The sequence below is a fragment of the Xanthomonas sp. AC360 genome (genome assembly GCF_979258225.1).
Map to the genome: position 1 here is coordinate 4,935,533 of NZ_OZ409846.1, position 57,671 is coordinate 4,993,203.

At 62.7% G+C, this 57,671-nt stretch carries 43 protein-coding genes, 1 other RNA gene and 1 riboswitch (2 of these 45 running past the window's edge); of the genes, 28 read left to right on the plus strand and 16 right to left on the minus strand.

The features are described from left to right. From ACZZ0O_RS21285 to ACZZ0O_RS21325, 9 genes are all read left to right on the plus strand, one after another. On the plus strand, nt 1-213 hold the 3' portion of the coding sequence (locus ACZZ0O_RS21285; RefSeq protein WP_463591774.1) for a hypothetical protein. The gene continues 75 nt to the left of window position 1, outside the view; the window shows 213 of its 288 coding nt (coding positions 76-288); its start codon lies off the left edge, out of view; it ends in the stop codon at nt 211-213. 50 nt (nt 214-263) lie between these two features. Further along, the gene (locus tag ACZZ0O_RS21290; protein WP_228324248.1) at nt 264-482 is read left to right on the plus strand and encodes a RebB family R body protein; all 219 of its coding nucleotides are present in this window, start codon (nt 264-266) and stop codon (nt 480-482) included. Further along, the gene (locus tag ACZZ0O_RS21295) at nt 479-1,129 is read left to right on the plus strand and encodes a RebB family R body protein (protein WP_082473490.1); all 651 of its coding nucleotides are present in this window, start codon (nt 479-481) and stop codon (nt 1,127-1,129) included. Before ACZZ0O_RS21290 ends, ACZZ0O_RS21295 begins: the two co-directional genes overlap by 4 nt. Nucleotides 1,130-1,208: 79 nt before the next feature. Beyond that, nucleotides 1,209-1,556 (plus strand): hypothetical protein, encoded by a 348-nt coding sequence (locus ACZZ0O_RS21300; protein WP_055850379.1) that lies wholly within the window; start codon nt 1,209-1,211, stop codon nt 1,554-1,556. 88 nt (nt 1,557-1,644) lie between these two features. Continuing rightward, the gene (locus tag ACZZ0O_RS21305; RefSeq protein ID WP_463591775.1) at nt 1,645-2,658 is read left to right on the plus strand and encodes a hypothetical protein; all 1,014 of its coding nucleotides are present in this window, start codon (nt 1,645-1,647) and stop codon (nt 2,656-2,658) included. Next, on the plus strand, nt 2,655-3,287 hold the full coding sequence (locus ACZZ0O_RS21310; protein ID WP_463591776.1) for a hypothetical protein: 633 nt from the start codon (nt 2,655-2,657) through the stop codon (nt 3,285-3,287). Before ACZZ0O_RS21305 ends, ACZZ0O_RS21310 begins: the two co-directional genes overlap by 4 nt. A 4-nt stretch (nt 3,288-3,291) precedes the next feature. Then, on the plus strand, nt 3,292-4,350 hold the full coding sequence (locus ACZZ0O_RS21315; protein ID WP_463591777.1) for an NUDIX domain-containing protein: 1,059 nt from the start codon (nt 3,292-3,294) through the stop codon (nt 4,348-4,350). A gap of 42 nt (nt 4,351-4,392) precedes the next feature. Then, nucleotides 4,393-5,079, plus strand: coding sequence for a glycoside hydrolase domain-containing protein (locus ACZZ0O_RS21320; RefSeq protein ID WP_463591778.1), 687 nt, complete (start codon nt 4,393-4,395; stop codon nt 5,077-5,079). Nucleotides 5,080-5,119: 40 nt separating this feature from the next. Then, a complete protein-coding gene (locus ACZZ0O_RS21325; RefSeq protein ID WP_463591779.1) occupies nt 5,120-6,904 on the plus strand; it encodes a hypothetical protein in 1,785 nt (594 codons plus the stop codon). Here the strand turns inward: ACZZ0O_RS21325 and ACZZ0O_RS21330 are convergent. Then, nucleotides 6,901-8,439 (minus strand): helix-turn-helix domain-containing protein, encoded by a 1,539-nt coding sequence (locus ACZZ0O_RS21330; protein ID WP_463591780.1) that lies wholly within the window; start codon nt 8,437-8,439, stop codon nt 6,901-6,903. The two genes, ACZZ0O_RS21325 and ACZZ0O_RS21330, sit on opposite strands and share 4 nt — an antisense overlap. 692 nt (nt 8,440-9,131) lie before the next feature. On the opposite strand from ACZZ0O_RS21330, the gene mdtD reads away from it, so the two are divergent. Next, complete coding sequence (gene mdtD / locus ACZZ0O_RS21335) at nt 9,132-10,553, plus strand: multidrug transporter subunit MdtD (protein WP_463591781.1); 1,422 nt, start codon at nt 9,132-9,134, stop codon at nt 10,551-10,553. A gap of 87 nt (nt 10,554-10,640) precedes the next feature. Here mdtD and ACZZ0O_RS21340 read toward each other — a convergent pair whose 3' ends face one another. The 3 genes from ACZZ0O_RS21340 to ACZZ0O_RS21350 form a co-directional block, all read right to left on the minus strand. Next, nucleotides 10,641-14,219: a hybrid sensor histidine kinase/response regulator gene (locus ACZZ0O_RS21340; protein WP_463591782.1), complete on the minus strand. Its 3,579-nt coding sequence runs from the start codon at nt 14,217-14,219 to the stop codon at nt 10,641-10,643. Nucleotides 14,220-14,283: 64 nt separating this feature from the next. Continuing rightward, nucleotides 14,284-17,847 carry a sensor histidine kinase gene (locus ACZZ0O_RS21345; protein WP_463591783.1) on the minus strand — a complete coding sequence of 1,188 codons (3,564 nt, stop codon included), beginning with the start codon at nt 17,845-17,847 and terminating at the stop codon, nt 14,284-14,286. Nucleotides 17,848-17,929: 82 nt separating this feature from the next. Next, the gene (locus ACZZ0O_RS21350; RefSeq protein ID WP_463591784.1) at nt 17,930-21,496 is read right to left on the minus strand and encodes a hybrid sensor histidine kinase/response regulator; all 3,567 of its coding nucleotides are present in this window, start codon (nt 21,494-21,496) and stop codon (nt 17,930-17,932) included. A 96-nt stretch (nt 21,497-21,592) separates the two neighbouring features. On the opposite strand from ACZZ0O_RS21350, the gene ACZZ0O_RS21355 reads away from it, so the two are divergent. From ACZZ0O_RS21355 to ACZZ0O_RS21370, 4 genes are all read left to right on the plus strand, one after another. Continuing rightward, nucleotides 21,593-22,255 carry a YceI family protein gene (locus ACZZ0O_RS21355; RefSeq protein ID WP_463591785.1) on the plus strand — a complete coding sequence of 221 codons (663 nt, stop codon included), beginning with the start codon at nt 21,593-21,595 and terminating at the stop codon, nt 22,253-22,255. Further along, complete coding sequence (locus ACZZ0O_RS21360) at nt 22,252-22,815, plus strand: cytochrome b (RefSeq protein WP_463591786.1); 564 nt, start codon at nt 22,252-22,254, stop codon at nt 22,813-22,815. Before ACZZ0O_RS21355 ends, ACZZ0O_RS21360 begins: the two co-directional genes overlap by 4 nt. A 9-nt stretch (nt 22,816-22,824) precedes the next feature. Next, the gene (locus ACZZ0O_RS21365) at nt 22,825-23,394 is read left to right on the plus strand and encodes a YceI family protein (protein WP_463591787.1); all 570 of its coding nucleotides are present in this window, start codon (nt 22,825-22,827) and stop codon (nt 23,392-23,394) included. Between the two features lie 131 nt (nt 23,395-23,525). Continuing rightward, nucleotides 23,526-24,110 carry a cold shock domain-containing protein gene (locus ACZZ0O_RS21370; RefSeq protein ID WP_463591788.1) on the plus strand — a complete coding sequence of 195 codons (585 nt, stop codon included), beginning with the start codon at nt 23,526-23,528 and terminating at the stop codon, nt 24,108-24,110. Nucleotides 24,111-24,592: 482 nt separating this feature from the next. On the opposite strand, the gene ACZZ0O_RS21375 is transcribed toward ACZZ0O_RS21370, so the two are convergent. Then, the gene (locus ACZZ0O_RS21375) at nt 24,593-24,826 is read right to left on the minus strand and encodes a glutaredoxin family protein (RefSeq protein WP_463591789.1); all 234 of its coding nucleotides are present in this window, start codon (nt 24,824-24,826) and stop codon (nt 24,593-24,595) included. 86 nt (nt 24,827-24,912) lie between these two features. Here ACZZ0O_RS21375 and ACZZ0O_RS21380 point away from each other — a divergent pair, with 86 nt between their 5' ends. Together ACZZ0O_RS21380 and ACZZ0O_RS21385 are read left to right on the plus strand one after the other, a co-directional pair. Beyond that, nucleotides 24,913-26,295 carry an L-serine ammonia-lyase gene (locus tag ACZZ0O_RS21380; protein ID WP_055849375.1) on the plus strand — a complete coding sequence of 461 codons (1,383 nt, stop codon included), beginning with the start codon at nt 24,913-24,915 and terminating at the stop codon, nt 26,293-26,295. A 570-nt stretch (nt 26,296-26,865) separates the two neighbouring features. After that, nucleotides 26,866-27,861, plus strand: a complete 996-nt coding sequence (locus tag ACZZ0O_RS21385; protein WP_323515400.1) for an alpha/beta fold hydrolase — start codon at nt 26,866-26,868, stop codon at nt 27,859-27,861. 349 nt (nt 27,862-28,210) lie between these two features. Here the strand turns inward: ACZZ0O_RS21385 and ACZZ0O_RS21390 are convergent, their stop codons facing one another. The 3 genes from ACZZ0O_RS21390 to metX are packed head-to-tail and all read right to left on the minus strand — an operon-like array spanning nt 28,211 to nt 31,358. Next, entirely contained in the window at nt 28,211-29,299 is a 1,089-nt protein-coding gene (locus ACZZ0O_RS21390; RefSeq protein WP_323515401.1) for a homoserine dehydrogenase family protein, read from the minus strand. Continuing rightward, nucleotides 29,296-30,513, minus strand: coding sequence for an O-succinylhomoserine (thiol)-lyase (locus ACZZ0O_RS21395; RefSeq protein ID WP_115528609.1), 1,218 nt, complete (start codon nt 30,511-30,513; stop codon nt 29,296-29,298). Before ACZZ0O_RS21395 ends, ACZZ0O_RS21390 begins: the two co-directional genes overlap by 4 nt. Continuing rightward, the gene (gene metX / locus ACZZ0O_RS21400; RefSeq protein WP_463602949.1) at nt 30,510-31,358 is read right to left on the minus strand and encodes a homoserine O-succinyltransferase MetX; all 849 of its coding nucleotides are present in this window, start codon (nt 31,356-31,358) and stop codon (nt 30,510-30,512) included. Before metX ends, ACZZ0O_RS21395 begins: the two co-directional genes overlap by 4 nt. A gap of 253 nt (nt 31,359-31,611) precedes the next feature. Beyond that, nucleotides 31,612-31,732: riboswitch (SAM riboswitch) on the minus strand. Nucleotides 31,733-31,819: 87 nt separating this feature from the next. On the opposite strand from metX, the gene ACZZ0O_RS21405 reads away from it, so the two are divergent. From ACZZ0O_RS21405 to ACZZ0O_RS21425, 5 genes are all read left to right on the plus strand, one after another. Further along, a complete protein-coding gene (locus tag ACZZ0O_RS21405; protein WP_463591790.1) occupies nt 31,820-32,773 on the plus strand; it encodes a M23 family metallopeptidase in 954 nt (317 codons plus the stop codon). Nucleotides 32,774-32,901: 128 nt separating this feature from the next. Beyond that, nucleotides 32,902-34,506 carry a peptide chain release factor 3 gene (locus ACZZ0O_RS21410; protein WP_115528611.1) on the plus strand — a complete coding sequence of 535 codons (1,605 nt, stop codon included), beginning with the start codon at nt 32,902-32,904 and terminating at the stop codon, nt 34,504-34,506. Between the two features lie 74 nt (nt 34,507-34,580). After that, the gene (trhA, locus tag ACZZ0O_RS21415; RefSeq protein WP_463591791.1) at nt 34,581-35,225 is read left to right on the plus strand and encodes a PAQR family membrane homeostasis protein TrhA; all 645 of its coding nucleotides are present in this window, start codon (nt 34,581-34,583) and stop codon (nt 35,223-35,225) included. Nucleotides 35,226-35,267: 42 nt separating this feature from the next. Further along, entirely contained in the window at nt 35,268-37,232 is a 1,965-nt protein-coding gene (locus ACZZ0O_RS21420) for an AsmA family protein (RefSeq protein WP_463591792.1), read from the plus strand. Between the two features lie 87 nt (nt 37,233-37,319). After that, nucleotides 37,320-37,395: non-coding RNA, sX9 sRNA (locus tag ACZZ0O_RS21425), on the plus strand. Nucleotides 37,396-37,487: 92 nt separating this feature from the next. Here the strand turns inward: ACZZ0O_RS21425 and ACZZ0O_RS21430 are convergent. Genes ACZZ0O_RS21430 through mtgA form a run of 3 tightly spaced genes read right to left on the minus strand, consistent with a single transcriptional unit; the run spans nt 37,488 to nt 39,661 of the window. Then, a complete protein-coding gene (locus ACZZ0O_RS21430) occupies nt 37,488-37,916 on the minus strand; it encodes a CBS domain-containing protein (RefSeq protein WP_463591793.1) in 429 nt (142 codons plus the stop codon). Next, nucleotides 37,876-38,922, minus strand: a complete 1,047-nt coding sequence (locus ACZZ0O_RS21435; RefSeq protein WP_115513560.1) for a glycosyltransferase family 2 protein — start codon at nt 38,920-38,922, stop codon at nt 37,876-37,878. Before ACZZ0O_RS21435 ends, ACZZ0O_RS21430 begins: the two co-directional genes overlap by 41 nt. A 1-nt stretch (nt 38,923) precedes the next feature. Continuing rightward, nucleotides 38,924-39,661 (minus strand): monofunctional biosynthetic peptidoglycan transglycosylase, encoded by a 738-nt coding sequence (mtgA, locus tag ACZZ0O_RS21440; RefSeq protein ID WP_463591794.1) that lies wholly within the window; start codon nt 39,659-39,661, stop codon nt 38,924-38,926. A gap of 75 nt (nt 39,662-39,736) precedes the next feature. Here mtgA and hslO point away from each other — a divergent pair, with 75 nt between their 5' ends. The 4 genes from hslO to ACZZ0O_RS21460 all read left to right on the plus strand — a co-directional run bounded on the left by hslO (nt 39,737) and on the right by ACZZ0O_RS21460 (nt 45,349). Next, the gene (hslO, locus tag ACZZ0O_RS21445) at nt 39,737-40,627 is read left to right on the plus strand and encodes an Hsp33 family molecular chaperone HslO (RefSeq protein WP_463591795.1); all 891 of its coding nucleotides are present in this window, start codon (nt 39,737-39,739) and stop codon (nt 40,625-40,627) included. Between the two features lie 153 nt (nt 40,628-40,780). Continuing rightward, nucleotides 40,781-41,617 carry an XOO1806 family protein gene (locus ACZZ0O_RS21450; RefSeq protein ID WP_193552905.1) on the plus strand — a complete coding sequence of 279 codons (837 nt, stop codon included), beginning with the start codon at nt 40,781-40,783 and terminating at the stop codon, nt 41,615-41,617. 188 nt (nt 41,618-41,805) lie between these two features. Continuing rightward, a complete protein-coding gene (locus ACZZ0O_RS21455; RefSeq protein ID WP_463591796.1) occupies nt 41,806-44,733 on the plus strand; it encodes a TonB-dependent receptor plug domain-containing protein in 2,928 nt (975 codons plus the stop codon). Then, nucleotides 44,687-45,349, plus strand: a complete 663-nt coding sequence (locus tag ACZZ0O_RS21460; RefSeq protein WP_082473485.1) for a 2OG-Fe(II) oxygenase — start codon at nt 44,687-44,689, stop codon at nt 45,347-45,349. The genes ACZZ0O_RS21455 and ACZZ0O_RS21460 overlap by 47 nt, the downstream gene beginning before the upstream one ends. On the opposite strand, the gene ACZZ0O_RS21465 is transcribed toward ACZZ0O_RS21460, so the two are convergent. The 3 genes from ACZZ0O_RS21465 to ACZZ0O_RS21475 form a co-directional block, all read right to left on the minus strand. Continuing rightward, nucleotides 45,350-47,188 (minus strand): tetratricopeptide repeat-containing sulfotransferase family protein, encoded by a 1,839-nt coding sequence (locus ACZZ0O_RS21465; RefSeq protein ID WP_463591797.1) that lies wholly within the window; start codon nt 47,186-47,188, stop codon nt 45,350-45,352. 168 nt (nt 47,189-47,356) lie between these two features. Beyond that, a complete protein-coding gene (locus ACZZ0O_RS21470; protein ID WP_463602856.1) occupies nt 47,357-50,320 on the minus strand; it encodes a TonB-dependent receptor domain-containing protein in 2,964 nt (987 codons plus the stop codon). Between the two features lie 346 nt (nt 50,321-50,666). Then, the gene (locus ACZZ0O_RS21475; protein WP_463591798.1) at nt 50,667-51,275 is read right to left on the minus strand and encodes a TetR/AcrR family transcriptional regulator; all 609 of its coding nucleotides are present in this window, start codon (nt 51,273-51,275) and stop codon (nt 50,667-50,669) included. Nucleotides 51,276-51,411: 136 nt separating this feature from the next. On the opposite strand from ACZZ0O_RS21475, the gene ACZZ0O_RS21480 reads away from it, so the two are divergent. Continuing rightward, the gene (locus ACZZ0O_RS21480; RefSeq protein WP_463591799.1) at nt 51,412-52,335 is read left to right on the plus strand and encodes an alpha/beta fold hydrolase; all 924 of its coding nucleotides are present in this window, start codon (nt 51,412-51,414) and stop codon (nt 52,333-52,335) included. Next, on the plus strand, nt 52,332-54,806 hold the full coding sequence (locus ACZZ0O_RS21485) for an acyl-CoA dehydrogenase (protein WP_463591800.1): 2,475 nt from the start codon (nt 52,332-52,334) through the stop codon (nt 54,804-54,806). Before ACZZ0O_RS21480 ends, ACZZ0O_RS21485 begins: the two co-directional genes overlap by 4 nt. A 238-nt stretch (nt 54,807-55,044) precedes the next feature. Here ACZZ0O_RS21485 and ACZZ0O_RS21490 read toward each other — a convergent pair whose 3' ends face one another. Continuing rightward, nucleotides 55,045-55,398, minus strand: coding sequence for a DUF1304 domain-containing protein (locus tag ACZZ0O_RS21490; protein ID WP_055849330.1), 354 nt, complete (start codon nt 55,396-55,398; stop codon nt 55,045-55,047). A 319-nt stretch (nt 55,399-55,717) separates the two neighbouring features. Continuing rightward, nucleotides 55,718-57,088, minus strand: a complete 1,371-nt coding sequence (locus ACZZ0O_RS21495) for an NTP/NDP exchange transporter (RefSeq protein ID WP_463591801.1) — start codon at nt 57,086-57,088, stop codon at nt 55,718-55,720. A gap of 367 nt (nt 57,089-57,455) precedes the next feature. On the opposite strand from ACZZ0O_RS21495, the gene ACZZ0O_RS21500 reads away from it, so the two are divergent. After that, nucleotides 57,456-57,671: the 5' end (the start) of a serine hydrolase domain-containing protein gene (locus ACZZ0O_RS21500; RefSeq protein WP_311238716.1), read on the plus strand. It continues 1,128 nt past the right edge of the window; only the first 216 of its 1,344 coding nucleotides appear in the window; its start codon is at nt 57,456-57,458; its stop codon lies off the right edge, out of view.

A 57,671-nucleotide genomic window follows, 5' to 3' on the forward strand; every position in this document is an offset into this window, starting at 1 on the left:
GACAGCATCCTGCCGGTGATTCCAGGCGTTGAGCCCTTGGTCTACCGCCAGCAGTCCGACAGCGTGATCGACGTGCCGTACGGCAATTTCGCACTCCTCGAACGCGTACACAACGGCGTGGCCTTGCAGTACGCGTGCAAACACGAGCCACAGACCAGCGTCCTGTTCGCGGCATCGGTCAGCGTTGCCCAGCGCAGGCCGTTGTTGGCCTAGCACGCAAACGCCAGCGCACGGTCATGCAGCCCAGCGCACGTGCCGCAAGCGTGGCCAGCCTGGTCGGCACTGCCGCCACGGGCGCGGCGCTGACCATCGGGCAGGCCCCGGCTTTTGCAATGGGCGCGACGTATCTGGCGCTAGCGGACTCGATCGCACTGGCAATGGAAAACGCCGTCGCCAACCAGCAACGCGGACAGGTGCTTGCCGATGCGGCCCTCACCCAGATTCTCGCCTTAATCATCCAGAAGGGAGCGACTTCGTCATGATCGACGACAGTACCGTGAACAGCCAGATCGTCGACGCCGTCAGCAGCATCGTGACGCTGACCACCGGTCAGGCACCTGCGCAGGCGCTCGGCATGCTCGATGCCGTGATGCTGGAGACGCTGGGCATGGCGATGCACAACGCGGTCAACCGACAGCAGGGCGCCGGCATGATCAATGCCGCAGCGATCACCGCGGCCTGCGCCAAGATGATTTCGGCACCGTTCCCGGTTCCAGCGCCGTTGCCACCCGCACCACCCGGCCCTGCACCGACAGTCGCGCCCTTGCCTGGGCCGCCGCCGATGCCGCCTCCGCCGGCAGCGCTGATCGCCGCCGCCGCTGCAGAAGCCAAGGTGGCCGTCGATGTGCTGAAAACGCAAGCGCAGGGAGCGTCGGCAAACGCGGCGACCGCAACCGCCGACCTGATGCAAGTGCATGCACTGAGCGTGCCGCCCCCTCTGCCCACCAGTCCTCCCGCCCCCGGCGCCGGCTCAGATCATGCTGCCACTTCTGATGCTTCTGCTGCTGCACCCGCAACTGCAGTTGTTGTCACTCCCGCAGCTGTTCGTGCATCTGCACCTATTGCTCCTGTTGCACCTTCATCTACATCTAGCTCTGCACCTGCACCTGCGCCACCGCCTCAGTCGTAGACCGTCTACGGACATGGCGTGTTGCCCCCCTATCACCAGGCCTCATTGAAAGGCGGCCGATCCTTCCATGGGAACCAAGATGGAACCGACAAAGGTCAATGCGCAGGTCATCGACGTCATCAACCAGGTGCAGCTTGCGACCATGAGCCCGCAGGTCGTACTGACAAGCGGAGCCGGCAAAGCCTATCAATCGGTGGCGCAATCGACTGCCATCGCAGTACAGGACGCCACCGATGCGCTGCGCAATGTCTCGACCATTGCGACTACCGCGGTCGGCGTGGCGATGGCGCAGTACCTGGCTACCGGCGACGACAAATATGTTGTCGCGCTCGTCCAGGCGCAGGCACTGATGCAGGGCGCCACCGACGACTTCGCCAGGATCGGTTCGGCGGCAGGCCTGGTGCTGAAGAATTTCCCCGCTGGTTGAATCCACAAGGAGTGATGCAATGTCCGTTTCTGTCGCAGGCCGCCTGATCTCGATGCCAAGAATGTTGTCGTCACTGGGAAGGCAGGCCATGGCCTTTATTGATGGAGGCACGCAATGGCTGGACTGGGCGATCCAATCGCCCGGGGCGCGCTATGACTTCCCCGACGAGACCAGCTTGCTCGACGAGGTGCAGCAAGGTCTGCATGGCTCGCGCCTGACCTTGCTGCCGCAGCTGGCGCTGAAGGTCAGCCCGGTCAAGCTGATGACCTTGAGTTCGGCCGACCTGGGCACGCTCGCACAGGCAGAATCCGGCGATACCGGGTCGGTGGTCAAAGCGCAGCTGCAGCGCATTTTTCACGACAATGCCTTGTTTACCGCAAGCGACCTGGCCGCAGGCCGTAGTCTTCTGACGCAGTTGAAGGTCGATGGCGCCGGAGTGTTCCAGTCGCTGGACCTGCAGGAAAGCCTGGCGCTGCGCCAACTGGCCGCCGAAGCGCCGCCAGCCAACGTGACGCCTGCGCTACAACAGGAGGCCGCCGCATTCGCCATCGAGCAGGCGCGCACACCGCTGGAATTTTGCGATTACTACCGCTTCTATCTGGCCTGCACCGCCACGCTCGCCACTGAGGACAAGCGCGCGCTTGCGGCGGCCTCGGCACTACAGACACTGCTGCCGCTGCTGTTCGCTGCCCTGGATTGCCCACAAGTGCAGGGGCTGCCCTCGCCCAACGAGGTCGCAATGAGTGTTGCCGAATGGCTGGCGCGCGGTCGCCAGATCGGTTTCGCGCGGTTATCGCTGGCCGCCCAGCAGATCGTCCAACACACCCGCTACCAAGGCGAAGGCGACAACAAGGCAGCAAGCGATGCAGTCCGCCTCTATCTGCAGTCTGCGCAGGCATTCCTGGCGGCCAACCGGCCCAGCCATGGCGTGCTGGGCCAGGATGGCAACAGCTGCGTGTTCGCCATGCAGAACGACACTCTGGCTGCGTTGCTACAGGTCAACAACGGCATCATCTCGCTCCGCGATTTCGGGGCGGCGCCAGCGAGTGCGGGTGCGAGTATGAGTGCGAGCATGCCCCAGGATGCAGAGGAGCCGGAGTGAACGCACCAACGTCGCTTCCCGCGGCAACAGACCAGGCCCCGCCGACGATCAGCGCCGCCGACGCGGCCCGCAACGCGGTGCACGCAGGACGCGCCGCGGCCCTGGCTGCCGCACGCCAGGGCATGACGCAGGCCGAACACGCACTGGACGAGATGCTGCGCACGCTCGCGGCGCAGCGCCCGCCCGATACCGCATCGCTGCCGGCACCGATACAGCACCCGCGAAGCGATGCCGTTGCCCCGCTCCAACCCGCTTCCACTTCAGGAGACACCGACATGTCCGACGACACCCTTCCGACCCCAGCAGCCACGACCGCTGCAGCGCCAACCGCGAGTACTGCGCAACCGCCTGAGCCATCGGCAATCGATGCCGCGTTGCAGGCCGCACAAGCTCAGGTCGAACAGGCAATAGCCGCCAGCGAGAGGGCCGTACAGGCGGCGATGCAGGCCGCAACCGCCGCCGTCACCGACAACGAGCAGGCGGTTTATGCATCCCGTCAGGCATTGCAGCAGGCCGATGAAGCCGCAACCGCTGCCGTTGCCGCCGCGCAGCAGCAGGCCGAGCAGGCGATGGCGGCGACAGTAGCGGCATCGCAGCCGGCCGCAGGATCGCCATCGAACGGAGGCTGAGGCCATGCAGGTCTATGCCGCGTTGTGGGATGAAGCGGGCACCTATCTGATCGCACGCAAACGCTATTTCAACAACTGGTGGGGGGATCAGTCCGCACCGGTGTTGGCGGTGGAAGCGGTTGCGCTGTTGTGCAAAATCACTGCGAATGCAGCCGGTGTCAGCCCACCCTTTCCAGATGCCGACTGGGACAGTGCTCGAAACTGCCTGCGAGGAGCGTGGCTAGCCGCCAACGGCCTGCGGGAGAAAGATGCAGCCTACATCGGCGCAGCGCAGGCACTCGGTCTTGCATACCAGAATGCCTGCACCGACAGTCCAAGTTGCGATGCAGTCACCGACAAGGCCATGGAGGGCGCCGGCCACCTGCTCAGGGTGAAGTTCGGACCGAGCTCGTCTCGTACAAAGACAGGCGAATCGCTGGAAGCGAAAATCAAAGGCGCCGGCAGCGATCCTCTGCAATGGAACGCTGCATGCGTGGAGGCCGACACGCTGGCAAGCGACATGCGGGAATGGGCCCGGCAAAAACCGTTGGCAATCGTGAACCAGGCTGGCCAGTGGGCACTGCCTGGCGGCCGTCTCAATCCCGGGGAATCTCCCGAACAGGCGGCGCGGCGCGAATTTAGCGAGGAAACCGGCTTCGCTGTTGAAAATCCCGCCGACTTTTTGCGGGATCTCGACATCGAACTGAAGGATCCCGGTGGGAACGCTTTCCAGCTGGTGCGTTTCAAGAGCACGGCTGCACTCGATGGCATCGTGGATGTCATCAATCGGGCGATCAGGTCGCGAGTCGGCGCCAATCGACCGAACGCAAGTGCGGTGTGCGATTGGGAGATCGCCTCGGTGCAACGCATCGATCGATCGCAAGTGACCCACTACCTCGGCGTCCACCAGCCGTTGGCGCCGCAGACCATCGAGGAAGGCGCTTACGTCAGCGCAAAACTCGCCTATCCACCCAAGCCAGGCCCGCCTTATCCAACCACTCGTGACGACACTTGGCCGCGAAGAGAAAGCCAGGCAATTGGTTGGTACGCACAAATGGCCACGTATCTGCAGACATCTCCCTGATTCCGATCTCGACGCTTCCTCCCCTCGACGCGGAGTTTCACCATGACCTTCCACACCGGCTTCGACGCCGACCGCTTTCCGGGCCTGCCCGCGCTGGCCTGGCTGAAGACAAATACCAGCCTTGCCTGGTGCGGCTATTACCTCGCACCGGCGCCCAGCCATGCCGATACCGGCTGGATGGGATGGCGGCCGACGCTGGTCGCCAAGGGCTGGGGATTGGCACCGGTCTATCTGGGCCAGCAGACCACTGGCCCAGGCGCGCACTTTGTGACCGCCGAGCAGGGCGGCATCGACGGCGCGCAGGCCGCCGCGTTGGCCGCCAGCGAAGGATTTCCAACTGGCGCCACCGTCTACCTGGACTGGGAGGACGGCAGCCGCCCCGGCGCCGCTGCGATCGCCTACATCCGTGCCTGGATCGTCGCACTGGCTGACGCCGGTTATGCGCCGGGGCTGTATTGCTCGCATGTGCTGGCAGCGGACCTGGTGGCCGATCTGGCGCCGGGGCCGAGTCCGCAGATCTGGGCATGGCGTGTCGCGAGCGTCGGCACGCATCCCTATGCCGGCGACATTCGCACGCTGACGGCATCAGATCCGGCCGGCTGCGGCTATGCGCACGCTGCGCTCTGGCAGTTCGAGCAGGACGCGGTGCTGTCGCTGCCCGGCACGCCCTGCGATGACCTGGAAATCGACCTGAGTCATTCGGCCGTCGCGGATCCGAGCACGCCGTGAGCACAGATCTTTTCCACAGGTTCGCAGACAAGGCCAAGCCATGAAGGAATCTCCCGAACAAGAAGACCTGCGCCGTGCGATCAGCGGCGAGCTGACCAAGCGGATCAACGACGCGGCACGCTATCCCAACGTGCGCTCGACGGTGATCCAGGCGTTGGGCACCATCCAGGATCGGATCGCGAGTCTGTGCATCGAGTTACGCGAACGTTTCATGCTGCGCGCCGACCAACCGCTGGCCCGTTTTTACATCAAGGGCGGCAACGCGTTCACCGCCTGCATGGATCTGCTGCAGGGACAAGACCAGCACCTGTTCGACTCGGGTAGCTCGGACTGGGACACGCAGGTAGCGATCGACCCCTGGCTTCCCGGCTCCGTGCAGGATGCGCTGCATGCAGAGATCGAAGACATCGTCGTCGATGAAATGAAAAAGGCCGGCGTGCTCATCGCGTTCGAGCTCAGCCTGCTTGCGCCTAACGCGTCGCCGTTGGCACAGCAGGTCTACCCCATTCCACGTGCCCAATGGCCTCCGCATACGACCGACGTGGGGTGTTTGCTCAAGTGCGACGAGCCGCAAACCTTTCGCCGTGTCTTCGACCGCGACCGCACCGGCTTGTCTGCCTACACCGGTGTGGAAATCGCCAAACTCGGCGAGCGCGATATGCCCTCCCCACCGGGTATCGTGCTGAACGATGGGATCAAGCCCTTTGTTCTCTATCGACTGGGCTACACCTGGCACGCCACGCTGATCGAAGGCTACCCCGACCACATCGTTTCGCAGCCGGCCAGTCCACGCGGCATCCTGATGGAACTGATCGATGTCAGCGTGCCACGCCGCGATACGATCGAGGCAATCGCAATCTGGTCGGAAATAGGCAATGGGCACCTGACCATCGCCACCGCTGCTGGCCAACAGGAACGCTGGCAATTGCCGCTGCCGGATCTGGACTACCATCTGCGCGAGAACCTGCTGATGTTGTGCGAGATCGCCAGCGATCCGTTGGCACTCGGTGCGCACAAGGAAGCAAAGCGCCGCGAGCGCGTCGCCGCAATTCACGCCTGGTACGCATCCGCCGCTCAGCTGCCGCATTTTCAGGGCGTGCTCGCCGGGATGGCTGGCAGACACGTAGGCGTGTTAGGCGACGATGCCGCCACGCTGGTCAACGCGTTGATGGCCTCGGTGCGCGCACGCACCACGCAGGCGGCGCCGGACTATGCCAATGGACAGCCGACCGACGCAACGCGCGCGCGCATTCTTGCCGCACGCCACGGCACCGGCACCCTGCTCACGTTGCTGTCGGATGCGTTTACCGCGCCGGTCCTGCTCTCGGCCGCCTTCAGCGACGATCTGCTGTTGATGAGCACCCTCGCACAAAGCCCCTATCTGGCTGTCGATCAGCTGCGCTTTTCCGGCGTGGACATGGCAGCGGTGGCACGGGTCAGCTACAAACAGCTGCAGGCACTGGACATTGCTGCATTCGAGCACGCCGTAGGACAGTGGCTTGGCGAGGACGTCCAGGTTCTGGCCCAACCGCACAACACGCCGCGCGTGGGAGGCATCAGCTACGAATGCACACTGGTGGTGTTCATCAATGCCAAACAGCCACCGTTCGAAAAAATCGTACTGGCGTTCTTGACCCTCACTACTGCCACGGACGCGCAGGCGCCGTTCCACTCTGGCCCAGCCGGTCAAGGCAGCGCTTACGCAGCGCTGCTGGATATCGACGGCCAGCGCAAGGCGGCTGCGGCGCTGGTCGACGAGTTCGTGCTGCGTGAACGGCTGTCCAAACAGCACGATGCCATCAAAACCCTATTACCTCAGGCTTAAACCGTAGTCACATCTCCTTGTCCACGCGCGTTGCGAAACGCGCGTGGACTGACACCCACCAGCCGTCGAAAACTCTTTTCGAAATGACTCAAGTCGCCGAAGCCGACCTTCAGCGCCACTTCGGTCACACGCAGTTTCTGCTCGCGCTGCAGCAGATCCTTGGCCTTCTCAATACGAAGCTGCTGCAGCAGCGGCTTGAACGTGGTGCCCAGCTCCTCGCGGAACAGAAAACCCAGATGTGACTGGCTGACGTGCGCCTGTCGCGCCAGATCGCCCAGGGTCAGCGGCTCGGCGTAATGCGCGCCGAGATAGACCAGGGCCCGCCGCAGGGCGTCATGCAAGGTGGCGAGGCGTTGACCTGGACGGTGCGGAAGACCATCGATCCAATCGACAGGCGCTGCCGGTAGCGTGGGCGCGAGCGGACCATCGTCCGGCTGCGATGGCACTGAGCCCGCGACACGCTGTTGCCCTTGCAGCAGGCTTGCGGCCAGGCGAGGTGCATGTTGCTGGAGATCGGCGAGCTGGATCGGCCTGCCTGCGGTCATGACCGCCAGGCGCAGCACCACCCGCTCCAGTTCCAGCAGGTTTTCGGGCCATGGATACTGTGTCACGGCATCCATCAGTGTGTCAGTCACCCATTGCCGGGAATCGAAGCCGTGCCGCTCCAGCACGCGCTCGAGATGAAACGCGATGTCCGGCAACCGCTCACACAACGCGGCAAGCTCGATCGACAGCACATCGAGTTGCGACAACAGCGCACGCGAGAATTGCCCCGCGCGCACGCGCTGCGACAGATCGGCAGTGGTGGACGCGATCACTCGGGTGAAAATATCGGCACCCGAGGCGGACCAGCTGCCGTGCCGCCCCCGAAGACACCGCGACAACTGACGCTGCAGCGCTGCGTCGAGCTCATCCACCCCTTGCAAGTACAGCGTTCCGCCGGCCGCGCGCTCGAACCAGGCCGACGGGTCGCCATCCGCATCGTCGCAATCCACCGCGACGAATGGCCCATCTCGCCAGGGCCCCGTTGCATGCAGCAAGACGGCCACTTCCTCTTTCTCGGTGCCGAACCCACCACGCACGATGACCGGCAAGCGACTGCCTGCGGCACGCTCGACGAACGCATCGACCATCCAGACCTGTTCGCACACGCCTGCCACAAACAACGACCGATCGAATCGATCTTCCGCCCAGGCCCGCGCGGCATCACGCTTGATCAGATAGGCACAACAGGTGGCGATTCGCTGGCACAACGTCATCGCCTGCGTGGTCATACCGCCCTGGGCCGGCGTCACTCTCAGTGTGCCGAGAACATGATGGGCATGCTGGACAGGAAAATCATGGGTGATCGTCGTCTGCCCGTTCGTCAGATCCGGAGCCGGCGCATCGCTGCCCTCCACCCCGAAAAACGCGCATGTCGCATCGTTCAAGAGTTCGCTCTGCGCCAGTTCCGCGGCGATTTTTCCGAGCATTGTTGCCAGGGGATCGCCCGGAAGATAGGCGCGCCGTAATACATCAAAGACCTGCTTTTTCATTGATAGTCCGACTCGATACTGGCGCGCTCAGAAGGCGGCCATACCCAAGTCGCGCCATCCCTGACCAGACCGTCGGCAACGCTCCAAGAAACGACTCGGCTTTTCGCGATAATCCAATGCTCCCCGCGTGTCCCGCTCGATCGATCCATCGCACTGTGGGATGAACCTCGCTTGCGTTGGCTGGACCCGTTGGAGGCACCAAGTAGTCGCCAGCGAATCAGACGCTTGTTGCAAAGCCATATTGGGCATTAACACGCTGCCTGGTGCCTGTCCCGACCATTCGTGGCATGTGGCTGCCCCTATCGTCCATTGGGTGAGGCTCGTCTCATTCGTTGCCGGCATGGCGATGGCGTGCTGCGAAGATCTCCAGCAACCACTCGTGCAAACGAGCCCGCATTGCGCCGAGCAAGCGGGCGGCGTTAGCGGATACGCTGATGCCAAGACACTGCGATGCAGTGCGCCATGCAAGGCATCGGGAGCAGTGACGCAGCGCTGGGTCGCAAGGCGTCCGCCACGGTGCAGACTGGGGCATCGGAATCGACCGCCCCCCTGCAAGCAGCTCGGCAACACCTCGGGCGACCCTTCACTGTGCAGTCCGCAGGACATGCACGTTCTGATCAGATGCTCACACCGTTGCGACTTTCTGCACAACGGCGCTGAGACAATGCGCAGTCCTTCCGATGGCGATCCCCATGTCCCAGCCCGCCCCCATCCTGCGTGGCTACGCCACCATCAAGCCGCTGTTGTGGCTGGTATCGCTGGCGATCTTCATGCAGATGCTGGATGCGACCATCGTCAATACGGCATTGCCGTCGATGGCGCGCAGCCTGCACGAGAGCCCGCTACAGATGCAGTCGGTGGTTTTCAGCTACGCGCTGGCGGTAGCGATGTTCATCCCGGCATCGGGCTGGATCGCGGATCGCATCGGGACACGGCGTACCTTTCTGGCCGCAATCATCGTGTTCACGCTGGGCTCGTTGCTGTGCGCAGCAGCGCAACAGCTGCCGCAGCTGGTGGGCGCGCGCATCGTGCAAGGCATCGGCGGTGCGATGTTGTTGCCGGTGGGCCGGCTGGCGGTGCTCAAGACGGTGGCGCGCGAGGACTTCCTGCGCGCCATGAGTTTTATCGCCATTCCGGCGCTGATCGGCCCGCTGATCGGCCCGACCTTGGGCGGTTGGCTGGTGGAAGTAGCGTCCTGGCACTGGGTGTTTTTGATCAACCTGCCGATCGGCGTCATCGGTTTTATCGCCGCACTGAAGATCATGCCGGACCACTACGGCGATGCACGCAGGCGCTTCGATCTGGTCGGCTATCTGATGCTCGCGTTCGGCATGGTGGCGCTATCGCTGGCGCTGGATGGCATTTCCGAACTCGGGCTGCGGCATGCGTTTGTGATGTTGCTGGCGATCGGCGGGCTGGCTGCATTGGCCGGCTATTGGCTGCATGCCGGCAATACCGGTAACGCGCTGTTCCCGTTGGCGCTGTTCAAGGTGGCGAGTTATCGCATCGGCATTCTGGGCAACTTGTTTGCGCGGGTCGGCAGTGGCTCGATGCCGTTCTTGATTCCGTTGCTGCTGCAGGTGGGCCTGGAGATGAGCCCGATGAATGCCGGGCTGATGATGGTGCCGGTGGCGCTGGCCGGCATGGCGGCAAAACGCGCGGCGGTAACGCTGGTCGGACGCTTCGGCTATCGCAACACCTTGATGATCAATACCGTGCTGGTGGGGCTGGCGATGGCCAGCTTCGCACTGGTCGATGTGGGCCAACCGCTGTGGTTACGGCTGCTGCAGCTAGCCTGTTTCGGCGGTGTCAATTCGCTGCAATTTACCGTCATGAATACCGTCACCTTGCGCGACCTGGATCGCGATCAGGCCAGCCCGGGCAATAGCCTGTTGTCGATGGTGATGATGTTGGCCACCGGCTTCGGCGCCGCCGCCGCCGGCAGCCTGCTGGCCGCCTTCAACACCCATCTGGGCGATACGCACGGCGCCACTGCGGCACTGCATGCCACCTTCCTGTGCGTGGGCGGCATCACCCTGACGTCGACGCTGATCTTCTGGCAGCTGGCCGACACACGGCCGCATCCCAAGGACGTGGAAGCGGTGGCCGAGTAATCGGCACAACGGCTTCGCGCGGACGCGTTGAAACGCGGGGCGCAGGCCGCGCATGGCACAGGTGTCGCCAGTGATGCGGCGGTTTTTTTAGATGTCTTCGCGCGGACGGACCCGTCGCAACGCATCGGCGATGGTGTCAGCCAGCATGTCGCCGGTCAGCGGCTTGCGCAGGAAACTGTCGAAGCCTGCTTCCTTGGCGGTTGGTTCGGCGGCTTCATCGGAACGTGCGGTCACCGCAATCAGCGGCATCTCGTAACCGAACACGCGCAATTGCCGCGCGAGTGCGAACCCGTCCAGGCCGGGCAGATCCAGATCCAGCAGCGCCAGGTCGAACGTGTTGTCGGCGGCCTCGGTCAATGCGGCCAGGCCGTGCGGTGCATGCACCATTGAATGCCCCTGCGAGCGCAGCAGGCCGATGATGACCTCGGCGATGGTCGGGTCGTCTTCTACCAGCAGGATGCGCTGCGGCGCGATCACCGCGCTGGCACGCGTCACCTCACCGCTCAGCGCTGCGTTGGAGGTGACCCAACGCAGCGGCAAGTCCACGACAAATCGCGTACCGGAGCCAAGCCGGCTGATCACCTCGATATGCCCGCCCATCGCAAGGGCCAGCTCCTGGCAAATCGCAAGACCCAGACCGCTACCGCCGTAGCGCGAGGTGGTCTTGGCGCCATCGCCCTGCTCGAACCGTTGGAACAATCGCGCTTTCTGGTCGGCGTTGATGCCCGGTCCGGTATCGGCGACTTCGAACCGCAGGCCCTGATACGACCCCAGCGTGGTCAACTTCAAACCGACCACACCGCGCTCGGTGAACTTGATCGCGTTGCTGAGCAGATTGAGCAGAATCTGCCGAATCCGGGTAGGGTCGCCGCTGGCGGTGATGTCCCCGAGCAGGCCCACTTCCAGGCTGAAACGCAAGCCACGCTCCTGTGCGAGCGGCGCCATCAACGCCTCGACCTCGGCCACCAGCTGACGCAACGAGAACGGCTGCTGATCCAGCTCGAGGCGCCCGGATTCGATGCGCGCCAGGTCCAGCGCATCGTTGACCAACCGCAACAGGTGCGCACCGGCACGACGGATGGATTCGGTGTAGCTGCGTTGCCGGTGATCCAGTTGCGTCTTGAGCAACAGCTCGCTCATGCCCATCACACCGGTCATCGGCGTACGCACTTCATGCCCCAGCGTGGCCAGAAAGAGAGTCTTGGCCAGCGATGCCTGCTCGGCCAACTCCTGCTTGTGCACCGCCAACTGCCAGGCATTCAACCGGCGCAATCGCCGGCGATACAACAACACCGCTGCAACAATCATGCAGACTGCGATGAAGCCAAGCAATATCACTCCCCATGGTGCAAGCCACCACGGCGGGAGCACTTGGAATCCCAGCTTCTGGCTGGCCGACCAAATCCCGTCCGCAGTACGCCCCTGGACTTCCAGAGTGTAGTGACCAGGCGGCAAACGTGAAAACAGCCGCTCGCCGCTGGGGCCGACATCGATCCAGTCCGGGTCATAGCCGCTCAGACGGAAGCGGTAACTGTTGGATTGAGGATTAGCGAACGTAGGCATGCGCGCCACGATGTGCAGATCCCGATCTCCGTCTTGGATCTGCAAAGGCTCCACGCCAGTTACATCCAACCCCTTCTCACCACGTCGCAGACCTACGCGCTCAATCAAAATACGAGGGCGGCGTAAGTTAGGGCGCATCGTTGCTGGATCGAACACCACCAACCCGTCGGGCGTACCGCCAAGGATCTGTCCACTTGCTGCCTGGACTAGCGTATTTTCCTGAAATTGCTGATTAGGAAGCCCATCGTGCACTTCATAGACCCTCACCATCTTACTGCCGGGATCAACTCTAATCAGTCCGCGTGCACTAGAAACCCAAGCTACACCTCCCGAATCGATCACCAATCCATTCGGCGCTACCTTCGGGAACTCCTGGTTCTTGTCTACAGTGTCCAGATGTTTAAGTTGGCTTCCATCCCAAAGATAGCGTCTCAACTCTCCAACAAACCCGATCCAGACAATGCCGGCCTCACCAAAGCGAAACACATAACTCGGTAAGGCTGGCGCCCCGAGCACAGTCTTGAAGCGATCCTCGCGCGGGTCCCACCGCAGGAGGCCGGTACTGTTCGCTAGCCAGATCTGGCCATCTGGACCCTCGCGCAGATCCCGGATACTGGATGTGTCCAGACCATGGCTACCGTAAGGAATACTGCGAACCAAACGACCATCTCCGTTCCGAACCTGGATGCCGGACTTAAGCAATGAAATCCATATCTGCCCCTGCGCATCAAATGCAATGCGATCTGAACTATCCGAATAGATCGGTGATGTGGAATCGTCCGAGAGCGGCAAGCGCGAGATCTTCCTTGTCTGCGGGTCATAGCGAACCAGCCATTCTTCGGCACCTACCCACAAAAACCCTTTGGGACTTTCAGCAATGATGCTAGGCCAACTCACATCGCTTATTGCGCGGCCATGTCGCTCGAGTCGACCAGTCGCTGGGTCCAGTCGCTCCAGTACACCACGACTCCCTGATATCCAAACACCACCAGACTTAGAGGGTGCGGCGACTCGTACGGATGGGTTAGAAATTGATTGAGGATCTTCGGCGTGATATGACAGCACTGAAAAAGTATCCCAGCCTGGCGGCAGGTGCCAAAGCCCCCCGTTCAAGCTAGCAAACCAAACTCCTCCGTCCCTATCTTCATAGGTTACCGCCCAATTAGGCTTCACTATCCCGTGCGCGGAGAGGCTATATATTGGGACATCACTTACTTGAAAACCGTCGGACACACCTAAACCAGACATCGTATCCAGCCAGTAACGCCCTTTGCGATCACGCAAGAGCATACCTATCACCTGCTGCGCCCGAGAGGTGTCTCTCCAAGGCTGCTCAACAAAGTGACCATTGAGAGAAATTTTAAAAAATCCTTTGTTTTTGTCGCTAACCCAAAGTGTCCCATCGCGCTCTAAACGCAGGCTATTTACACTTTGCGTGGCCCCTGGCAAGGCTAAGCGATCAAAGTTTTTACCGTTCCATCGTGCAAGCCCAGCGCTGGTACCAATCCATAGATTGCCGTCTGGAGTAACCTTGAGTGCATTGACCGAGTCGGACGGTAGACTGGATGAATCGCCTGCTACTGTTTTAAATCGCTGCATACTTCCGTCTAGACGCCGTCGATACAAACCACTCTTTGATGTCCCAAACCAAATATCGCGATCTAACGCGGCGACAGCCCAAACCGTGGTCTCGCCAAACTCCGGAAAACGCTTATCCTCCAAATGCTTGAAAGTGCGCTGATTGGAGCTCAAGACACCCGCTCCGCCATTGTCTAGGCCGATCCATACTTGATCATCATCATCGATGCAGACAGACCACACGTTATTACTAGCTAATCCTTCCTCCATTCGCCAGATGCGATAGTTACGGCCATCAAACCTTGCTAGGCCGTCGTTACTAGCGATCCACAGATAGCCCTGCCTATCCTCTGCAAAGTCGGTAACTGTGTTAGAAGGCAGGCCGTCTGCTACCGTCAGTTGAATTGGAATTGGAGTGAGCGGAACACTTGAATAGGCAGGCGCAAACCACACTGCTATCAGCAGGCAGAACAGCAGCCTGACAAGACGCTGACAGCGAGAGGGGTACGGATGTAGGTGGGACATGAATTTTTCGCTACAAGTTGTTGCATAGTGCGGGCCACATCGTGCTGGGGCAAGCGCGAGCATCTTAGGCCTCCCCTCCAAACACCACTCCAGCCAACCTCTTTGCGCGAGTACGTGCAAACTCGCATGCCGCCGCAATCGCCTCGATCAACATGTCCGCTGTCACCGGTTTGCGCAGGAATCCGTCGAAACCGGCGATCTGCGCCTGGCGTTCGGCATCGCCATCGGCGCGTGCGGTGACCGCCAGCAACGGGAAGCCGTGACCGAGCCGGCGCAGTTGCGAGGCCAGCGCAAAGCCGTCCAGGCCCGGCAGATCCAGGTCCAGCAACGCGACATCGAAGCCGCCATCGACCGCTTCGGACAGTGCCGCCAGACCGTGTGCGGCATGCACCACGCGATGGCCGCGCCCGATCAACAGCCCGCTGATCACTTCGGCCACGGTGGGGTCGTCTTCCACCAGCAGGATGCGCAGCGGCGCGCCGGCCAGCGTGCGTGTTTCGCCCGCAGCACTGCGCGGGGCCGACCGATCGATGGGCAACGGCAGGTCCACAGTGAACTGGGTCCCGACGCCGAGTCGGCTGCGGACACGGATCTGGCCCTTCATCGCCACCGTGAGCTCCTGGCAGATCGCCAGCCCCAACCCACTGCCGCCATAGCGCGAGCTGGTACGCGCGCCTTCGCCCTGTTCGAAGCGTTGAAACAGATGCTTCTGTTGCTCGGGCCCGATGCCGGGGCCGGAATCGCGCACCTTGAAGCGCAGGCAGTCGCCATGCCGGCTGACGGAGAGCCCCACTTCACCGCGCTCGGCGAACTTGATCGCATTGCCGAGCAGATTGATCAGGATCTGCCGCACGCGCGTGGCGTCGCCCATCACCGACAGATTGGCGGGCAGCTGATTGCGGTAATGAAACCGCAGCCCGCGCGCCTCGACGATGGGCTGCATGAAGTCGGCCAGTTCCTGGGTCAGCTGCGATGGATCGAACGGCTGCTGCACCAATTCCAGTTTGCCCGCTTCGATCCGTGCCAGATCCAGCGCATCGTTGACCAGCCGTAGCAGATGCGCACCGGCCTTGCGGATCGCATCGACATGGCTGCGCTGTTTCGCATCCAGCGGGGTGGCCAGCAGCAGCTCGCTCATGCCCAGCACACCGGTCATCGGCGTACGCACCTCATGCCCCAGCGTGGCCAGAAAGTGCGACTTGGCGATCGAAGCCTGCTCGGCAAGTTGCTGGCGCTGCTGCGCCAGCACCCACTCCTGCTGGCGCCGCACGCGTCGCCGCCAGCCCCACACGCCCATGCAAACCAGCAGTACGCCCAGCAGCACCGCAACCAGTTGCGCTGGCGTACTCAGCCACCACGGCGGACGCACCTGCAGGTGCAGGGACGGTGCGGCGATCCAGTCGCCGTCGCCGGCACGCGCCTGCACGTCGATGCGGTAGTCGCCGGGCGGCAGCCGCGACATCACGCGCTCGCCGGTAGCGCCCTGCTCCACCCACCCCGCGTCGTAACCCTCCACACGGTAGCGATAGCGCGCCGAGGCAGGATCGACGAACGACAACAACCGCGCGCTGATGCGCAGATCGCGATCGCGTGCCTGCAGCACGATCGTCCCCTTGTGCGGCAGTGCCTGCGGACGCTCGGCATCGTTGCGGCGGACCTGCACCGATTCAATCACCAGCCGCGCCACCGGTGCCGGCGCGAATGGCTGCGCAGGGTCGAACAACACGATGCCGCTGGTGGTCAATGCCAACACCTGCCCGCCGGGTCCGGTCACCGGTGGGCGCATCGAGAATTCGCTGTCCGGCAGGCCGTCGCGCTGCCCGAACATGCGCACCTGCGGCTGCCCGCGCCGGTAGGCGTACAGGCCGCGCGAGGTGGTCGCCCAGACGGTGTCGGTGCCGCCCAACGCCAGGCCGCGAACCTCGGTGGAAGGCATGCCTTGCGCATGTCCCACCCGCTCCAGCAGATGTGCCTGCCGGCCATCCCAGCGGTAGCGCTCGATCGCCCCAGGCCGCCCGGCCCAGAACTCGCGCGGCGACACGAACGCCAACGCATAGACTTCAGACGCAGCGCCGGCGCCGCCGATCACCTTGCGAAAGCGCTCGCCCTGCCAGACCCACAGCCCGTCACCGGCGGCCACCCATGCCGAGCCATCCGGACGGACCAGCAGTTGCTGCACCATGTCACCCACTTCGCTGAGGTCGGTACCGAAGCGAAAGGTGGCCAGCAGGCGGCCATCGGCCGCACGCCGCTGCACGCCGCCTTCGACGATCGACAACCAGAACTCACCATCGATGCCCGGCGTCATCAGCTCCACGCGATGCGCGTCGGAGGTGTCGATCTGCATTGCCAGTGGGTGTTTTTCTCCGGTCTTGGGCTGATAGCGGGTCACGCCGTTCTGCAGCGCCACCCACAGGCTGCCGTCGCCGGCCGGCAGCACCGACTGCACGCTGCCGCCTCCCAGCACATCGCTATGCAGCACAGGGACGATCTCGCCTTGATCGCCGACGCGATACACCCCTTCGCCGGTCGTCACCAGGAAGCTGTCGCCGTCAGCGGCCGCGTTCATCAGGTACATACTTTCCAGCGGCTTGCCCTGCGCCTGCAGGATCGTGGAGAAACGCCGCCAGTCCGGCGGCAGATAGGCCAACCCCTGCGAAATCAGCCCCAACCACAGCCCGCCCTGGCGGTCCTGCATCACATCGAGCACGCCGCTGTGGGCGGTGAGAAAGCCGCTGCCCCGATCGCCTTCCATGACGCGCAGTTTGGTCTCGCCCGGCGCAACGCGAAAAAACCCATCGGCCGCACCCATCCAGTAACCACCATGCACGTCGTGCACCACGCTGCCGGCACGCACGCTGGAAGCTCCTTCCCAGGGTGCGGGTTCGAACACACCGGCCGGTGTCACCCGATACAAGCCCCTGCCGCTTCCCACCCACAGCGTGCCGTCCGGATCCTTGCTGAGCTTGAAGACAGTCGCGCTCAGGCGGTCGGGTGCGACGCGTACGAAGCGCTCGCCGTCGCGCATCACCAACCCGCCCGCGGTACCGATCCACAAGCGGCCGTGTGCATCGGTGAGCATGCTCATGATGGTGTCGCTGGGCAGCCCGTCCACTGCGTCGGGCGTGGCACGGAAGACGGTGATGCGGCCATTTTCCTCACGACGGCACAGGCCACCGCCGCTGCTGCCGATCCACAGCGCACCCTGCGCCTGCGCCAGCGCCCAGACCTGCCCGACACAGGCTTGCGCAACGTCCGGAAAAGTCGTGAATGCCGCACGGTCCGCATCCAGCATGCTCACTGGCGAGCCGTTGACGCCCAACCACACCCGGTCGCGATCGTCGACCAGCAGCGTTTCCACCTCGTTGCCGGGAATCGAGCGGGCATTGTGCGGGTCGTGCTGCCACACCTCCAGGCCGATACCGTCATGACGCGCCAGGCCGTCGCTGGTCGCCGCCCAGACATAGCCCTGCCGATCCTGCGCCATTGCCAGCACCATGCGCGAAGGCAGACCTTCGGCAGGCCCGAACCGGCGCATCCGCGGCGTCTCGATTTGATTGACTGCCACCGCATCCATGCCAAACAGCAGCAGCATGGATGCCAGCAAACACCGCACTAGCGTCTTCATGGTCGTCCTTGTCGCGGCCACTTGCGCGATCGCGCGCACTCCCCGGCCGGACTGCACTTTACCCGCTCCAGCACACTTGCCCCTAGTCGGCGGCGCTGTCGTCCGGCGAGTCGGCAGCGTCGGCAAGCGCCCTTGCCAGGGCGTTCGCCAGCAGCTCACCGGTGACCGGCTTGCGCAGGAAACCATTGCAGCCAGCCGCCATCGCCTGCGGCTCGGCATCGGCGTCGGCCCGCGCGGTCACCGCCACGATCGGGAAGCGCACCCCGCGCGCGCGCAGTTGCGCCACCAGCGCGGCACCGTCCAGGCCAGGCAGATCCAGATCGCATAATCCGGCGTCGAAGCTCCGCGTGCTCACCTCGGCCAAGGCGGCCAACCCATGCAAGACATGGGTGACCTGGTGCCCGCGCGTCTGCAGCAACCCCACGATCACCTGCGCCACGGTCGGGTCGTCTTCCACCAGCAGCAACTGCAGCGGTGCCTGATCCCGGGCAGCGACCGCGCGTGCTGGAGCCGGTGCCGCCGCAGGCAACGTCGCCACCCAACGCAGCGGCAGCTCCACCACGAAGCACGCGCCCTGCCCCAATTCGCTGTCCACGCTCACCACGCCGCCCATCGCCGCAGCAAGCTCACGGCAGATCGCCAGGCCCAGCCCACTGCCGCCATGCCGGGCCAGGGTCAGTACGCCTTCGGCCTGTTCGAAGCGCTGGAACAGGCGCCCACGTTGCTCGGCGCTCATGCCGGGGCCGGTGTCGCGCACCTCCACCCGGATGCCTTGCGTCGGGCTCTGCGGCAACGCCGAGACGCGCAATTGCACGCCGCCGCGCTCGGTGAACTTGACCGCATTGAACAGCAGATTGAGCAGAATCTGCTGCACCCGGCTGGCATCGCCATGCAGTGCCGGCGGCAGCGCGTCATCCAGTTCGCACGCGAACGCCAGTTGCTTCTGCTCGGCACTGGGACGAACCAGTTCGACCACTTGCCCGATCAACAGGCGAAGATCGAAATCGCGATTGTCCAGCGGCAGCTTGCCGGCTTCGATCCGCGCCAGATCCAGGGCATCGTTGACCAGTCGCAGCAAGTGCTTGCCGGCCGACTGGATCGCGCCGGCGTAGCCCTGCTGGCGCGCATCCAGCGGTGTCTGCAACAACAGCTCGCTCATCCCCAGCACACCGGTCATCGGTGTGCGCACCTCATGCCCCAAGGTCGCCAGAAAGCGTGTCTTGGCCAACGACGCCTGCTCTGCCAACTCGCGCTTGTGCTGGGCCAGCTGCCACTGCGCCCGCATGCGCACGCGATGCCGGTAGGCCGCGGCAAGCAGTGCACTGAGCAGCAGGCCGAGCATGCAGATCACTGCAATACCGATATCGCTGCGCCACCAGGGTGGCAGCACCGAGAACTGCAACGATTGCACCTGCGATGCATTGCCAAGTGGATCGACACCCTGCATCTCAAGCACATAATTGCCCGGCGGCAACGATGAAAACTCGCGCATCCCCGCAGCCCCATGCTCGACCCAATCGGTGTCGAAGCCGTTCAATCGCGTGCGGTACCGGTTCGCCATCGGGTCGATGAAAGACAGCAGCCGCATATTGATGCGCAACTGACGATCGCTCGGTACCAGCGAAAAACCACCGCCGATCGGCAATGCGCGACGTCGATCGCCTTGCTGGACACTCACTGCTTCCAGTCGCATCTGCGGGGTAAACGAGGGAACATCCGGCGCATTGGTATCGATCAGCAGCGTGAACCCGTCGGCGGTCCCGCCCACCAACACACCGTTGTTGGACATCAGCAGACAGCGGCGACTGAACTCCTGGCTGGTCAACCCGTCACGTGCACTGAAACTGCGGATTTTGGCAGGGGTTGTGCGGGGGTCGATACGCCATAGGCCACGCGGGCCGGACATCCACACACGCCCAAGCGCATCCAGCTCAAGACCGTAGGCATCCATGGCAGGAAATCCTTCGGCAGCGCGAATGCGGCTTCCCCGTTTCCAGACACCATTACGTTGCTCCCAGTGCTCGATGCTACCGGGGCGGTAAAGCCAGATGCGATTGCGATCCTTGACGACAAAGCGCTGGATAAAGTTGACATCCAGCCCCGGCACCAGCATGAATCGATGGGTGTCGGCATGCCAGGCATACACTCCGCCAGTACCGCTGATCCACACACGCCCATCCGGCCCCAGGCTGATCTGGTAGTACGGCAACTCCTTCAGGCCATGCAGATCGTTTGGGGAGATCGTCTCCAGGACGCGCCCGCTGACGAGGTCGCGTCGCTGGATCACTTGCTCGAACGCTGTCCACACGGTGCCATCGCCCGGCTCCCCGATCCAGAACACCGCCTCGTCGGGTCCATCCCCGGTGAAATGGGTCAGCCCACCAGTGGTCAGATCCAGACGCGACAGTGCGTGCCGTCCGTTACCAAGCCAGAGCTGCCCGCGACTGTCTTCCAGTGCGGAGGTGATTGCCATCTCACGCAAATCCGGATGCTGGATTCCGGTCTGCACCAAGGCACCAGACGACGTGTCGTAGCGCAGCAACCTGCCACTGCTGTCGAATTGCCACAGACCACCAGAGCGATTGGCCAATGCAAGACTGCAAGAGATGCCTTTGCCTTGATCGTTGACCTGCTTGAAAGCTGCCGTCCGATGCCAGTCCTCGCGCAGGTAGGCAAGCCCACGGCCATGCAGGGGCACCCAGATCCCTCTATGCGGACTTCGCCAGATGGTGGTGACATGACGATTGGAGACCAACGGTTCATCCCCGTTGTTGACCGGCGTCGGTGGATGACCGGCGCGGGTGTGCCATAACCCCTGCTCGGTGCCGAGCCAGAATTCGCCATCTCCGGCATCGGCCACCGTCCAGACCCGATTGCCTGTCGCAAACATCGAGGCCCAGGTCGGCGTATGCCAGCCACCGGAGGAATCCATGTAGCGCAACCCGGTGTCCGAGGAGCTCCACAACCGTTGCCCTACCCACTGCAGCGCATTGATGCCGCCGGCATCGCCATCCGGTCGCACGCGGTGCAAGGCCAGCCCGTCGTAGTACGCCAAACCGCCGAGCGTCCCGATCCACATGCGCTCACGGTCGTCCAGGGCCAGGGCATAGACCGGATTGGGGTCTAGTGGGTCTTCCATCTTGGACAGATCGAGTGAGCTGAAATTTCCCTTGGCATCCAGGCGCAAGACATTCCCGGTCGACATGCCGAGCCAGATCTCATCGCCGCGGCCGGCAATGGCATAGATGTCTCCCAACGACAGCGCGGGAACGTCGTCGGGCAGATAGGCGGTAAATTTGCTGCGATCGGCGCTCAGCATTGTCAACCCGGCACCCGCCAGCGCCAGCCAGATGCGATCCTGGTCGTCGATATACATCGCCTGCAGGTTATTGCTGCGCAGCGAGTAGCGATCGGTCGGATCGTTACGCCATACCTTGAACTCGGCGCCGTCATACCGAACCAGGCCATCGGTGGTGGTCATCCACAGATAGCCCGCACGATCCTGTGCGATTGCGGTAATCATGGTCGAGGGCAGCCCTTCGGCGGCACCCACGATGCGAAAGCGCGGGATGGCGGGCACCTCGGCCAGGGCCGGCAACGCCACCAACGCCATCAACGCAACGAGCAACCCCAATAACAGACCGCGCATGCGGGAATCCTTTCCACGTCCAGCCGGCATGCTCGCAATGGATCGTTGCAAGCGCAAGCCGCGCGCGCAGCGCCGGGATGTGTCTAGAATCCGCCCATGACACCCCTCGCCCGCCTGTTGCTCCTTCCCGCTCTGGCATTGACCAGCCTGGCCGCCTCCGCCGCACCGGTGCGCTATGCGCTGGATCAGGTGCACACCCGCGTGTTGTTTGCAGTCGAACATGCCGGCTTTTCCAAGGCATTGGGCACCGTGTCGGGCAGTAGCGGCACCCTGGTGTTCGACCCGGACGACTGGGCAGCCGCGCGGCTGGACGTGACCGTGCCGCTGCACCGCGCCGACCTGGGCGATGCCAAGTGGAACGAGGCCACCCTGGCACGTAACCTACTCGACGCCGAGCGCTTTCCCGACGCGCATTTCGTCTCCACGCGCGTGGAGGCCAGCGGCGAGAACCACGCCAAGGTCACCGGCAACCTGACCCTGCACGGCGTCACCCGCCCGGTGACCTTGGACGTTACCCTCAACGCACTCAAACGCCATCCGCTGCCGCCGTTTCGCCGCACTGTCGGGTTCTCGGCAACCGCCACGCTGAGTCGGGCGGAGTTCGGCATCGATGCGTGGAAATCGATGATCGGCGACAGCGTGGAACTGCGCATTGAAGCCGAAGCCGTGCGCGAAGGCCGTGCCGACGACGACGCAGCGCCACCGCAAGCCGAACCTGCCACCACTGACGCGCCCGCAAGCCAGGAATCGGGAACATGAGCCTGAAAAATAGCGAGCGCTGGGGCGGTGTCAGCCAGACCCTGCATTGGCTGATCGCCTTGCTGATTCTGGTGCTGGGCATCGTCGGTCTGACCATGGGCGAGCTGCCCAAGACACCGAAATACTTCTGGGTCTATACCGCGCACAAATCGGTGGGGCTGACCGTGCTGGCGCTGGTGATCGCGCGGCTGGGTTGGCGTCTGTATGCGGGCGCGCCGCCGCCGGTGGCGGGCACCCCGCGCTGGCAGGAACGGATCGCCGGGCTGACCCACTGGCTGCTGTACGCAATGATCTTCGCCATGCCGCTTTCTGGCTGGTTGTACGACTCCAGCAGCGGTTTGCGCCCGTTCCGCTGGTTCGGCCTGTTCGCGGTGCCCAAGCTCAGCGGCCCGGACGAGCAGCTACGCGCCACCTCCCATGCCATCCACGAGTGGGGCTTCTGGCTGTTGATCGCTGTCGTGCTGGCACACGCCGGCGCTGCGCTGTACCACCACATTTTCCAGCGTGATGCCACCCTGGCGCGGATGTTGCCGCGCGGCTGGCTGTCCTCCAAACCCTAAGGATTTCCCATGTCGTCCAAGTTGTTCGCCTCTCCCCTGCTGGTCGCCGCGTCGCTGGTCGCCACCTTCGCCACCGCGCCGGTGCTGGCCGCCGACTACGTCCAGGCGCCCGGCTCGTCGCTGGTGTTCGCCAGCAAGTACGACGGCGAAGTATTCACCGGCAAGTTCCCCGGTTTCGACACCACGCTGAGTTTCGATCCGGCCAATCTGGCCGCCGCCAAGCTCGATGTGCGCATCCCGCTGGCCAGCGCGATCAGCGGCAATAACGATCGCGATTCGACCCTGCAAGGCCCGGACTTTTTCAACGTCGCCAAGTTCGCCACCGCGCGCTATCGCGCCGACAAGTTCCGTGCGCTCGGCGGCAACCAGTACGCGGCCGACGGCACCCTGGAACTGCGCGGCGTCAACAAGCCGGTCACGCTGACATTCACCTGGACACCGGGCGCGCAGCCCGTGCTGGCCGGCAAGGCATTGGTGAAGCGGCTGGACTTCGGCGTGGGCGGTGGCGACTGGGCCGACACCAAGACCATCCCCAACGAAACCGCGATCAGCACCAAGGTCGTGTTGAAGGCGAAGTAAGGCCACAGGCCGCAACCGGACGCGGCCACTGAGCGGCGGACTACCTCGTCGGGTCCGCCGCTTTTTTATGCCCGCATGCGGGATGACACCGCACGACAGCTAGACTTGGCGTCTACTCAGGGACGCCGCCAATGCGCACACATGGAACGTTGACCCGCTGGAATACCGACCGCGGCTTCGGCTTCATCACCCCTGCTCAACCGGGCGATGACGTGTTCGCGCACATTTCTGCGTTTGCGCGCAGCGCCGAGGCGCCACGTATCGGCGAAGTGGTCTCTTTCGAAACCGAGCCGGGTCCGGATGGTCGCCCGCGCGCGGTGCGGGTCGTGCGTGCCGGTACGCACGCGCCAAAACACAACGCCCCTGCACGACGCAATACGACACGCACGCCGCCGGCAAAAGGGCAGATCGGGCTTGGCAAGGCCTTGCTCATGATGCTGGCGCTCGGTTGCGGGGCGTTTGCCTATCAGCAGCGCGATTACTTGATCGATGTGTTCACCCCGACACCGGTATTGGAGCAAACGTCGTCGCCAACGCCGTCCGTAGCAACCGCTCCCGCGTCTGCGCCCACCGCGCAATACAGCTGTGGCGGGCGCACGCGTTGCACACAGATGAGTTCCTGCGCCGAAGCTACTTACGTACTGCAGCATTGCCCGAATACCGCAATGGACGGCGACCACGATGGTGTGCCGTGCGAGGACCAGTGGTGCCGTTGAATCAATGCGGCTGACACCTTGGACGGTCGGCCGACAAGAATCGTGTGTTAGCCGCGTCTTGCTAGATGCAGTCAAAAGCCCAGGTCAAACGCCGAGTCGGTCGCGCGATCGGTACCCTCACCGCTCGCGGGACACGCCGCGAGTACGCCCGTGTAAGGCTAGGTGGCGGCATCCATGCCGCCACCCGGTCCCGCAATCGGCAAGGACACCGCAGCAGAGAGTGAGTCGGTGGCTTTTTTTAAAGCCATGCACCCCGACACTCTCGACGGGTCCCTGCCCGCCCACCCTCGCGGGACCTTACGCGGCATGCATGCCGCGTAAGAGCTTACAAGGACGTACTTGCAGCGTGTCCCGCGAGGGTGGGTGGGCAAGGACCCTGCAGCCAAGTCGCAGACCCGCAGCTCCGCACCAGACCGGCGTGAAGTCGTTTTCAGCCGCTCCAAATCAATAAGCTGGCGCGTATCGCATGCGCACACGCCGCATCAGCGTGTAGCGGCGTTCAACCACGCGCGCAACCGCACGCCATCGAACGGCCAGTCCAGCTCGCGTCCGTGCACGTCGCGCAACACCGGCACACGTAAGCCATAAGCGGCCTCAAGCGCCACATCGTCGTCGATAAACACGCTACTGAACTCGCCGGCACGTGCCTGCGCCAGTACTTCCACCGCCAGGTCGCAGAGGTGGCAATCGTCGCGCTGGTACAGGGTCAGGGCCATCGAACAGGTCTCATGCTGCGCTGCAGCCGTGCCGCAATCGTCGAGCGACTAGAATAGCCGCCTTTACGCTCACCTCTCCGGCACCCATGGCTGTCAGCACGTTCGACCTGTTCAAGATCGGCATCGGTCCGAGTTCCTCGCACACCGTGGGGCCGATGCGCGCCGCCGAGCGTTTCGTGCATCGCTGGTTGCTCGATGCCGGCCGCCTGCAGGATGTGGTGCGCATCCGCGCCGAGGTGTTCGGCTCGCTGGCGCTGACCGGCCGCGGCCACGGCACCGACAAGGCGTTGCTGCTCGGGCTGGAAGGCCATCGCCCCAACCTGATCGACCCGGACGTCATTCCTGCCACGCTCGATCGTATCCGCAGCAGCAAGCGCATCACACTGATGGGGCAGCACGAGATCGGCTTCGACGAAAAGCGCGACCTGCCGATGAACAAGCGGCAGAAGTTGCCTTACCACACCAACGGCATGCGCTTCACTGCCTACGATGCCGATGAAGGCGTGATCGCTACCCGCGATTACTACTCGGTGGGCGGCGGATTTGTGGTCAATCAGGACGACGCCGCCGACGACCGCATCGTGGCCGACGAAACGCCGCTGCCGTATCCGTTTCTCAGTGGCGACGAACTGCTGGCCCAATGCGCACGCAGCGGTCTGAGCATCGCCGCGCTGATGTTCGAAAACGAAAAGAGCTGGCGCAGCGAAGACGAAATCCGCGCCGGCCTGCGCGAACTGTGGGTGGCGATGCAGTCCTGCGTGGAGCGCGGTATCCGCCAGGAAGGCACGTTGCCCGGTGGATTAAACGTGTCGCGTCGCGCGCCGGCACTGTATCGCGAGCTCTCATCCAAACCCGAAGCGGCCATGCGCGACCCACTGACCACGCTGGATTGGGTCAACCTGTACGCACTCGCGGTCAACGAAGAAAACGCAGCCGGCGGCCGCGTGGTCACCGCGCCGACCAATGGCGCGGCCGGCATCATTCCCTCGGTGTTGCATTACTTCGATCGTTTTTGCGCCGGCGCGTCCGAACAACGCATCTTCGACTTCCTGCTCACCGCAGCGGCCATCGGCATCTTGTACAAGGAAAACGCCTCGATCTCCGGCGCCGAAGTCGGTTGTCAGGGCGAAGTGGGCGTGGCCTGTTCGATGGCAGCCGGCGGCCTGGTTGCCGCACTTGGCGGCAACCCGGGCCAGATCGAAAACGCCGCCGAAATCGGCATGGAACACAACCTCGGCCTGACCTGCGATCCGATCGGTGGCTTGGTGCAGATCCCGTGCATCGAACGCAATGCGATGGGCGCGGTGAAGGCAATCAACGCCAGCCGTATGGCGATGCGCGGCGACGGCAAGCACAAGGTCTCGCTGGACAAGGTCATCAAGACCATGCGCGACACCGGCCGCGACATGCAGGACAAATACAAGGAAACCAGCCGCGGCGGCCTGGCGGTGAACGTGATCGAGTGCTGAGTCTGCCGATAGCATTTTGATGCGGCGTCTGTGCCCAGCATTGGAATGCGTTTGTGCGTCGTAGCGAAATGCAGGGACTAGCCGCGCCGCGGTGAGCGCAAGGCGTGGTCGGTCTGCACGATGCAGCAAGCGCAGCGTCCGCGCGCGTCTGCCCGACGCGCAGCGCAAAGCGGCATCTCGACCACGCAGTGCGACACCCACTTGCGTACCACGCTGCCGCCCTGCGCGTCTGGCGAACAACAGCGCTAAATCGCACCTGCGCTTCTTTTGAAAAGTCACACTGCACGTCAGTTTGCCCTGAGAAGACCAGCGACAGCGCGCGCCTCGTTCGCATGGCTCAAGACACCACGCACTGTCTGTAGTTAGCTGAAACCGCAGCAGCGAAAATAGCAAGACGGCATCTGCCCATCCCGCCACGCGCGAAGCTGCTCGAAGGGCGGATGAGGACAACCCGCACGCACCCGCGGCTTCCACCACAACGTGCGCACTGCCGCGGCAACGCCCGGATCCACGCCTCCACCACGGTGCGCCATGTAGCCTTCCCGCACGGATCCCGGATGGAGAAACACGATGCGACACCTCGCCTGTGCACTCGCACTGACCCTGGCCTGCGGCCCGCTGATGGCCCAGCAAGCCAGCTATGGCCCGCGTCTGGAAGGCTTCGATTACCCCTACCCGGTCAAGACCTACGCGTTCACGTCGCAGCAGCAAGCGCTGGAAATGGCGTATCTGGATGTCGCCCCCACCGGCAAGCCGAACGGGCGCACCGCCGTGCTGCTGCATGGCAAGAATTTTTGCGCGGCCACCTGGGAATCCAGCATCGCGGCCCTGAGCCAGGCCGGCTATCGCGTGATCGCGCCGGATCAGGTGGGCTTCTGCAAATCGAGCAAGCCGGCGGCCTACCAGTTCTCGTTTGCGCAGCTCGCCGACAACACACACGCGCTACTGCAAAAGCTGGGGATCGACCGCGCCGTGGTCGTCGGCCATTCGATGGGCGGCATGCTCGCGATCCGCTACGCGCTGATGTACCCGCAGGCCACCGAACACCTCGCCCTGGTCGACCCGATCGGCCTGGAAGACTGGAAGGCCGCCGGCATTCCGTGGCGCAGCGTGGATGCCTGGTACGACAACGAACTCAAGATCAGCTTCGACCGTATCAAGAAGTACCAGATGGACGTGTATTACGCCGGTCAATGGAAGCCCGAATTCGAACGCTGGGCGCGCATGCAGGCAGGCATGTCGCTGGGCGACGGCAAACAGGCGGTCGCCTGGAATCAGGCCCTGACCTACGACATGGTCTTCAACCAACCGGTCGTCTATGAGCTGCCCAAGTTGGCGGTGCCGACCACGCTGTTCATCGGTCTCAAGGACCGCACCGCAATCGGCAAGGACACCGCCCCGCCAGAGGTCAAGGCGCGCGTCGGCGATTACACCAAACTGGGCAAGCAGGCAGCTGCGGCCATTCCGAATGCGACCTTGATCGAATTTGCAGACCTGGGGCACTCGCCGCAGGTGCAGGACCCGGCGCGTTTCAACGCCGCGCTGTTGAAGGCGCTCACGCCGTAACCGCCACAGCGCGCGGCAGACCGATGCCGTGGGTGAATGCCTTGTGCGAACCGCAGCCGGATTGCTCCCGGTTGCGGCCATCGCGCAGCGTTGGTCAGACGATTACTGCAGAAGACGGCTGCAGGCCACCGGGATCGAATCGGTCGGATGCTTGTCGTGACTGAATCGTCGTCTTGCGAGCGACGAGGCGCGTTACAGCGCTGGGAGCCGCACACACGCCGGTCAAGCGACAAGACGCAGAGAACGCGCAGACGTTCTCTCGTCCTCGACCGCCAACACCCCAGACGCCTGCACACAACCCGGACACGCTTGCGAGAGATGCCGCACGTCCGCGACCCCACTCCCCACATCAACCAGCCACGATCCGCAGTACATCGTCCAGCAACGCGGCCGCAGTGACCTCCGCACCCGCACCCGGGCCCTGGATCAACAACGGCTGCTCGCGATAACGGTCGCTGCTGATGGCGACACGGTTGTCGGTGCCGGCGCCACCGGCCAAGGGATGGTCCAACGCAAGCTCACGCAGACCCACGCTTGCGCCATGCGCGTCCACGCGGCCTACAAAGCGCAGACACCGCCCTGCTGCGCGTGCTTGCTGCCAACGCGCGCTCATCTCGGCATCCAGCGCGCCCAATCGCGCGTCCAGTTCAGCGATCGACACGCTGGCCAAGCCGGTGGGCACCAGCGACTCAACATGCACCTGTTCGGCCTCCAGCTGCCAACCGGCCGCACGCGCCAGGATCAACAGCTTGCGCCGCACATCCTCGCCGGACAGATCGATCCGCGGATCCGGCTCGGTGTACCCCGCTGCCACTGCCTCACGCACGCATTGCGAAAACGCGCCGCTGCCGTCGTAGCGATGAAACAGCCATGCCAACGATCCCGACAGCACGCCCTCGATCGAATGAATATGGTCGCCACCTGCCACCAGTGCGCGCACGCTGCTCAACACCGGCAAGCCTGCGCCCACGGTGGCGCTGTCGCCGTAATGCGCACCGCTGGCATGGCGGGCGGCAAGCAGCGCCTGCGCACGCGACAACGCCGTGCCCTGACCCAGCTTGTTGGCGGTGACCACATGCACGCCGCGCCCCAACCACTCCACATGCCAATCGGCCACCACATCGCTGGCCGTGGCATCCACCAGCACGTCACCAGCACGTAGCGCCACGGTTTCGGCCCACGGCTGCAACACCGCCTGGCCACGCGGCGCCGCGTTGGCCTGCAGCAATGCCTGCTCTGCACTCACGCCACAATCCTGAGCGATCCGCGAGTTGGCCAGCCAATCGAAGCGCGGCAACCGCAGCTGGCGTTGCTGCAGGGCGGTGTAGCGCGTCACGAAGGCGCGTCCCACGGTACCAGTACCCAGCAATGCCAAACGTGGCGTGGGGGTGACCGTCGCCGCGGATGCACGTCGCGAAACAGGCAATACGCTGCTCACGCGTCGACCTGTTTGCGGGAGGCCGCAGTCAGGGTCGCTTCGGCACGCGCCAGACCGGCGCGCAGGTCGATCAGCAGGTCTTCGGCCGATTCGATCCCGATCGACAACCGCAACAAACCATCGGAAATTCCGGCCGCCGCACGTGCCTCGGCGGTCATCGCCGCATGCGTCATCGAAGCCGGATGCGCGATCAGGCTTTCCACTCCGCCCAGCGACTCGGCCAGCGTGAAGTAGCGCAGCCCATCGACGAAGGCGCGCACCGCTGCTTCGCCACCATTCAATTCAAAACTCATCATCGCGCCGAAGCCCTTCTGCTGACGCGCCGCCAGCGCATGGCCCGGATGCGATGCCAGTCCCGGGAAATACACCTGGTTGACCACCGCGTGCCCGTCCAGCAACGCAGCGATCGCATCGGCATTTTCCTGATGCACGCGCAGACGCGCATCCAGCGTGCGCAGGCCGCGCAAGGTGAGGAAAGCATCGAACGGCGAGCCGGTCAGGCCCAGCGCATTGGCCCACCACACCAGTTGCTGATGCAGCTCGGCATCGCGCGCCACCACCGCACCACCCACCACATCGCTATGGCCGTTGATGTACTTGGTGGTGGAGTGCAGCACCACGTCGGCGCCGAATTCCAGCGGTTTTTGCAGCGCCGGCGACAGGAAGGTGTTGTCGACCACCGTCAACGCACCCACCTTCTTTGCCGCTTCGATGACAAAGCGCAGATCGGTGATGCGCAGCAGCGGGTTGGACGGGGTTTCGATCAACACCAGCTTGGGCGACTGCGCCAATGCATCGGCCAGCGAGCGCGGGTCGGTGAGGTCTGCAGTGATCAGCGCGAAATGGCCCTTCTTGGCCAGCGCATTGAACAGGCGCCAGCTGCCGCCGTAGGCATCGTGCGGCACCACCAGCGTATCGCCGGGCTGTAACAGCGCATTGAGCACCAGATTGATCGCGCCCATGCCGGTGGAGGTGATCACCCCACCCGCTCCGCCTTCCAGCTCGGCCAACGCTTCGCCCAGCAGATCGCGGGTGGGGTTGCCGCTGCGGGTGTAGTCGTACTGGCGCTTGTTGCCGAACCCATCGAAGGAGAAGTTCGACGACAGCACGATCGGCGGGGTCACCGCACCGTAGGCGGTATCGCGGTCGATGCCCGCGCGCACGGCGGCAGTGGCGGCGGTACAAGGGGCGTCGGCGTGGTCACGATAGCTCATGCGGTTTCTCCGGTGATGCGAAGGGCAGTAGTGAGGATCGCGTCGATGCGATCGATTTCTTTCAGAAAGGCGTCGTGGCCATATGGCGAGCGCAACACACGCAGGCTGCCGCGCGGGCCAAGACCTTCGACCAGGCTGACCATGTCGGCCAACGGCACCAGGCGATCGCCTTCCACCGCCACCACGACGGTGGGCACGCTCACCTGCGCCGGGTCGATACGGTGCAGGTCGATGGATTCGGACAGGCGCAGGTATGCGGTGACCGGCGTACGCGCCACGTACTGCGCACCGGCGGCATCCAGATAGTCTTCGGCGGCTACACGCACGCGGCCATTGATCACTTCCGGCGGCGCATCGAAGCGCTCGCTGAATTCTTCCGGCGTGCGATAGCTGAGCATCGCGAACTGCCGCGCCAGCGCCAGCCCGTGATTTTCCGCGCATTGCAGCTGGCCCAGCGCCACTGCGCGGCGCTGCAGTGCGCGCCATGCCGCGGCATAGGGATGTGCGCGATGCGCCCCGCTCACCGCAATCAAGGTGCCCACGCGGCCAGCATGACGGGTGGCGAATTGCAGCCCGACCAGCGCGCCATACGAGTAACCGACAAAGCCGTGCAGGCGGGCGATTCCCAGCGCGTCCAGCAGCGCCGCAATCGCGTCGGCCTGGTCGGCGGTATCGATCGGCGCATCCAGCGTGCCATCGGCACCGAGAAAGTCGAATGCCAACAGACGGCGCGATGCAGGATCCAGCGCGCGGCCCGCACCGACCTGGCCATCCACCCAGCCTTTTCGGGGAACACATCGCTGGCCGCAAGATGCCGATGGGCGGAGATGCCGCCGGCAACGAATACCACCGGCGCATTGGCAGCGCCGATCAACTCGTAGCGCAGGCGCACCTCGCGCATACCGGCATGGCGCATCGGCAACGACACGGCAATGTCGCCGCGCAACGCGATGGCGCCGTCGATGTCGGCGGCAGGTGTATCCAGGTAATCAGTGATAGTTGGCGATGCTGTGGTCACGAGGCTCATGGCGATATCCGGGGTGGATCGGCCATCGAGCTTCGCGGGAGCTCGCGTTCGAGGTGCACAAGGCACGATTCGAACCATCTTTCGGCGGACGCGGAGGTCCCCGCAGGATTTGGCACCAAACGCGGGCGCTTGCGCGCTCCGCTGGCTGCCCCGGCATCAAAGGGCCTGTCCCTCCGCCGGTCTCGATGGTGAGGCTAAGATGCCACCGCACTTTTGCGATGTCAATCGCTTCATGCGGATGGAAAGATATATTTTCATTCGATACCACCGGGTACCGTGATGGGCCGCATACTTGCGCCCCCGCTCGCTCAAGCCAATCGCGTGCATCACCGCGTCTTTCGCCCTCTTTCGCCCGCACTTGTTCCGGTGCTGGTTACCGCCCTGCTGGCCGGTGCGCCGCACGCCGCTGCGCAACAACGCTGGCATTGGAACGGCGGCGCGGCACCCGCCTCACCTGCCACCACGCCAGCGCAAACCGCCATTGCCTCAACCGGCACCGGCCCGACCCTGCAACTGGAATGGCAGGCGCCGGTCTATCTGGCGTGGGTGACCAACCCGCTGGCCGGACCTGCGCAGGTCCGGCTGAGTGCGCCGCCCAGCGAGGATTACCGCGCCGTGCCGCAGTTGCCGCTGACGATGTTGCTGGCGGCGAACGAGCGGCACCTGCTGGCGCGGCTGTACCCGGCTAGCAACCAGCGCACGCTGGGTGGGCTGGGACTCAAACTCGACATGGTGCCCGGCGATCCGCTGGCGCAGCCGCAGCCGGTGCGCTACCAGCTGCCGTTCCGCGACGCACCGATACAGGTGGATCAGGGCTTCGGCGGCCAGTTCAGCCATGCCGACCTGCCCAATTGGTATGCAGTGGACTTCGCCCTGCCGCAGGGCACGCCGGTGCTGGCGGCGCGCGAGGGCATGGTCATGGAAATACGCCAGGACGTTGCCGAAGGCAGCGCCCACGACCCCAGCGCCGGCGGCGGCAACCTGGTGCGGGTGCTGCACGCCGACGGCAGCATGGCGCTGTATGCCCATCTGGCCCCGAACGGGGTAGCGGTCCGCCCCGGCCAGCGGGTCGGCACCGGCGAGCGGCTGGGCGCCTCCGGCACTACCGGTTACAGCACCGCCGCGCACCTGCATTTTTCGGTGCAGCGCAACGCCGATCTGCAGCTGGTGTCGGTGCCGTTCCGCATGCTGGGCCCGCAAGGCGAGCTGCACTTTCCCTCGCCGGCCCCGTAGCGCCCGGCCGCCGGCACAGCGGCCCGATGCCGCCTGGCCGCGGGTCCGTAAAAGCCCCCTGCGCCGAAGCCGCTATAATCATCGGCTTCCTCAGTTTCCGCAGGCGTCCGACCGGGCGCGCCCCGCCCATGTCCGAAGTCTCCAACGAAGCCGCGCGCCGCCGCACCTTTGCGATCATTTCCCACCCCGACGCCGGCAAGACCACGCTGACCGAAAAGCTGCTGCTGTTCGGCGGCGCGATCCAGATGGCCGGCTCGGTGAAGGGCCGCAAGGCCGCCCGCCATGCCACCTCGGACTGGATGGCGCTGGAAAAGGAGCGCGGCATCTCGGTGACCTCCTCGGTGATGCAGTTCCCGTACGAGGGCAAGGTGATCAACCTGCTCGACACCCCCGGCCACGCCGACTTCGGCGAGGACACCTATCGCGTGCTCACCGCGGTGGACTCGGCGCTGATGGTGATCGACGTCGCCAAGGGCGTGGAAGAACGCACCATCAAGTTGATGGAAGTCTGCCGCTTGCGCGACACGCCCATCATGACCTTCATCAACAAGCTCGATCGCGAGGGCAAGAACCCGATCGACCTGCTGGATGAAGTGGAAACCGTGCTCGGCATCCAATGCGCGCCGGTGACCTGGCCGATCGGCATGGGCCAGCGCCTGAAGGGCGTGGTGCATCTGATCACCGGCGAGGTGCATCTGTACGAACAGGGGCGCAACTTCACCCGTCAGGATTCGACCATCTTCCCGTCGCTGGATGCGCCGGGCCTTGCCGCCAAGATCGGCGAGCAGATGCTGGCCGAACTGCGCGACGAGCTGGAACTGGTGCAAGGCGCCAGCAACGCCTTCGATGTGGATGCCTATCGCGCCGGCCAGCAGACACCGGTGTTCTTTGGCTCCGGCGTCAATAATTTCGGCGTGCAGCCGCTGCTGGACTTCTTCATCGAACACGCCCCGCCGCCGCAGGCGCGCGACACCACCGGCCGCCGCGTCGAGGCCACCGAAGCCAAACTCAGCGGCTTCGTGTTCAAGATCCAGGCCAACATGGACCCGCAGCATCGCGACCGCGTGGCCTTCATGCGCGTGTGCTCGGGCAAGTTCACCGCCGGCATGAAGACCCTGCACGTGCGTAGCGGCAAGGACGTCAAGCTCGCCAACGCGCTGACCTTTATGGCCTCCGACCGCGAGATCGCTGCCGAAGCCTGGCCGGGCGATGTGATCGGCATCCACAACCACGGCACCATTTCCATCGGCGACACCTTCACCGAAGGCGAATCGCTGTCGTTCACCGGCATTCCGAACTTCGCGCCGGAACTGTTCCGCCGCGCGCGCCTGCGCGACCCGCTCAAGCTCAAGCAGTTGCAAAAGGGCCTGGCGCAGCTGTCCGAAGAGGGCGCCACACAGTTCTTCCGCCCGTTGATGAGCAACGATCTGATCCTGGGCGCGGTGGGTGTGCTGCAGTTCGACGTGGTGGCCTACCGGCTCAAGGACGAATACGGCGTGGATGCGATCTTCGAGCCGGTAAGCGTCACTACCGCGCGCTGGGTGCAGTGCGACAACGCCAAGAAGCTTGAGGAATTTCGCGAGAAAAACGCCGGCAATCTGAGCATCGATGCGGCCGGCCAGCTGGTCTATCTCGCCCCCACGCGCGTCAACCTGCAGCTGGCGCAGGAACGTGCGCCGGATGTGCGCTTCTCGGCGACGCGCGAACATGCGCACGCCAAGGCCATCGATTGAGCCGCGCTTAACGGGAAAAACGCTACGCGACTGCTGGCGATGCGAATTGCTCGCAGTTGCGCTACATTTTTGGCATGAATGCAGACGCTTCCCCCTCGACCGACCTGCGCGACGAAATCGCCAGTGCGCTGACCCATGGCCTGGGCGCCATTGCCGCATTGACCGGTGGCTCGGTGCTGATCACGCTGGCAGCCATCTATGGCGATGGCTGGCAGCTGGCCACCTCCATCGTCTTCAGCGCCACGCTGGTGCTGCTCTACGTCGCCTCCACGCTGTTCCACGCCATCCCGCATGCCGGTGCCAAGGCACGCCTGCAGGTGCTCGATCACTGCGCGATCTACCTACTGATCGCCGGCACCTACACGCCGTTTACGCTGATCAATCTGCGTGGCACATGGGGTTGGGGATTGTTTGCCGCGATCTGGACCATCGCCGCGGCCGGGGTGATCTTCAAACTGTTTTTCACCGGCCGCTTTCGGTTGCTGTCCACCGTGCTGTACCTGGCGATGGGCTGGCTGATCGTCGTGGCGATCGAACCGCTGTTGCGTTCGGTCGACACCTGGTCGCTGTGCTGGTTGCTCGCCGGTGGGCTCTTCTACACCTTGGGCACCTACTTCTACCAACGCGACACCCAGCGCTATTTCCACGCGATCTGGCATCTGTTCGTGCTGGCCGGCAGCGCCTGCCACTTCGTCGCGGTGATCGAACAGGTGGTGTGATCGTCGTCGCGTTCGCGCGCCGGTCACGAGCCATCGCCAACCATGGGTCGCGTGAACAACGCGCCCCCGACTACTGTCACCCCTTCCGCCCGCACAGCGCGCCGTCGACGCTGGCTGATCGGGCTCGGCAGCGTTATCGCAATCGTGGCGATCCTGCTGCTGCTCTTCGACTGGAACTGGCTACGCGGCCCGGTCGAACGCATGGTCAGCGCCAAGACCGGCCGCGTTTTCCATCTGGGACATCTGGATGTGGACCTGGGCCGCACCACCACCGTTCGCGGCGAGCGCTTGCAGCTGGGTAATGCCGCGTGGTCCAAGCGCGGCGCGATGGCAGAACTGAACGCTGCCGAGATCGATGTCGAACTGTGGCCCCTGCTGCGCGGCAAGGTGCGGCTGCCAGAAATCCGCCTCGATCAGCCCACCGTTCTGCTGGAAGCGGGCAATGAAACGCATCCGGGCAACTGGGTGTTCGATACCCAGAAAGGCGATGGCAGCATGCCGCGGCTCGGACGGCTGCTGGTGACCAAGGGACGGCTGCAATACATCGACGATGCCATGCGTTCCAATATCGATGTGGCCATCGACAGTCTGGCGCCTCCGCGCAGCGACCAACGTGCAGCGCCGATCGGCATCGACGGCAAGGGCCGCTGGAAGGGCTACCCGTTTACGCTGAAAGGCAACACCGCCTCGCCGCTCGAGTTGAGCCAGAGCGAACATCCCTTCCGCATCGATTTGCGCGGCAGTGCCGGCGCCACCCGTACGCACGTGCGCGGCACGCTGACCAATCCGTTTCAGTTCCGCGTCTTCAATTTGCAGATGGCCCTCAGCGGCCAGGACATGCAAGACCTATACCCGCTGACCGGCGTCGCCATGCCATCCACGCCGCCGTACACACTCGACGGCCACCTGCGCCGCGATGGCGATGTATGGCGCTACGAGACGTTCACCGGCACTGCCGGCGACAGCGATCTGTCCGGCACGGCCGAGGTGGACCTGCGCAACAAACGCCCGTTTCTGCGTGCCGATCTCGCATCCAAACGGCTGGATTTCGACGATCTGGCCGGCTTTGTCGGTGCACCGCCCAAGACCGGCGCGAACGAATCGGCTAATGCGGAGCAGAAAAAGCAGGCGGCGCAACTTGCCGCCAGCGCGCGCATCCTGCCGACCACGCCCTACGACCTGTCCAAACTGCGCGCGATGGATGCGCAGGTGCGTTGGCGCGCGCAGCGCATCAATGCGCCGTCCTGGCCATTGGACGACATGGATGCGTCGTTGACATTGAAGGATGGTCTGCTGCAACTGGACCCGCTCAACTTCGGCGTGGCCGGCGGAGATATCCGTTCGACCATCCGCATGGACGCGCGCAACCCCGTCATCACCACGCAGCTGAAGGCCGGCATTCGCGGCATTCGGCTGGACCGGCTATTTCCAGACGCCACGCTCGCCAAACAGGCCTCAGGCGCAATCGGTGGTGAGCTGGACCTGCGTGGCCGCGGCAATTCGATTGCGGCGATGCTCGGCAGCGCTGACGGCTCGATTGGCGTTGGCATGGGCCGCGGTCATGTCGGCAACCTGATCATGGAACTGGCCGGTCTGGACATCGCCGAATCGCTGAAGTATCTGATCATCAAGGATCGTCAGATCCCGGTGCGTTGCATGTTCGGCGATTTCGGCGTCAAGGACGGACTCATGCAGTCGCGTGCCCTGGCGTTTGACAGCACCGACACCATCATCGTCGGCGAGGGCAACATCAGCCTCAAGAACGAGACGCTCGATTTGCTGCTGCGCCCACGCCCGAAAGATCGCAGCATTCTGAGCCTGCGTTCGCCGTTGCGGATTGCCGGGACCTTCAAGGACCCGAGCTTCCGCCCGGATTTCAAGGCACTCGGGCTACGCGGCGCGATTGCTGTCGCACTCGCCACCATTGCACCGCCCGCAGCATTGCTTGCCACCTTCGAACCCGGCCCGGGCAAGGACAGCGATTGCGGCGGCAAGTACGTGCAGTGATCGCGCTGGGTCGTGTGACGCTTGGAGCCACTGGCACAACGACTGTGCTCATCGCCAGGCGGGCACGGGGCCAGTGCTCGGTGCGGCATGTACCGCTGGTGCATGCCGGTTCTGAGCGCACCATCCGCACCCACCTGACGAGTGCTCGCAACATTTTTTAGGCACTCTTAAGACTGCACTCGACGTGCATGCGCCGACCCCACTGGCACGATCAGCCGGCTGGCAGACTACACCTGCCGCCAACCGGGATAGCGCTCAGCTGGCGATATAGCGCTGCAATTGGTCGATATCGTGCTGCTGCGCTTCGATCACCGCCTTGACCAGATCGCCGATGGAGATCACGCCGTGCACGCGGCCGTTCTCGACCACCGGAAGATGCCGAAAGCGGCCGTCGGTCATCAACTGCATGCAGCGCTCCACGGTCTCCGACAGCGACACCGTCACCACCTGAGAACTCATGATCTCCGCCACGCTGGTGGTGGCCGACGAGCGATCGCGCAGCACCACTTTGCGCGCGTAATCGCGCTCGGACACGATGCCGGCGAGTCGCTGGCCATCCATCACCAAGACCGCACCGATGCCCTTTTCGGCCATCAGCCGGATCGCCTCGATCACCGCGGCATCGGCCGCAACTGCGAATACCTCAACCTGTTTGGTCCCCAACAGCTGTCGTACGGTCTGCATGGCCCGCTCCGCGCTTGGTCTGGTCGTCGCAGACTACTCCCACCGCGCCGCGGTGGGTATCGACCAGGTACAACGGACGCTGTTTGGCCTCGTCGTACAGCCGGCCCAGGTATTCGCCGATCAAGCCCAAGGCAATCAGCTGGATGCCGCCCAGAAACAGGATGACTGACATCATGGTCGGCCAACCGGCCACCGGGTCGCCGATCAGCGCCGCCTTGACCACCACCCAGGCGCCGAACAACAGCGCAAGCACTGCGGTGAACAAGCCCAGATACGTCGCCACGCGTAGCGGCGCCGTTGAAAAGCTGGTGATGCCATCCAGCGCCAGATTCCAGAGCCGCCACGCCGTGAACTTGCTGCCTCCAGACAGACGCGGCGCGCGCCGGTACGGCAATGCGACCTGGCGAAACCCTACCCAACCGAACAATCCCTTCATGAAACGGTGGCGCTCGCGCAACTGCTGCAGCGCCTCCACCACGCGTGGCGACAGCAGGCGAAAATCGCCGCTATCGGCTGGAATCGGTGTGCGCGACAGCTGTCCGATGACCCGATAGAACGCGTGCGCAGAAGCACGCTTCATCCAGCTTTCGCCATCACGAAAGACGCGCGTGCCAAAGATGTTGTCGTAGCCGGCACGCCACAATGCAACGAATTCGGGAATCAATTCCGGCGGATCCTGGCCATCGGCATCGAGCAGGACCACCGCACCGGGCAGCACATGGTCCAGGCCTGCGGAAATGGCTACCTCCTTACCGAAATTACGCGACAGCCGCAGCGCGCTGACCTGCGCATCGTCCTGTGCAAGTGCCTGCAGCACATTCCAGGTGCCGTCGGTGCTGCCGTCATCGACATACAGCACATGCGTCTGCAAGCCATGCAAGCGCGCCAGCACCGCACACAGGCGCGGATGCAACAGCGCAATGCTGGTTTCTTCGTTGAACGCCGCAATGACCACCGTGAGACGCTCGGTGGCGGCCGGCAATTGGGCGGTATCGATCGTGCTCACCTCACCGCGCCTGCAGATACGCAGCGCCGCCCAACTGGCGCGCCTGCCGTTGAATCCAGGCGGTGCGCCGCTGCACATACGCGCCCGGCCGGCGCGCATCGTACCGGCGTGGAGAGGGCAATACCGCGGCCAGACGCGCCGACTCGGCCGGCGACAGGCCAGCCGCATCCTTCCCCCAGAACTGCCGCGCAGCCGCCTGCGCGCCGTAGACCCCATCACCAAATTCGGCCACGTTGAGGTACATCTCCAGAATGCGCTGCTTGGGCCAGAACAGCTCGATCAGCACGGTGTACCAAGCCTCCAGGCCTTTGCGCACCCAACTACGGCCCTGCCACAGAAAGACATTCTTGGCGACCTGCTGACTGATCGTGCTGGCGCCGCGCACACGCCCGCCGCGCGCATTGTGATCGCGCGCCTTCTCGATGGCCTGCAGATCGAAACCGTGATGCATTGGAAACTGCTGATCCTCGGCAGCGACCACCGAAATCGGCAGGCTGGCGGCGATCTGATCGTAATCGCGCCACTGCTGGTGCAGGGAAAAACTCCCGTCCCCCTCGCCCCAGGCCTCCAGGTAGCGCCCGACCATCATGCTGCTGATCGGCGGGTCGATCACCCGCAGCACCAGCACCTGCAACACGCTCGCCGCCGCGAACAGCAGCGGCGCCGCCAGGATCCAGCGCAGCCAGCGTCGGCGCCGCGGTGCTGTCACCTGCTTGCCATCCAATGCATCCGTCCCCATTAGTTCGCTTCGACCTTCAATCCCGATGCCTGCCGCATTATCCGGCAACCAGCGTCCCTTACGTCCGATGTCTCCATGACCGATCACGATCAGCTTTCCCGTTTCCTGCTGCCTGCCGCCGGCGTGCGCGGTGTCCACGTGCGTCTGACCAAGGCCTGGCACGACGTTCAGGGCGCCGCCGAGTACCCTCCTGCCGCGCGCCAGCTGCTGGGCGAAGCCGCGGTGGCAGCCGCCCTGTTCACCGGCCACACCAAGGTCGACGGGCGTCTGTCGGTGCAGTTGCGCGGCAACGACACCCTGCGCACCCTGTTTGCCGAATGCACGGCCGCGGGCACCTTGCGCGGCATCGTGCAACTGGCCGAGGGTGCCGACGCGCCCACCGACCTGCGTGAGCTGGGCGAGGCCGCCCTGCTGGCGATCACCATCGAAAACCCCGGACTGGACCCGCGCGAACCGCAGCGCTACCAGAGCCTGGTCGGCATGCAGGCCCCGGATCTGGCCGAAGCCTTCGAAACCTATTTCAAGCAGTCCGAGCAGCTGCCGACCCGCCTGTTGCTGGCCGCTGGCCCGGATCACGCCGCCGGCCTGCTGCTGCAGAAACTGCCTGGCGACGAAGGCGACAACGACGGCTGGACCCGCATCGGCGCCCTGTTCGACACCCTCGGCGCACCCGAGCTGCTGTCAGTGGCTGGCGAAGACCTGCTGCACCGCCTGTTCCACGAAGAAGACCCGCAGTTGTTGGGAGGCAAGCCGCTCAGCTTCGGTTGCTCCTGCTCCCGCGAGCGGGTCGCGTCGATGCTGGAATCGCTGGGTGAAGAAGAGGCGCGCGCAGCCGCTGCAGAAACCGGCGAGGTGGAGGTGCGGTGCGAGTTCTGTGGCCGCGAGTATCACTTTCCGTTGACCGAGTTGGCCGTACTTTTCAGCACGGCGCAGCCCTCTCAGCAGGCGCCGGAACGGTTGCAATAGATAGCATCGGCGGTGCGTTCTGGGGAACGTGACCACTTGTTAAATAATCATAAACGCCCTAGCATTCTCACTGCCCGCTCTCGGGAACTTAACAACTGCCCCTAGGGTCTGAACTCTGGTATGCGACACCTTCTGCGCCTTCCGCTCGCTTTGCTGGTTGCCCTTGCGGCAGCCACGGGTGTGCATGCGCAGTCGGCATCCCAGCAGTTGCGCGAGAGCACCATCCTGCCGGTGTGGAACAAGGGCAGCGGCAAGGTGGAAGCGTTTCTGTACCTGGAACCCACCGGCGAGCAGAAGGCTGGTGCGCGCTGGCATTTCGGCCGTAATTCGCTGGATGCTGCGCTTGGCATGACCTCGGGCGATTCCTTAGGCCTGCTCTGCAATAGCAGCCGTGGTACCAACATCAGCGGTCTCGCCAGTCACTGCCTGCTGGCCGGCATTGGTGATGATGAAGAAGACAGCGCCGCCGCGTCGCGTCGCGTCTCCGGCACGCTGGGCTTTAACCGTGGCAATGGCCGCGTCGGCGTCACCGCAGGTTCCGGTCGCGACACCCTGCCCGCCTGGCTGATCGGCGCCGGCAAGGCACCGTTGACCCGCGTGGAGCAAAACGACCTGACCGTTTTCGGCCAGAAGAACATCGGGCGCGAAGGCTTTGTCTCGATCGGCGGCACCTACGCCCGTGCGCGTCTGGTCCCGCTGGCTGACGTCTCCCCGGCCATCGCCGACCAGTGGGACAGCAAGACGCTCAGCGTCGGTGGCGGCTACGGCGCCTTCAGCGCCAATGTCATCGGCCGCGTCGTCGATGTCCCCGGCCAGCCGGAAAAATGGGAAGGCCTGGGCCTTGGCCTGACCTGGCGCACCCCCTGGAGCGGCCAGTTGACAGTCGGCGCGGAGAACGTCATTTCCCGCGGCAAGAACCCGTTTGCTCCCAACAACGAGAGCAACAGCGACGGCACCATTCCTTATGTCAGGTATGAGCAAGACCTTTAATTTTCTTCCATTCTGAAGTCATAACGCCACCTTCACATATGGTGGCGTTTTCGTTCATGGGAGCAAAATTTAACGGGACTTTAATTTTTAGGGACAGCCATATACCATCGGTTCACCCTGACGCTTTGGGACCGCTGTTTCGGACCCGCCTGCCAGGCCAACCTAACCGTTACACGGAGAGAGAGCCCATGAAGTGCACGTCAAGCAAGCTGCGTGACGCCGTTGTACTTGCGCTTGTCGTCGGAGGAGCTTATTCATCGACATCCTTCGCACAGGACACATCCGCTGGTACAACAACCAACCTCGACAAAATTGAAGTGACCGGATCACGCATCAAGCGCGCTGATCTGGAGACTTCTAGCCCCGTATTCGTGATTGATCGTCAAACTATCCAGAGTTCCGGCGCGGCAACGGTCGGCGAATTTCTCCAGCGCACGCCTGCCATTGCCGGCGCCGCTACCAATCCTCAGGTCAACAATGGCGGCGGCGCGGGCGCGGCTACAGTTGATCTGCGCGGACTTGGCGTCAACCGATCACTCGTCTTGGTCGACGGTAAGCGCTGGATTGGCACTGTCAGCAACGCGAACGGCGCGGTGGACATCAACTCCATCCCTCTAGGTCTCATTGAGCGCGTCGAGGTACTGAAGGATGGCGCATCGGCCATCTACGGCTCTGACGCAATTGGCGGCGTCGTCAACTTCATTCTTCGCAAAAATTTCGACGGCGTTGAAGCAAGCGCCTATTACGGAACATCGTCACGTGGTGACGCGTCGACTGAGCGGTATGACGCCGTCTTCGGCATGACAAACGATCATGGCAGCCTGATGCTAGGCGCAAGCTACGACAAAGCCGAAGAAGTACGTGCGGCAGATCGAACCTACTCAAGCCAGCCCTATCAACTCTACGCTGGCGAGAAAGGCATTGGTGGGACGAGCCGCATTTTGACTGGCCGCTATGTCGTGCCGCGTGGGAATGCTGCTGGCGTCAATTTATCTGATCCCAATTGTGGCGCTGGCGCGAACGTTACTCTTACGCGAATCGATGGACGTCCTGGCTCGTCACCGTCGGACTTTCGTTGCTTCAATCCGCAAACCGATGTTTACAACTATCAGGCCGATGGAAATTTGACGCTGACACCGCAGGAGCGGACCAGCCTCTTCATGAACGGCACTTACAAACTGAGTGACAACGTCGAAGCGTTTGTGCTTGGCTCGTGGCTGCGGACTGAGTCCTCCTTTGCACTGGCACCTCTGCCGTTTGACGGCCGACCTGCAGTCGATGACGTTCCGATCAGCGCAGATAGTCTTTACAACCCCTTCGGGGTCGATATCACGGACGCGCGCCTGCGTCTTCGTGACTTCATCCCCACGCGCACAACCCGCTTCGTAACGGAGACCTACCAGATTACCGGAGGCCTTCGCGGTGCGTTTGGTGACAGCAGCTGGAGTTGGGATGCGTCGTACGGGTACGGCCGTTCGCCACAGTCATCCTCGGTGAAAGGGTATTTGTTCAGCCCTGGCCTCACGGCGGCACTTGGCCCGTCCATGATCGATCCTGCGACCGGAAATCCTATTTGCGTCCGGACGCCAGGTAACCCGGCCACGGCCATCAATGGCTGCTTGCCGGTCAACTTCCTTGGCCCCGCACCCAATGCAAGCACGGCTGCAGGCCAGGCTCAGTTGACTGCGCTTGGCCTGATCAATCCAACGATTACCAATACCAACGAAAACACTCTTAAGGTTTTCAATGCCAACGCGACAGGTGACCTATTTGATATCCCCGCAGGAACCGTCTCATTGGCGGTTGGCGTGGAGCGACGCGAAGAGTCAGCAAGTTCGACCAGCGATTTCCTCACGATCATTCCGCCTGGCGAAACTGTCTGCTTGACCACACAGGAAGCATGTACGTTTGGTGATATTTCTGGGAAGTTTGACGTCAACGAAATCTACGCTGAGTTACTGATCCCACTGTTGACCGACGCACCTTTCGCAGAGAAGCTCAATCTGACACTGGGAACCCGTTACTCGGATTACTCAAATTTCGGCGGCACCAACAACTCGAAAATCGGGCTGGAATGGAAGCCATTCTCCGATCTGTTGATCCGCGGCACCTATGCAGACGTCTTCCGCGCACCTACGATTGGCGACCTGTTTTCACCTACAGCGCCAAGCGCAAATAGCTATGTCGATCCTTGTAACGGTTACTCGGGCCAGACGACGGCCGACCCGCGCGCCTGTGCAGGTGTTGCGCCTGACGGATCCTTCCGTCAGAGCAACAACCAGGTAACCTCTTTCCAGGTCTCAAACCCGAACCTTCAACCAGAGGAAGGCGATGTTTTCACATATGGTTTCGTGTATAGCCCGAGCTGGCTCGAAGGGTTTAGCGTAACCGCTGACTACTGGCGCGTAAGCCTGGATCAGTTCATTACCAATCTTCCAGAAACCGTTATGCTGAACCAGTGCTACCAATTCGGCCGCTACTGCGACACCTTCATTCGCGACGAAGCAGGTGACGTTGCGCAAATGACGAACGTGATTGGCAATTTTGGTGAGCTGCGGACCAGCGGCGTCGATCTCGGGTTCCGCTACACCACTCAGGAAGCTGCGTGGGGCAAGCTTTCGTGGAATCTCGATACAACATATATCCGTCAGTACGACGTTCGTCTGTTGTCAGGAGACCCGACCAGCGACGTGGGAGCATTCCCAGGCATTCCGGAAAGCAAGGGACTCGCCGGCACGTTCGTTGACTCTGCATCTTCGGGCTTCGGGAATATCGCGCGCTGGCGCGCGCTTAACGATTTGACCTGGACCTATGGCAATCTAAATGCAAGCCTGACAACTCGGTATGTCCACCACGTCAACGAGGCACCGGACGTCGCCGAAGTAGGTACAGACGGCTACGTGGCCAAGCGTCAGGTCCCCTCCTACACCCAGACGGACTTCCAGCTCGGGTATCGCCTTGAGTCGTTGAACAACAGTACGATTCAAATCGGTGTTCGCAACCTGGCAGATCGCCAGCCGCCACTGGTTTATTCCGGCTTCAATGCCTCCACCGACTTGCGGACCTACGATGCCATCGGCAGGTACTACTGGATGCGCTGGACTGCACGATTCTGATCTGAAAAAGGAAAAGGAGGATGCCGCTTCTGCGGCATCCTCCTCTCCGGGTCACCTTCGGCATTTCATTCGAATAAAAGACAATAGTTTGTCAGCACAGTTGTGCGCCAAACTGGTCGACTCTTTTGAGGCGCTCAGCGAATTTCACGAAAGAAATGGCCAGGGCATTCGCCAAGGTCTGGAAGAAAGTTCCTGGACGGAATTGGACATCTCCAAATTGTCCGATAGTGCTTTTCTTGGATTCTTCCGCTCGCTGATCAGCGAGGAGCTCAAGCGCTACAACACGGAAGTAGACCTAGACATTGCTGTCCCCGACAGCCCGCTACTAAGCCCGTTGATTCTCAAGCGCTATCGTGCAGGAAGCGATGAACGCTTCCAGACACATTTCGACTCCATAAACAACGTATCCGATCGATACATGGTTTTTCTATGGTATCTCAACAATGTATCGGAAGGCGGCGAAACTTGGTTTCCAGGGTTGAACTACGGCGTCGAACCGAGAGCCGGCAGGCTTTTAATGTTTCCACCATATTGGATGTACGCCCACCAAGGCAGGCCACCGCATAGTGGAGACAAATACATACTTTCCACCTACCTCCGCTTCCCGCAACGCTGACTAATCGTAGCCATAACGGCGACGCCATGGCGCGAGAAGAGTTAGCGTACGCTGCGAGAAATGGTGTCGATAATTTTCCCACCGCCCAATTGCTCGACCATTGATCGGCTCGATAACCTGGGCATAACTCGGCGTGTTGATTCGTGTCGATCGCGACATGGCATGCTCCCGAAAATTTGCCATGGCGTCGTCCCACTCTGACTCCAGGAAGTCTAAGAGTGCAGAGACATGCAAAGGCATGTCATTCACCAGATCTTCGTAACGAACCTCCTGGACATGGGCGTTTGCCAATGCTCTATGACGCTCCCAGTGAGACATCACATTTACATAAGTCTCCGCGGAAGCTTCCAACGTTGCAAATGAAAGAGCACCTCCACGCATGCCAAATGCCTGCATGTAACAGCTCAGCACGCAGTCGTGGGGGTCCCGCAAGAGAAAAATATACTTCGCACGCGGAAATATTCGCGCAATGTAAGGAACTCGCGTCAGATTCAAAGGGTACTTATCGATCAGACTCGGCTTTAGAGAGATGTATTTGGCGGCAACTGCATAATAACAACCTCTCGCCCGACCGATCTGATCGTCAGAGAGTGCAGTCAGCCAATCATCTAGTTGCGGTTCGGCAAAATGCTTACTTGAGCGCAGGCTAGCGATGGCCTCTTCTAACGCCGGACGCTCCTCCAATACCGCAAAACCTGGGTGTGCGTCCAATATGCGCTCTAGCAAGGTTGTACCTGATCGCGGGAAGCCCACGAGAAATGTCGGATCTTCCGAACGCTCACCCCTTCTTAAATTACGCCAAGCTAAAGGAACAGGATTCGCCAACGATTCGTCCAACCATCTTAGGGCGTTATCAGCCAACTGCCCTGGAAACCGCTGGTTGTATGCCGCAACAGCGCGTACATGCCCGCGATTCAACGCGGCCATCGCTTCGTCAAAGCGGCTACCAGCATCAGCATTCTTGGCGCGCTCGAACTCCAGCAGCGCTCCAATTGCTCCATCCCCAACCATTGCAATACCGGAAGCTAGGCATTTTTCAGCGCATTCGTATTTCATTTGTCGACGAAATATTCGACCCAATGCTAGCGCCTTCATTGGCGACATTTCGTTCCCAATAACGCTTCGATGCTGCAGATAACCTTCAGCTTCCTGCACACGATTAAGTCTCTCAAGCAAAAGAACAAGCTGCATCCGCAACTCACTCGTTGCCTGCGTATCATCAAGAAGATCTTTGTACAGAACCAACGCGCGCGGCTCTTCACCGCAATTCGCAAGCAACCAAGCGAAGCTTTCACGCTGCGCACGCGACATTTCGTAACACTCAAGGCGAGCAAGACAAGATTTCATCTCGTCGAATCGCTCAAGCTCCATCAAGCATTGCGAATAAGCCAGAACAACATCACATGCCTCTGGCTCCTGCTGCCAAGCATTTCGAAGACTTCTTTCTGCCTGCTGGTACCTTTGCAGATAAAGCAGTGCCAGCCCTTTTCCCAACTGACAAGCCACTTCATTCCCAGCACCTCGCCGCACAGCCTCTTCAAAGGCTACCAGCGAACCCGAGAAGTCCTCTAGCTCAAGCAGCAAATTGCCGATGTTTATCAGGTATGCGGGCTCGCTGAGCTGAAGACTTGCCAGATGCCAATAAGCATGACAAGCATCAAGCAGTAACTTGCCATTATGCAACTCTTCTGCAAATCGCGACCAAGCAGCTGCACTTGAGAGATCGGGCGCGACCTCGTCACGAATCCAGGCTTGCATTTTTTCTTGGTGATTAGACAGCAACGTAAGCATCACCGAATGATCGCACATTGCGGCGGATAAGAAAGCGCATAGCTTCATGCGTCTTGTTGAAACGAATACTGCGAATTCGCCGCAGACATTAGAGCCTCAATCGAGTTTAAAAACCTTGCCTGAGCCCTACTAGCTCAGATGCTGATATAAAAACGCATAGACAACTACGCCCCCGAAATCGGGGGCGTAGCTTAAGTCAAGCAACCAAACTGCTTATCAGAAACGCTGGGTATAACGCATGTACAGGAAGCGACCGATGTCGAAGCCACCAAAGTAAGAAACGTTGGCGCTAGGCTGACTGTACAAGGTCGGACCAACACGATCAAACACGTTGTTTGCACCTGCGGAGATCGTCGCGTTCCAAGGAGCATTCCAACGGACCTGAACATCGTTGAAGACGGTCGCGCCACGCTCATTGGTTGGATTGCCAATCGAAACGCCTTGATTGTTCGGCGCGCGATAGTTGGGATCACTGCACTCGTCCGGGAATAGGGACGCGCTAAGGCAAGATTCCTTCAAACCGGAGAAGTAACGCATCGTCCAACTTGCACCAAAGTCGCCCTTATCCCAATTGAGTGCAACATTGGATCGAACGCGGAAGTGCGTACCCGTGGTCGTTCCAGCCCAGCCCACCCCCGTCAGCGGGTTCGGATTAGTAACGGACGTGCGGGTGGTCACCAAGTCGTCGCGACTGGTGTAAGTGGTTGTCCACTTGACGCCAAAGGTACCGAGCGAGTCGGTGGCCAAGCGATAACCGAGATCCAGATCGTAACCCTCAACCTCACGGTAGCCGGCATTGATCGAAGTACGATTCAAGGTATTGACGATGCCGCTCACAGGATCACGGGTGAACGCATTGCAACGCTCGGTGATGCCGTTGATATAGCAATCGTTGAGGATCAGATTTGCCGTGTCAGCGATGATGGTGTTTTCCACGCGAATCTGCCACCAATCGAGCGACACGTTCAGGCCGTTTACGAAGCCCGGGCTCCAGACGAAACCCAAGGTCTTGGAGGTAGAGGTTTCCGGGGTCAGTTCTTCATTGGGGCCCGACAGGAACGCCAGAGGTGTCTGCGAGGACGCTGCCGTGGTCGGCACGAAACCCTGGGCCTGCTGACGGAACGTATTGGCATTGACCGGCAACGCGGCAGCACAGCGTGCTCGAACTGCAGGGCTATTACGCGAGGCACCAAACTGCACATCGCAAGGATCGGTGTAGGAATCGAAAGACTGTGAACCACCACCGTAAAGATCGGAAATGGTCGGGGCGCGGAAACCTTCAGCCCAGGTACCACGGACCAGCAACGACTGGATCGGCTTCCACTTGAAGCCAAACTTGCTGTTCACTGTGTCACCGAAGGTGTTGTAGTCGGAGTACCGTGTCGCCATGCTCAGGCCAAGCTCGCGAGCGAACGGCAGGTCCGCTAACAGCGGCACGTTGAACTCTGCATACACTTCCTCGACCTTGTAACTGCCGCCAGTGGGGAAGTTGGCCAAACCGGAGGTATTTCCCGACTGAGCGAGCGCGTCAGGGCTGAACTCACCCTCTTCCTTACGCTGCTCAGCGCCCACTGCAAAACCAAGATCGCCAGCCGGCAGGGTGAACAAACTGCCAGAGAGGTTGGCCGAGATCACCTTGGTCTTGGTGTCCGCAGTTGCATGCGTGGTGGGGATCAGGAAATCCTGGAGAGCCTGGTTGCCGGTCAAAGCACCCGGACCGGACAGGCCGGCAGCAATGAACGGGTTGAATGGCACGCACTGTGCCAGCGCGATCGGGGCAGCAGCCGAGCCGCACTGTGCGACACCGGACGCGTTGATGAAGGACGGACCTACAGCAGCACGCAACGAAGTTAGATTGAGATCACCGTAACCGCTCTGCACCAGCTTGTTGTTGTTGTAGAGATAGCCCACATCCCAGTCGAAGATGCGGTCGCCGACGTTGAACGAACCGTCGAATGCGCCCGAGAAACGGTAGGTGGTCAGTTCGGCACGCGTGGTACGCGGCACTTCGGTCGTACGACGCCACCAGTTCGGAATTTCGCGATTCAGTGGATTGAACGCACTGTCCACCGACATCGGTGACCCGAATGCAAGCGCTTGGTACGGATAACCCGCAATCTGGCGCTCCGAGTCACGATTACTGTACAACACGTTGGTGCGGAAACGCACGTTGTCGGTCAGGTCGTAAGAGCCGTCGACGAACAACGAGCGGCGTTCCTGCGGAGTGCGCAGGTCGGTCCAGCGATTGGTGTTGGTCTTGTCCTGGGTGACAGTCTGATCGGTATTCTGAAGACGGTAGTCAGCCGGGTTGTCGGGGTTTCCACCGTCGCGCACCAAGACGCGCACTTCGCGGTTGGGATTGGCTGCGGTTGCTGCCGCCGGATAACGGACGTTGGGAAGCGCGTCACCCGGGCGGCTCACGAAACCACCGAACTCACCGACTGCGGTCCAACCGAAATCCGGATGATTAGACGAGCGCGGGAATTCAGAGTAAGGACGGTCAGAAGCCGCAACCTTGTTTTCCTTCGCGTATTCGATGCCGACGGTTAGCGTTCCACGCTCGCCCGTCACGCCCATCACGAAGTCCGCATTGGTCGTTTCACCATCGCCCTGCGAGTACTGGCCGTAGTAAACACTGCCGGTCGCGCCATCGAAATTGGTACGGGTGATGATGTTGATGACACCAGCAATTGCATCGGAACCGTAAATCGAAGAAGCACCATCCTTCAGCACCTCGATTCGATCAATCGACGACACCGGAACGGTCGAGATGTCCTGCAGACCGTCCGTGGTGATCCCCAGACGCTTACCATTGACCAAAACCAGCGTACGTGCGGCGCCGAGATCGCGCAGGCTGATGTACGTGCCACCAACTGCTTCGCCGGAAGACAGCGGCGACGCGCGACTGATTGGCGGGGTACCCACAGCACTGATGTTCTGCAAAATGTCGGCGACCGACGAAAAACCCTGCTTTTCAATGTCAGCGCGGCTAACTGTCAAAATCGGCTGGGCCGTTTCGGTATCCACCTGGCGAATGCGCGAGCCGGTGACTTCGATGCGATCGAGGTTGGTCGCCCCCGCGTCCTGGGCGATTGCCGTTGACGGCAGTGCCGAGGCGGAAGCGCCAACCGCGATAGCGAACGAAATCGCATCGCGAAGCTTGCTGGTCTTGTAAATCATTGAGCTCTCTCTCCGAGATCTTGATAGTGGCGTGATGAACAACCGTTCGAGGGATCGAAAAACGAACCCAAAACGAAGGTGACGCCGATAGTAGCTATCAACTTGGAAAAATTAAAGATGCGTTAACAAGAAATTGTCTTATCGTGAATTTTGCGCAAGAATGAAAATAACAGTCTCTTTAAGAGACCATTTAAGTAGTACGCCGATCGGCCGCTAACAGTGCGGAACTGCACCCATATGCAGCTGAGTTCGGAAGCTGATGCCTACCGGTGTCATGAGGGTGATGCGATGATTGCACTGATTCGCTAGCTAACCAGCGCTGGCGCCCAGCTGAGTGATGGCTCTTCTACCCAGGAATCAACGTCTGAATCACATGCTCGACGTAGGATTCGAATTCTTCGCGGGCCTGTTTGGGTTGCTGCAGTTGCAGCGATAACTGCAGGAAGCCGACGTAAGCCGCGTAGGCCAGGCGGGCACGATGCTGGGCGTCGGTGCGGCTGAGACCGGCCTGGCGGAACGAGGCGATCAGGTAGTCGAGGCGGCGTTGCGAGACGCGATCAATGACCGGTCGCACGGCCGGGTGGTCGAGTGCCTTGAGCAGTTCGCTGTAGATGACGTGCGGTTTGACTTCGTGGGCGACCAGCTGAAACAGCGCGCGCAGACGGGCGCTGGGATCGGGAACGTCTTCCAGACTGCCGAACACTTCCTTCTGCTCGAAGATTTCCCAACGCTCCAGGGCGGCCTGCAACAGGGCGTCGCGCGAGGGGAAATGCCAGTAGAAGCTGCCCTTGGTGACGCCGAGACGACGCGCCAATGGCTCGACAGCGACGGCACCCACGCCTTGTTCGGCGATCAGGTCCAGCGCGGCCTGCGCCCAATCATCCGCGCTGAGGCGATTACCGCGACCGGAACTGGCACGGGGCGTGGTGGGGGTGGATTCGGTGATGTCGTTCATGGCGCGATTTAACCATACGCCTGGGTCAGTTGCAGTATGCATCACAAAAATGACAGACAACTGCCATGATTCAAGGGCTTAACACTCCATACGAGGGAGTATTGACAGCAGGCGCTCTGCATCCATACCATTAGGTATGGTTACATCTCCATCTACGCTTGCCTCCATTGCGACCATGTCGCGCGTCAGCGCTGGCGACGTGGAGCTGGCCGTGTCGGTACGGGGTGCGCAGCACGCACCCATGGTGCTGCTGGCGCATGGGTTTGGGCAGACGCGGCATGCCTGGGAAGCGACGGCAACCGCGCTGGCGCAGGCCGGTTACCGCGCGCTGTCGTACGACGCACGCGGGCATGGAGACTCGGGCTTCAACGATGCCGATCTGCCCTACTCGCCCACCCAATTCACCGATGACCTGATTGTGTTGGCCGGCGAGCAGCCAGAGCCGCCGGTGCTGGTCGCTGCCTCGATGGGCGGCCTGTTCGGGCTGCTTGCCGAAGCGCGCTGGCCGGGGCTGTTCCGCGCGATCGTGCTGGTCGACATCACGCCGCGTTGGGACACCACGGGCGTGGAGCGCATCCTGCGCTTCATGACCGCGCATCCGGATGGATTTGCCTCGCTGGATGCGGCGGCCGATGCAATTGCCGCGTATCTGCCGCATCGCCCGCGCAAGACTGCGCATCAGTTACGAGCATTGCTGCGTCAACGCGCAGATGGCCGTTGGCATTGGCACTGGGACCCGCGCCTGGTCGAGGAACTGGCCGGTCAGGATGCGCAGCTGCAGCAGCACGCCCTAGTGGAAGCCGCAGCGCAGGTGCGTTGCCCGATGCTGTTGATCAGCGGCGGGCGCAGCGATCTGGTCACGCCGGACAACATCACCGAATTCCTGTCGATCGCCCCGCATGCGCAGCACGTGCAGCTGGCCGACGCCACGCACATGCTGGCAGGCGACGACAACACCACCTTTACCGCCACCGTGTTGCATTATCTGGACGCACTGTCCTCGGTTGGCGCCATTGCAGCGTCCAACATCACCGAGCATGTCACTGGAGCAAGACCATGAGCATCGTTGCACCGTTCCTCCTCGTCATCCTGGCGGCGGGTATCGCTGCCTATCACCGCATGCGCCTTGCCACCTGGGTTGCGATCAGCGCCTGCGTGCTGGTGGCGTGCTGGCTGCTGGGTGCCAATCTCACCGCCACCATCGTCGCTGCCGCACTGGTGGTGCTGGTGTCCGCTCCGGTGCTGTTGCCGTTCCTGCGCAAGCCGCTGCTGACGACGCCGTTGATGGGCTTTTTCCGCAAGGTATTGCCGCCGCTGTCGCAAACCGAGCGCATCGCGTTGGAGACCGGCTCGGTCGGTTTCGAGGGCGAGCTGTTCACCGGCGACCCGGATTGGCAGAAGCTGCTCAACTACCCCAAGCCGCAGTTGACCGCCGAAGAGCAGGCGTTCCTGGATGGCCCGGTGGAAGATCTGTGCAAGATGGTCAACGACTGGGAAATCACCCACGTCCACGCCGATCTGCCGCCCGAGCTGTGGGACTACATCAAGAAGAACAAGTTCTTCGGCATGATCATTCCCAAGCAATACGGCGGTCTGGGTTTCAGCGCGCTGGCGCACCACAAGGTGATCCAGAAGCTGTCGTCGATCTCCAGCGTGGTCAGCTCCACCGTCGGTGTGCCGAACTCGCTCGGGCCGGGTGAGCTGCTGCTGCATTACGGCACCCCGGAACAGAAAGACTATTACCTGCCGCGTCTGGCCGTTGGTGCGGAAGTACCGTGTTTCGGTCTGACCGGCCCGTTTGCCGGCTCGGATGCGACCTCGATCCCCGACTACGGCATCGTCTGCAAGGGCGAGTGGAATGGCGCAAATGTGCTCGGCGTCAAGCTCACCTTCGACAAGCGCTACATCACCTTGGCACCGGTCGCTTCGCTGATCGGCCTGGCGTTCCGCGCCTATGATCCGGACGGCCTGATCGGCGACAAGAAGGACATCGGCATCACCCTGGCGCTGTTGCCGCGCGAGACCCCGGGAGTGGAAATCGGCCGCCGTCATTTCCCGCTGAATTCCACCTTCCAGAACGGCCCGATCCGTGGCACCGAAGTGTTCATTCCGCTCAGCCAGCTGATCGGCGGCGTGGAGATGGTGGGCAAGGGCTGGAACATGCTCAACGAGTGCCTGGCAGTGGGTCGTTCGATCACCCTGCCCTCCACCGCCAGCGGTGGCGGCAAGTACGCCGCGGTGGTGACCGGTGCGTATGCGCGCATCCGCAAGCAGTTCGGTCTGTCGATCGGCCGCTTCGAGGGCGTGGAAGAAGCGCTCGCGCGGATCGGCGGCAAGGCCTATGCGATCAGTGCGCTGGCCCAGGCCACTGCCGCAGCGGTTGACCGTGGCGACGTGCCGTCGGTGCCGTCGGCGATCGCCAAGTACCACTGCACCACCATGGGCCGCGAAGTGGTCAGCGACATGATGGATGTGATCGGCGGCAAGGGCATCATTCTGGGGCCGCGCAACTTCGCCGGCCGCGCCTGGCAGGCTGCACCGATCGGCGTGACCGTGGAAGGCGCCAACATCATGACCCGCAGCCTGCTGATCTTCGGCCAGGGCGCGATCCTGTGCCATCCGTGGGTGATGAAGGAAATGAAGGCGGCGCAGGATCCGGATACCCGCCGTGGTCTGGAAGAGTTCGACCAGAGCCTGTTCGGGCACATCCGCTTCGGTATCTCCAATGCGGTGCGTTCGTTCTGGTTCGGCCTGACCGGTGCGCGTATCGGCGCAGCGCCGGGTGATGCATACACGCGTCGCTTTTTCCGCAAGCTGGATCGCTACTCGGCCAACCTGGCCCTGATGGCCGACGTGTCGATGCTGATGCTGGGCGGCAAGTTGAAGTTCAAGGAGTCGTTGTCGGGTCGGCTGGGCGATGTGCTAAGCCATATCTACATGACCAGCGCGATGCTCAAGCGATATCACGACGAAGGCGCGCCGGCAGCCGACCAGCCGCTGCTGGCCTGGGCCTTCCACGACAGCGTGCATAAGATCGAAACCGCGCTGTCGGCAGCGCTGCGTAACTTCCCGATCCGCCCGGTGGGTTGGCTGATGTGGGTGTTGATCTTCCCGCTGGGCCGCCGTGCCGAAGCGCCGGGCGACCGCCTGGGACACCGTGTGGCATCGATCCTGATGGCCCCGAACGAAGCGCGCGATCGCCTGGCCCAGGGTGTGTTTCTGACCCCGTGCGCCAACAACCCGGGTGGCCGCATTTCCAGCTATCTGGCCAAGGCGGTGATGGCCGAGCCGGTGGAACGCAAGTTCCTGAAGGCGCTCAAGACCAAGGGCATCGAAGCCCTCGACTTCAGTGCACAGCTCGACGAAGCGGTGGCCGAGGGCGTGCTCACCGTGGACGAGCGCAAGCTGCTGGAAGAGCTGCGCGAGATCATGATGGACACCATCACCGTGGACGACTTCGATCCGCACGAGTTGCGTGCGGCGAGCTTCTACGACAAGCCGCAGGCACAGCAGCCGCGCGAAGCCGCGTAAGGTTCGTGCCAAGGTTCTCAGCGACGACGGCGGGCTTTTAGCCCGCCGTCGTTGTTTGCGGGGGCCGCCCATCACCCGGTTACGCTGTGAGCAGATGTGAGCAGCCATGGGCTGCCTACCTCTCAGTCTCAGGTGGCTGTCTTGCAGGCGTGGGCTTGCCCGCGAACCGGCGTGACCGGTGATGTGGCATCGCGGGCAAGCCTGCTTACGAGAGGCAAACACCCTGCCAACAGACGCCTCAGTGCGGTAGCCACACCAACCCGAGCGCGATCAACGCGGGCACCGCCTGCACGAAGAAAATGCGGCGGTTGACGCTGTAGGCGCCGTAGCACCCCGCCACTACCACACAGCCCAGGAAGAAGCTCAGCACATCGACCCGTGCCGCCAGCGCGCCCCAGAGCAGACCTGCGGCGAGAAAGCCGTTGTAGAGGCCCTGGTTGGCTGCCAGCACGCGTGTGGCCTGTGCCTTCTCCAATGTGTTGCGGAAGGTCTTCAAACCCAATGGGTGCGTCCACAGCGCCATCTCCAGCACCAGGATGTAGACATGCAGCAGGCCGACAAGGATGCCGGCGATGATCGCGAACAGGGACATGGCGAGAAAGTCGTGTGGACGTGGCGGCAAGCATAGCCGCGATGCCGCGCCGGCTGTCTGGCAACACGCACAGAGATCGTGCCTTGAACGAGATGACGTCACCAGCGCAGCACTGGCCCACGCGTGATGACCGATGTCGCGTGCTGGCTGTCATCCGCTGGCTGCGGAGTGCGCGCGCAGTCGCGGGATAGACGCCCCGCACAAGCACTACCACGCGTCAGTACCTGGCCGCCCGACTATGCGCGCGCCATCGCTCCATGGATGTTCCGGCAAGGCCGACATGCGTAGCGACAACACAGCTGCAAGCACGTGGCGCGTGTCAGCCCTGCGACTCCGCTGCGCGCCCGTCCGCCACACCATCGCGCTCTGCAGGCAACTTGCGTGCTTCGCGCAGCATGCCGAACGTGCCCAGCGTCATGCCCACCGCCGCCAATAGACCAACCCCGAACACCGCGGTGGACCCCAAGCCCGATACCAGCTTGTGGATCCACACAAAGCTCAGGTCGCCGCCGCGATAGACCACCGTGTCGATCGCCGCACCGGCCTTGTAGCGCCATTCGCGGCTGACTCGCGTGTACAAAGTTTCGCGCGCCGGCTTGGCCAGTGCAAACTCGCTGGAGCGCGTGATCACCTGCACGATGGCGATCATCAGCGGCAATGGCGACGCCGCCAGTACCGCGTACCCCAAGGTGATGGCCACCCCCGGAATCAGCAGCGCCGGTGCGATGCCGAAGCGCGACAACAGCGCGCGCGTCACCAGCAATTGCAGCACCAGTGCGAGCGCGTTGACCGCCAGGTCGATACTGGCGTAGTACGCGGTGCTGGCCGCCGCATCGGTATAGAGCCGCCGTACCAGCGCCGCCTGCTCGTTGTAGAGCAAGGTGCCCACGCCCACGCCGAATAACGTCATCAACGCCAGCCAGCGCAGCAACGGCTCGCGCACGATCAGCTTGAGGCCGCCGAGCACGTCGCCGCCCATCGGCACCTCACCGGAGTCCAGTTGACGCTCCTGCTCGCGCGCCACCGCCCACAGCCGCAGACGCAGCACGCACACTACGCAGACCGTCAGGAACCCGGCCGACACCAGCATCAGGTGCGCAATGCCGATGCGCTCGACCAAGGTGCGGGTGAGGATCGGCCCGAGAAACGCGCCCAGGGTGCCGGCCGCGCCGATATAGCCGTAGTAGTTGCGCGCTTCGGCATTGCTGAAGACATCGGCCATGAAGCTCCAGAACACCGCCACGGCAAACAGGTTGAAGACCGTGAGCCACAAAAAGAACGCCATCCCGCGCCCTGGCACACCGCTGTCGAACAGCACGTAGAACAGCAGCAGGGTCGCAATGAAGAACCCGTAGACCAGCGGCAGGAACACGCGCCGCGGATAGCGGCTGACCACCGCGCCGTACACCGGCTGCAGCAGCAGCATGATCAGGAAGGTGCAGGTAAACAGCACCTGCAAGGTGAAGTCCTTGAGCGGCATGCCGTGCGCGGCGAAGAAGCCGATCATGCCGGCTGGAAACAACGCGGCCACATCCGACGACGCACCCATCGCCTCACGCACCGGACGCAGCACGTAGTAACCGCTGAGCAGGCAGAAGAAATACAGGAACGACCACGCCAGCGGTGGCGAGCTACGCAGCGCAGCGCCCAGACGGCCAGCCGCCGATCGCGGCGCAGAGGGACGATTCATGGCGTCAACATCGCCCGTGCGAACGAGCCCGACAACAAGAACATGGCGGCGGCAGCACCTGACGAAGTAGCGCGCAAGTTAGCCGATGCGGCGCAGCACCACCAGCAGCGGAGGCAGGATGCTGCGACGCGTACGTGGGCTGCCCCGGCACGGCACTTGCAACCCGATTCGCGTGCACCCTGCATGGCGTCGCCACGGCCCTGACCAGCCCGATTTCTGAACCAAAATCGTCAATAGGATCAATATGATGCCCATTCATCTTCCGGCAGTTTGTGCTATTGCGAAGCGCGAGGCTAGAATCGCTCCAAGCAGTGGAACAGGCGGGACAACCATGACAGTAATGCGCAGGCGCCGACGGTTCCGTCCGTTGGCCATCGGGCTGCTCGGGGCGTTATTGCCTCTGGCCCTCTCTTCCACGGCACAGACGCCCGCGCCCACCGCTTATGCGCTGCAGCCGGCGACCGTCGCGCAGTCGCCCACCGCCCCGCTTCCATATCGCACCTCGTTGCCGGCCAGCAGCGTGTTGGCGCCGGCCGCCGGCTTCGACGTGGCGGCATTCGAATCGATGGCCGACCAGTTGACC

What these genes read in the sequence shown, in the direction of transcription:
- ACZZ0O_RS21295 (WP_082473490.1), top strand. Translation starts at nt 479, where the DNA reads ATGATCGACGACAGTACCGTGAACAGCCAGATCGTCGACGCCGTCAGC.
- ACZZ0O_RS21300 (WP_055850379.1), top strand. Translation starts at nt 1,209, where the DNA reads ATGGAACCGACAAAGGTCAATGCGCAGGTCATCGACGTCATCAACCAG.
- ACZZ0O_RS21305 (WP_463591775.1), top strand. Translation starts at nt 1,645, where the DNA reads ATGGCCTTTATTGATGGAGGCACGCAATGGCTGGACTGGGCGATCCAA.
- ACZZ0O_RS21315 (WP_463591777.1), top strand. Translation starts at nt 3,292, where the DNA reads ATGCAGGTCTATGCCGCGTTGTGGGATGAAGCGGGCACCTATCTGATC.
- ACZZ0O_RS21320 (WP_463591778.1), top strand. Translation starts at nt 4,393, where the DNA reads ATGACCTTCCACACCGGCTTCGACGCCGACCGCTTTCCGGGCCTGCCC.
- ACZZ0O_RS21325 (WP_463591779.1), top strand. Translation starts at nt 5,120, where the DNA reads ATGAAGGAATCTCCCGAACAAGAAGACCTGCGCCGTGCGATCAGCGGC.
- ACZZ0O_RS21330 (WP_463591780.1), bottom strand. Translation starts at nt 8,439, where the DNA reads ATGAAAAAGCAGGTCTTTGATGTATTACGGCGCGCCTATCTTCCGGGC.
- mdtD (WP_463591781.1), top strand. Translation starts at nt 9,132, where the DNA reads ATGTCCCAGCCCGCCCCCATCCTGCGTGGCTACGCCACCATCAAGCCG.
- ACZZ0O_RS21340 (WP_463591782.1), bottom strand. Translation starts at nt 14,219, where the DNA reads ATGTCCCACCTACATCCGTACCCCTCTCGCTGTCAGCGTCTTGTCAGG.
- ACZZ0O_RS21345 (WP_463591783.1), bottom strand. Translation starts at nt 17,847, where the DNA reads ATGAAGACGCTAGTGCGGTGTTTGCTGGCATCCATGCTGCTGCTGTTT.
- ACZZ0O_RS21350 (WP_463591784.1), bottom strand. Translation starts at nt 21,496, where the DNA reads ATGCGCGGTCTGTTATTGGGGTTGCTCGTTGCGTTGATGGCGTTGGTG.
- ACZZ0O_RS21355 (WP_463591785.1), top strand. Translation starts at nt 21,593, where the DNA reads ATGACACCCCTCGCCCGCCTGTTGCTCCTTCCCGCTCTGGCATTGACC.
- ACZZ0O_RS21360 (WP_463591786.1), top strand. Translation starts at nt 22,252, where the DNA reads ATGAGCCTGAAAAATAGCGAGCGCTGGGGCGGTGTCAGCCAGACCCTG.
- ACZZ0O_RS21365 (WP_463591787.1), top strand. Translation starts at nt 22,825, where the DNA reads ATGTCGTCCAAGTTGTTCGCCTCTCCCCTGCTGGTCGCCGCGTCGCTG.
- ACZZ0O_RS21370 (WP_463591788.1), top strand. Translation starts at nt 23,526, where the DNA reads ATGCGCACACATGGAACGTTGACCCGCTGGAATACCGACCGCGGCTTC.
- ACZZ0O_RS21375 (WP_463591789.1), bottom strand. Translation starts at nt 24,826, where the DNA reads ATGGCCCTGACCCTGTACCAGCGCGACGATTGCCACCTCTGCGACCTG.
- ACZZ0O_RS21380 (WP_055849375.1), top strand. Translation starts at nt 24,913, where the DNA reads ATGGCTGTCAGCACGTTCGACCTGTTCAAGATCGGCATCGGTCCGAGT.
- ACZZ0O_RS21385 (WP_323515400.1), top strand. Translation starts at nt 26,866, where the DNA reads ATGCGACACCTCGCCTGTGCACTCGCACTGACCCTGGCCTGCGGCCCG.
- ACZZ0O_RS21395 (WP_115528609.1), bottom strand. Translation starts at nt 30,513, where the DNA reads ATGAGCTATCGTGACCACGCCGACGCCCCTTGTACCGCCGCCACTGCC.
- ACZZ0O_RS21405 (WP_463591790.1), top strand. Translation starts at nt 31,820, where the DNA reads ATGGGCCGCATACTTGCGCCCCCGCTCGCTCAAGCCAATCGCGTGCAT.
- ACZZ0O_RS21410 (WP_115528611.1), top strand. Translation starts at nt 32,902, where the DNA reads ATGTCCGAAGTCTCCAACGAAGCCGCGCGCCGCCGCACCTTTGCGATC.
- trhA (WP_463591791.1), top strand. Translation starts at nt 34,581, where the DNA reads ATGAATGCAGACGCTTCCCCCTCGACCGACCTGCGCGACGAAATCGCC.
- ACZZ0O_RS21420 (WP_463591792.1), top strand. Translation starts at nt 35,268, where the DNA reads ATGGGTCGCGTGAACAACGCGCCCCCGACTACTGTCACCCCTTCCGCC.
- ACZZ0O_RS21430 (WP_463591793.1), bottom strand. Translation starts at nt 37,916, where the DNA reads ATGCAGACCGTACGACAGCTGTTGGGGACCAAACAGGTTGAGGTATTC.
- mtgA (WP_463591794.1), bottom strand. Translation starts at nt 39,661, where the DNA reads ATGGGGACGGATGCATTGGATGGCAAGCAGGTGACAGCACCGCGGCGC.
- hslO (WP_463591795.1), top strand. Translation starts at nt 39,737, where the DNA reads ATGACCGATCACGATCAGCTTTCCCGTTTCCTGCTGCCTGCCGCCGGC.
- ACZZ0O_RS21455 (WP_463591796.1), top strand. Translation starts at nt 41,806, where the DNA reads ATGAAGTGCACGTCAAGCAAGCTGCGTGACGCCGTTGTACTTGCGCTT.
- ACZZ0O_RS21460 (WP_082473485.1), top strand. Translation starts at nt 44,687, where the DNA reads ATGCCATCGGCAGGTACTACTGGATGCGCTGGACTGCACGATTCTGAT.
- ACZZ0O_RS21465 (WP_463591797.1), bottom strand. Translation starts at nt 47,188, where the DNA reads ATGAAGCTATGCGCTTTCTTATCCGCCGCAATGTGCGATCATTCGGTG.
- ACZZ0O_RS21470 (WP_463602856.1), bottom strand. Translation starts at nt 50,320, where the DNA reads ATGATTTACAAGACCAGCAAGCTTCGCGATGCGATTTCGTTCGCTATC.
- ACZZ0O_RS21475 (WP_463591798.1), bottom strand. Translation starts at nt 51,275, where the DNA reads ATGAACGACATCACCGAATCCACCCCCACCACGCCCCGTGCCAGTTCC.
- ACZZ0O_RS21480 (WP_463591799.1), top strand. Translation starts at nt 51,412, where the DNA reads ATGGTTACATCTCCATCTACGCTTGCCTCCATTGCGACCATGTCGCGC.
- ACZZ0O_RS21485 (WP_463591800.1), top strand. Translation starts at nt 52,332, where the DNA reads ATGAGCATCGTTGCACCGTTCCTCCTCGTCATCCTGGCGGCGGGTATC.
- ACZZ0O_RS21490 (WP_055849330.1), bottom strand. Translation starts at nt 55,398, where the DNA reads ATGTCCCTGTTCGCGATCATCGCCGGCATCCTTGTCGGCCTGCTGCAT.
- ACZZ0O_RS21495 (WP_463591801.1), bottom strand. Translation starts at nt 57,088, where the DNA reads ATGAATCGTCCCTCTGCGCCGCGATCGGCGGCTGGCCGTCTGGGCGCT.